Here is a 54,717-nt window from a genome sequence, read left to right on the forward strand (position 1 = left end):
TCTACCGCTCAAGCGACGAACGCACCGCGGCCCTTGACGGATGGCTCTGGCACTACAACCATCACCGCCGACACTCAGCCCTCGACCACCAAACCCCGATCACCCGCCTCAACCAGCGAAACAACCTCCACGGGACTTACATCTAGACGACCTGACTGCCGAGCGTGCCTTCCTCACAGACGTGCTCGTCGTCGAGGCCTGGTCCGGCATCCGCCTACCGGTGCCGGACGAGCCCGACGAGGCGTCCCTCAGCGCGCTGGCTGAGATCGCGGCGATCATCCGGGCGGAAGGCATGCGGGTCCGCTTCACCAGCGAGATCACCGGCGTCACGACTGGCCCCGCCGACAAGGCCAACCGACTCGTCCTACATGAGCAGATCGACCGCTCGCTGTGGGACGTATGGGTGCCGCTCGGTCAGGTCGACTACGACGTGCGAGTACGTGTGATCTCCTCGGTGGCTGCCGAGGCGGGGAGGTTCAACACGCGCTTCGAGCCACAGACAGATTGGCTCTGGGCACCGCTGACCCCGCCTACGACCGCGGCTTCCGAGCGCGTCCGGATGATCCAGGACGGGTTCGTGCCTGACTACGGCGACCCTGGCTCCAGGAGCCATCCGGACGCATCTCGTCGAGCGGAAAGCTGGTAGCCGACTGGGCGCTTGATAGCCCCGAGGATCAAGTCCTGCGCGAGGAGCTTCGCCGGCGATGGCCGACGTAGTCCTTGACGCGTGCATCCTCGTAGATCTCGAGCGGCAGGATCGGCGAACACGCGTCGCCGTCGACGAGCTCGTTGGGCGAGGCAGCGCGCTCCTCGTCGCCGGGGCGACCTACACCGAGGTCTGGCGCGGCCATCGTCACGGACACAGTTGGCACATGGAGCAGGCGCTTAGCGCGGTCGAAGCGGTCCCGACGACCGAGGAGATCGGTCGGCTAGCGGGTGAGGTTCTCGAAAAGGCGGGCGCCGAGCCGGCCCTACGCTTCGACGCGCTCGTGGTGGCGACCGCCGCGGTGGTGGGGGCCGACGTCCTCACCGACGATTTGCAGGACATCAACATCCTCGCGGCCTACGCGAACGTGCGAGTCCTCTCGGCGCTGTGACGATCTCGACATCCCGCTGCGGCCAGAGAAGATCCGAAGCATCAGGCAAGATCCGGGCACGATGAGCGGTACCAGCAGCTCAGGCCTCGTCGCCGTGCACGTCGCCCAGCCGGCTGCCGGGCGGGACCATTGGCACCAGACCCCGCCCATCGGGGACGTCGATTGGACGAAGCACGGCGTGGAACCGCGTTGGCTGGGGATGGAGACCAGCGACTGCGCCGCCGCGATCAACCCAAGCATCTTCCACAACCACGGCGCAGACGAGCTCCAGCGCTTTCTGGCCGGTTCGAAGGGTCGCGACGAAGTCGCCGTCCTCATCTCTACGATCCGCGACGACGGGCAGCGGTCGTCGTTCTTCGGGTCGGGCGGCAACATCGCTTTGCCGGGGATGACCGGCTTCATCGCGGGCAGGCGGTTGGGCGACGGCGCACACGTGTCGCTTGCTGCGAGCGCCTCAGGCGCTGATCGCGATCTAGGCATGCGGCTGCGTTCCTCCCGCCCACAGGAGGCGCCTTGGTGGAGCCTGTCGTTGCATGGCACGAGCACCGAGCCGGGGTGGCGAGAGACCACACATCGCGCGCCACTCGGACGACTCGAGCCGATCTTGGTCGACGGGCTCGGCGACCCGGTCGTCGCGGTCTGGGTTTCGGACGATGAAGACCAACGTTGGTACGTGGTCCCCGACGAGTCGAGTTGGGGCACCGTGCTCGACTGGCTGGTCGGGCACGCGCTTCCAGAGTTCGCACCGGATGCGTTGCGGCGTGTGCGCGCGCCGAGCTTCCGGGAGCCGTCGCTCGAAACGGCGCGCGAACGGATCGCGCGCGAGGCGCTGGAGGAGATGCAGGCTCGGCATCTCGCCGAACGGACGACCCTCGAGACCGAGCTCGCCACGGCGGAGGCGACAGCTGACCCGGTCCGCCATGGGCTGTTGTTCGGTAGCGGCGACGAGCTCGAGGTCGCCACCGAGACGGTCCTGCGGGATGCTGGGTTCGAGGTGCTCGTCCTCGACGAGAAGTACGGCACGGTGTCGGCCGACCTGCTGGCGACGTACAACGGCGACAGACGTCTCGTCGAGGTCAAGTCCTCCAGCGGCCGCGCCTCAGAGGCCCTCGTCGGAGCGCTGGTGCGGCACCTGCTGACGTGGCCGCAGATCGAACCAGATCTCCCGGTGACCGACGGCGTCCTGATCGTCAACGACCAGCACAAGCTCGCCCCAGCCGAACGCGCCGCCGACGTCTACTCGCGATCAGAGTTTGTGGACTCGCTGCCGGTCACGGTCCTCAGCACGCGCGCGCTGTACGAGCTCTGGCGCAACGAAGCATTCGACGCCATCCGCTCAGCCGTACTCACAACGCCGGCGAGCACCTAGACGGCGTATCGCCTCACCACTCCCGTCTCAGGCACCTCGCCGAGCGGCGACCAGTCCCCCGCGGATGAAGGACACCAACTCCGTCCGGGCATCGGCCAAGCGCGCGGGATCGTAGACGATCGCCCGCCAGTCCTTGATGTCGAACGGGTTCTCGTCCAGGTTCTGGTTGAGGACCACGATCGGCTTTCCTGCGGCGTCGGCGAAGCCGAGCTCGAACATTACGTTGGGGTTGTAGCCCGTGACGTCCGCGACGATCAGCGCAGCGTTCAGGATCGCGTTGACGATCTGGTCGGTGATCCGCCCTGGCTCGGAGATGCCGTCTGCGCGCTGCCATCTCAAGTCCGCAACCGTCGCCGCGACCTCGCCGCACGCCAGCTCGATCATGTCGTGGACGTTGTTCGACCACTCGTGCTCGAACGGCATGACGATGAGGATCGAGGGGGCAAGCTCCGCCGCGGCGGCCGGCTGATAGGTCGGCGGCGTCCAGCGGCGAGCGCAGTACTCGTCGATGCTTTGGACGCCGCGGAACGGTCGGACACGACGGTCAACCGCGAGCGACCATTCCGCTTCGATGCCACCGGAAAAGGACACGATGAACTCGGCGTCGATGAGCGCGTGCAGCTTCGTGACGGCGAGCCGGTCCCCAGCATCGATCCCGCCGGCGGCTAGGACATCGGCCCCGCTCACCGACAGCTCGCGCGGGGCGTCCACCGCCGGGGTGTACTCCAACTCGCGAGCTGCGAGCATCGCGACGACGGCCAAGAACCGCTGTAGGTCGTCCGCCAAGGCGGGAATGGCAGCCAAGGCCGGCACGCCCGCAATCACCTCGCTCTGCGGCCCGACTCCCGATGGCGACCACACAGTACGCGCCGGAAGATCGACGATGACGTCGTCGTAGTTCAAGCCATGCTTGTGATCCAGCACCGCCTCGACGTAGGCGTACTTGGGCCATCGGCCGCTCGCCGCAAACACCTCCGCGACAATCTCGATCAGCCGCAGGTGCCGCTCTTCAAATGAGACCACCTCAGCCATCCCGCAGCCGCCCCGGCGCGCGACGCTCGGAGCCCAGGCCGTCGAGTCGGTCAACCGTCGGTGCCAAAACCCGGCGCAGCTCGCCTGTGATCGCGACGGCCCTTTGGCTAATGGCCATGTTGAACAGGCGACCCGTTGCCGACGGTGCAAGCACGAGAGCACCGATGACCACCACCGCGGTCAAGCGCGGGACCAGGGCCTTGCTCAGCGCGATCACGTCGATGAGATCCACGGCTGTTGATCGTAAGCGGCGCGTCGGATCGCTCACCGCTACGAGCTGAAGACGGCAACGGCGGTGCAGGAGCGCTATACGCCGGGTCCAGCACGACCTTGCCCGGTGAACGGCCATCTTGCATCTCGCGCTCCTCCTTCAGGTCGGGGTCTCCTTCAGCCGGATCCGGATCACCGCCCGCACCTCCGAGGACCGACCCACCGAGGACGCAGGCGCATAGCCGCCGCGACGCGGGCTGGACGCGCTCGATATCGACGAATTCCGGAGACCCGCCGGTCTCTGATGGCCTCTCAATGGGCGGCATCCGTTCCAGAGGACGAGCGTGGCGCCCTCGCGAACGCCTCGTTGACCATCTCGACCTCTCGCTCCGACGGCGCGTAGTGCGCGTAGATCTGCGTGGTCTTCGCGTCAGCATGGCCGAGCAGCTCCTGGATGAACCGCAGCGGCTGTCCCGACGCCGCCAGCCGCGTCGCGAACGTGTGCCGCAGGTCGTGGAAGCGAATCACACGCACCTCAGCATCGCGGCACGCCTCCTTGAACCGCCGCGAGAGCTTCGAGCGATCGACCGGCCGACCGGTTTGCGGATGGGCGAAAACCAGGTCATCGGGCGCGCGATACGGCGTGCGCTCCGACCATGCCTCGAGAGCAGCAACGACGAGGTCGGCCATCGGCACTGATCGCCGCGTCGACAGGTCGGACTTCCCCTCCCCCGAGTGCTCACCGCGCACGAACGCGTTGCGAACGCGGATGCGCTGCGCCTCCCAGTCGACATCGCGCCAGCGCAACCCCAACAACTCGCTCTGGCGCAGCCCGGTCGCGGCCGCGACCAGCACGATCACCCGGATGACCGGACCGAGCACGTCCGGCGGAACCGGCGGCGAGGGACCGCGCCGGCCGCGGCGCGTCGGCGCCGGCTCGCGCGTTACGACCTCGTCCGGGATCGCGCCAAGCACCTTGTCGAGCTCCTCGAGCGTCAGGAACTGCAGGTCCGGGTCGACGTCACCGCTGCGCCGACGCTTGGGCCGCGCGGCGCGCCGCACCGGGTTCTCCACCGCCCACCCCTTGTCGATGGCGTGCTCGAAGACCGAGTGCAGAAAGGTGATGAGGTTGCGCACCGACTTGGGCGCAAGCCCGGCCTCCAACATCTGCTCAGCGACCGCCTCGACCTGGGCGGTCGTCACGCGGTCGACGGGCTTACTGCCGATGCGCGGCGAGATATGGACGCGTTGCATCGACTCGCAGTTCCCCAAGTAAGACTTACGCGACCCCTGGATCGTCAACTTGCTGCGCAACGAGTTGGCGGCATCGTCGACCGTGCGTCGTTCACCCGCCGCGGGCCGTGGCCGACGCTCCTCGGCCTCCTGCATCTTGCGAAAGCGCCTCTCGGCCTCCGCCCGCGTCAGACCGTCGGACTCTCCTCGAGCCCGCACCGCCCCGATCTTGCGGTTGAGCTTGCGCCCGTCAGCGGTACGCCACCGGCCGTAGTAGGCGTTCCGCTTCTGATCGATGTAGATGCTGCCGGTGCCGTAATCGCGCTTGGTCATCTTGACCTAGAGGCGCCAGCCGGCAAAACTCGCCCCCACCGTGTCAGCGCGCACGAGGCCCTCGCTGCGACTCGTCCAGCCAGCGCTCGATCGCTGAGCGTCGATAGCGCACGTAGCGACCGAGCCGCACGTGCGGCAGCGCATCGCGCCGCGTCTCAGCATAGACCCACGACCGCGTCACTCTCATGAACGATGCGACCTCATCGGCCGTCAGGAGCGGCTCGGAATCGTGAGGGCGGTCTGCGGTGTCCACATACCTCAGTCGACCACCCCCACGATCACCCCTCGCCCAATCGCATACCGGCCAGTAGCGTCCCTGCCGTGCCCGCCGACCACTCGCAGCTTGCCCGCCTTGCCGAGCGGCGGCGCCGCCGCCTCGACCATCGCGGACGCCCGTGGTCGACCTGACGCCTAAAGAGATCGAGCGATCCACCGGGACGGCGATGCGACTCGCGGGCGCCGCGGACTCGCAGGTCGAGGGCCGCACCGCCACGCGCGACAAGCCGTCGGCTTAGCTCCCAGAGGGCTCCGCCGACGACCACACCAACAACTCAGGGTTCCACTCGACCAGGCCGGTCTCGCCGGCCAACACCGGGTCCCAGAACGTGGCCGCCACCGAGAACCCGGACGCGAGATCAGCGTCTGCCGGCAGATGCTCGACCAACGTCGCCCACGGGCGCACCCAGTCACGCGGCGGCGACGCGAGCGCCTGCGGCGGCTCGTGCGTATCACGCCGCTCGAAGATCGCCGCGACCGCCCGTCGCAGCCGTTCCTCGTCGACGGTGGTGGTGTGGGCGATGACCACGATGTCGACCAGGTCCTTGACGCGCGAGCTCGGCTGGCCGCCGGCATAGGTCCGCGAGTAGGCATGCAACTTCTCAGCGAGGTGCTGCTCAACGGCCAGCGCGGGCACGACGATCGACGTGATCTCGGCGAACTCGAGCAGACGAGACGCGGTGAGCGTCACCGGCTCCACGACGGGCGGCTTGCCGAACCCAACATCGATGGCGACGCGCTCGAAGTCACGACCGGCGAGCTCGGCCCGGACCGTCCACCGCTGTCCTCCGCCAGCGAGGTCGTCGTCCATCGCGGCGCGTTGGACATCGAAGCTGAACATGTCGTCCATCTCCAGAGCCGCAGCATCGAGCAAGAGCTCGGTGGCCTGCTCCTCCCCCACGGCCCAGTCGATGTCAACGTCCTTGGTCGTTCGCGCGCGTACGCCAAGGCGCAGTTCCAGCGCGAACCCACCCTTGAGCAGCCAGGCGTCTGGGGCGACGACCTGCAGGCGGGCGAGCAGCCGCTCGAACACGATCCGCTTGCGCAATCGCGACAGGCCGACGCCATCGGACCGCTCGTCCTTGAGCCGCGCTTCCAATGCGGCCCGGAAGGCGCCGGCGGTTGCGTACCTCACGAGTCGGTTCCGGTGGCCGCGGCGTGGAGTCGTGCCTGCCAGGACTTGGGCAGTTCCTTGCTCAGTCTGGTCAAGGTCGTCATGCCGCGGCTCAGCGACTGACGGACCGCGAGATCGACTTGCTCGGTCCAGCCATCGCCGCGGACGACGTCGGCGATCGTGCGCTCCACACCGGTGACGGGAACCCCCAAGACCTGGCGCCGGTCGCGCCCGCTGATCGGCCGATCGGTGAAGTGCGCGCGAACCCCTTCCGGGATCGTCGTGCCGCGCTTTGCCCGAGGCATCGTCACGTGGACCTCGTCGGCGATCACGTCGGTCAGATCCAGCAGCTCCAACGCGCTGACGTTCGAGACGACAGCGTCCGCGCGCGACAACCCCAACCAGACCGGGACGACATGCTCGTGCGGTGCGCTGGGGAAGCGACGCAGGCGATAGACAGCCCGACCGGCGCGCTGCAGCATCCCGCCCTCGCGAGCGTGATAGGTCAGCGTCGATCGCGCGACGCCCGCGTCGATCGCCTGCTGCGCCGTGAAGTAGCCGCCTTGCGGCTCGGCCACCGCATACAAGCGATCCACAGCACCATTGTCACGGGTATCGCCAACTAAGCTGGCCATACACGTGACAGTAGCTTGTGCCCGGCCGGAAGTCCATATCAATCGGGGCGCCCGGCCGAAGCGGCGCCTGAACAGGCGGGCCGCTACTCCGACCACGCCGGGCGCGGACCCTCACTCCACGTCAGGGACCCCGGCCGGGATGCGCACGGTCGCGGTGCCGGAGACGGTGAGGACGTCGGGGTCGACGTCGCTGAGCACCTGCCCCCACGGCGTGCCGTACACATCGAGGAGCGGCTCGCCCAGCTCGTCGACGTCGGACACCTCGATCTCAGGCTTCACCGACAGCATCCTACGCCCGCCCGCCAGGCTCTCCTAGCTGCCGATCACCACGCTGTCCACCACTCCCGTCCCGTGAATGACACCGCCGGCCGACATGCCGGAGCCTGTACGTTCGAAGGCGTGGCTCGGCATCGATCCCGACGCCGAGATCGACGGGCAAGTCGTGACCCGCCCGGTGCATCCTCTCGACGTGCAGCCCGCCTGAGGGCGCCGGCCCCTCGGCCTCCGATGAAGCAGTCTGTCGTTGGTGCGAGGATCTCTGCATGGGACCGAGCACGATCTTCGACAAGTCGGCGTTGCAGGCGCTGAGCGTCGACGAGTCCGTGTGGTTCGAGGCGTTCTTCAGCGCGATCCTCGTACCCGTGTTCTATGTCGAGACGCTCGCCGACCTCGAGAAGAACACGCGCGGCCGTGATCCCGAGGACGTCGTCGGGCGCCTGGCCGAGAAGACGCCGGCCAACGCGGCGCCGATCGTCTTCCACCGAGATCTCCTGCTGTCCGAACTGGGCGGCAACGAACTCGACCTCGTCACGCGCCGCCCAGTCCTTCGCGGCGGCAAGGTCAAGCGGGCCCCTGACGGCGCGGTCGGCGTCCACTTCGACGACTTCCCCGAAGCGGTCGCGCTGCAGCGCTGGCAGGCCCGTGAGTTCGAGGAGGTGGAGCGGACGGTGGCCAAGAAATGGCGCTCCAGCCTCGCCGAGCACGACCCGCAGCGGGTCATCGGGATGGTGAAGAACATCCTCCCCACCGACACGAAGATCTCGGACTTGGCCCAGCTGAAGGAGCTGATCGACGGCTTCTGCGACAGCACGGACCCTCACGTCCTGCAGCTCGCCCTCGCTGTCCTCGACGTGCCGCCCGACCACCAGGCCCACGCCCTCGCGCGTTGGGGCGTAGCCGGACAACCGGCACTTCCGACCTTCGCGCCGTACACCACGCACTGCTTCAAGGTTGACCTTCTCTACCACCTTGGAATGCTGCGCAGTTTCATCTCCGGCGAGCGTGCGAGCAACCGCGCCGACATGGAGTACCTCTATTACCTGCCGTTCGCGAGCGTGTTCGTCTCGGGCGACAAGCTGCACCAGAGGACGGTCCCTCTGTTCGCACGCCCCGACCAGTCCTACATCCCGCACACCGGCCTGAAGGCCGCATTGCGCGACCTGGACGACCATTACAACGGGCTACCCGACGAGGTCAAGCAGCTCGGTGTGTTGAGCTTCGCCGCATACCCGCCGCTGGATCGCGACGGCAACCTCGTGCCGCGCCTGTGGGACCTGCACATGTCATCCGAGTGGCGCGCGATGGCGGAGCGCCACCAGGCGAAGCTCCACGGACCGCGCGACGAGGAAGCCGAGCGCGAGATGGTTGCCGAACTCAATCACCGGATGCGCGAGGCCCAGGCAATCGAGGACGGCGACTCCGGACCCGTGCTCGACGACGACGGGCCGGAGTACATGGTCATCACCCGCCACGTCTTCCCGACCAAGGGCAAGTGGCGGATCGTCCCCGAAGAGGCCGAAGACGTCGGCGGGAAGCCCGGCGACAAGGCTCCGCCGGCTTGAACCGGGCGTGTCCCCCGCGTTCCGGCGATGACACGGTGACGGCACCGTCCGCCGCTCCGGTAGGTTTGCGGTATGGCCGAGCTGTTCGCTGAGCGGTTCCTCGTCACCCCAGAGCCTGGGTCTCTGCCGGTGCCTGACCGTTACGACGAGGCGCGAGGCCTGAGCCTGAGTGCGGATGGCCGGCCGTTCATCGAGGCCGACGCCGAGCTTCTGGACACCCACACAGTCACGTTCACCGATGCGGAGAGCAGTGACGACGATCGTGATCGCGTGACGGCGGCCGTCCACACCGAGACCCGGGCAGCGGGCGAGCAGGCCGATGCTGCCTCATGGGCGCGCACCGAGACCGCCATCGGGCGCGAGGCGCCGGACATCGCGCCAACGGCTTGGGCGTACACCGAGACCAAAGCCATGGGCGAACCGCACGATCACTCGGCCGAGCCCTGGCTGACGACCATCACCAAGGCTGACGGCGAACCCAACGACTGACGGGCCGCTGCTCATCATCACGAACCGTTCCGACTTCACCTCGGACTTTCTCGTGCTTGAGCTTGAGCGCCGCGGCGCGCCGTTTGTGCGCTTCAATACCGAGGACTACCCAACCCAGACGCGGGTGTCCTGGACCGAGAGCTCCGGCACCGAGCTCACCATCTCCGGCCGTACGCTCGAGCTCTCTCGGGTCCCAGCCGTCTGGTATCGGCGCCCGGTACCTCCCGCGGTCCCTGCCGACTACGACCGCGGGCAAGCACAGTGGGCCGCCGACCAGGCCCGTGAAGCGCTGGACGGAGTCTGGAGGACACTAGACGCGCGGTGGGTCAACCACCCTGACAACAACCGCCTGGCCGGGAACAAGCCCGAGCAACTCCGGCGCGCCCGGTCATTCGGGCTCAACGTGCCAGCAAGCCTCGTCACCAACGACGCCGGCCGTGCCCGCCACTTCTATGACGAGCACCCGGGCGGAGTCATCGTCAAGCCAGTGCTCAGCGGCCGGCTGACGATCGGCGGTGCTGAGCAGATCTTCTTCACGTCGCGCCTTGGCGGTGACGAGCGACAACAACTCGACGGGCTCGGGCCCGAGCCATACCTCCTCCAAACGCTGGTCGATAAACGCTACGACGTCCGCGTCACCGTCATCAACTCGGAGGCCTTCGCGACGCGGATCGACAGCCAGTCGGACGCTGACGCGCTCGTGGACTGGCGACGCGGCCACACACCGACCTTGGACCACACCTGCATAGAGCTGCCGGACGAGATTGCCGAGCGTTGCCTGCAGCTCGTCCGGTCCTACGGGCTGCTGTTCGCGGCCGTCGACTTCGCCGTTGACCAGGACGGCCGGTACCTGTTCTTCGAGATCAACCCGAACGGCCAATGGGCCTGGATCGAGCACCGCACCGGTCAACCCCTACGCGCACGGCTCGCCGACCTTCTCCTAGGGACCAGCACGTGAACGCCGACGACGACTCCAGCCACGAACCGCCCGCTGCGACAACGCCTTACCAACCCGCCGCGTTGGGATGGCTGAGGAGCACCGGGCAATGGCTCGAGCAGACGATCGCCCCGACCGACGCGGAGAAACGTCGCTGGTGGTGGGAGCGGCTGTTCGTGCCAGTCCCAGGGCCGACCCACTACCTCATGTCCGAGGAGGAGATCGCCGCCAACCTCAAGCCCGCAGAGGCGCGCAGCGACCAGGTGCTCGCCGAAGCCCAAGCGCAATTCGACGAGCCGTTCTCGCGCAGCGACGGCATCGAGCGCCGCGCAACGACGCTGCAGGGCGCCGTCACCATTGCCGCCAGCTTCGCACTCGCCGGCGGTGCGCTGCTACTCGACACAGGAAAGGTCTCCTCGTACGGCTGGAGAGTGGCACTGGTGCTCCCTTACGCGATTACGATCGTGAGCTTGCTCGCTTGCGGCCTGCGAGCCCTTCGGGCAACGTCTCGCGTTTTGGTCTGGCACTACCCAGATCCGGAGGGGGTGCTCAAGCGCGTCACGCAGTCGGATGACAAAGCTCGCATCGCACGCGCCGCCGAGCTCCTGTACTCAGCGGGACGCAATCAGGCGACCGTCCGCTACAAGGTCGCCCAGATGCGGGCCGCCGCTCACTGGTTCGCTCTCGCACTTGCCGCCCTGCTCGTCACGACTGCCCTGTTCTGCGCCTACGTGATCACGCGCAGCGACCCGCCCGTCAAGCCGTCGCCCACCAGCGCGCGAACGTCCTGACGTAGAACAGCGACGATGTGTCGAGCGACCTGACCATCGTCGCCTGACCGGCCGAACTCGGAGCCGTGGAACTCTCGCCAGCTCGGCGGCTGCGGGTGCGGGAATAGACGATAGGTTCAGGGCTATCTTGGCGCCTGCCAGCCCCGCGTCAGATGGCTTTCAGTGCCGCAGTTCGGACGGAAGTTCAGCGCCAGCGTCTGCCATCAGGTCGCTATGCATCCGCCGCGCCGCAACCTCGAACGCCTCGAAGTACCGCTCCACCGCGAAGTACCAGCGGCCCTCAGGCGCAACCGCAACGCCCGCCGGCTCGACACCTTTCAGCATGCTGATGGTCGCGACACCCTTGATGAGGTACTCGTGCGCCATGCCACAGCGAAGCAACTTGTACACGTTGTGACCTTCGTCGAGGAGCGACGCATACGGGGCCCCGAGCTCGCGGAAGAAGGAGTCGAAGTTGGCTCGAGACTCCCCTTGCGCGAGAGTTCCGCGCCTGACGCCGCCGAGGACCTCGGTGTAGCACAGGAGACCCAACGCGCACAGGAAGTTGCCGGCGCTCTCGCCCGCGGCCGCGCGATCGATCTCGCGCCGCACATCGGCGATCATGAACCCGAAGACGTACTCCCTGAAGAAGCTGTCGATGTCGTTGTGACTCATGGCGGCATATTCGCTCACTCCGAGCGTCCGCCCGCCGCGCCACCATTTCCTTCGATGGATGCCGACCAGATGAGCCTCCGCGATGCGTTCCTCTCCTCGCCTATGTACAAGGAGATGGAAAGCGTGCTCGCGGGCGGACGACCGCTGGCCTCCTCAAGCGCGAAGCGCCATCACTTCGTTCCCGCCATGGTTCTCCCCAACTTCGCGTCCGACGACGCAGGGTCACTCGTCTATCAGCTCGATCGGCACGCTGGCGCGCCACGTCAGGTGCCGATCTCGCGCGCAGCCTCGCGCCGGAACCTCTACACCCTCGCCGACGCGGACGGCACCCAGCACCGTCGTATCGAGACATGGCTGGCAGAGGTAGAGGGCCACGCCGCGACGGCGATCCGCGCGCTGTTCTCCGACCCGCGCCGTGTCACTCGAAACGACGCTGCGACAATCGCGATGTTCATCGCCATGTTGATGGTCCGCACACCAGCCGCGGCCGAAGCCGAGCGGAAGCGGGTCGACCAAGCGATGCGCATCAAGCTCGCGTGTCGTCTGGCTGATCCCGAGGCGTTCGCCGAGAGGGGCATCGGCGACGAAGCTCTTCGGCAGCGGACCCTAGAGGGACTCCGAGACGGGTCGGTCGCCTATCCAGAGGAGGATCAAGTCGGGCTCCGCACCGGGTTCGACCGACTTGGTGCCGACTCGCAATTGATCTACCAATTGCAATGGACGTTGCTCCTAACTGACGAGGGCAGCTTCATCACCTCCGACCGTGGCATCGCCATGTACGACCCTGAGCTTCCCTGGCCGTGGACCGGCAACGGTCTGAACTCGTCACCGACTGCCGAGACCACGGTTCCGCTCAGCTCGCAGGCGTGCCTACTCCTCACCCCTGGCGGATCCTGGAGTGGCCGCGCGGTTCGCCACATCGGTCGAAGCCAGGTCGACACCGTCAACCTCCGCACCTACGGGTGGTCTGATCGTCACCTGTTCGGCGAGAACCAAGCTCTCCTTGACCATGTGCGGCGCCAAGCGCGAGCGACACCGAAGCGCGTCCCTCGCCCACGGCCCGTACGCAATGTCATTACCTTGCCAGCCAGGCCCGGAGATGACCAATTCGCCGCCACCAACCGACGCCGCGGCTGGCCGGAGCAAGTGCCGATCAAGGACGTTCAGCATGACTATCGCGTCCTGGAGATCGACGAGAACCCCGTCGACGTCTGTCTCGACGTCTGGGCTACCGCGGCCCGACGCGGCAAGGGCCGACGCCCCGTACTTGGAATGATCCCGCGCGAGACCCCTCACAGCGCGCCCGACGGTCTCTGAAACAGCACACCGCGCTCGCTGCTCGCGCGCATCGCGTCGTAGTCGCCTTCAGCCAGCTTGGCAAAGGCGAAGGAGAACGCACTGGCGACCGCCCCCAAGCGGCGTTCAACCGGGGCCACCGCCAGAAGATGGATGAGCTGATGCGGCTGTTCTGACTCTCCTAAGAGAGCAGAATGTCGGCTTGCGAATCGACGCAGACGCGCGGGTGCGGCCTAGGCAGCAACGATGGGCCGCGAGGCCTTGTGCACCCGCCCGAGCGCACTGTCTCTTCTCCGGCGTCGCGCTCCACGAAGATCGCCAGCGGTGATGGCAGGGCAAGACGCTCAAGCGCCCACGCCAGCCACGTTGGCTCTGCGGCGTAGACGCCCCGCCAGAACTCAGCGGTTTTGGGCGGGGTTGCAACGGTCGGGATCACCAGCGTCTCGCGCACGCGTAGAGGCGAGACACGGCGACGCAGAATCGCGCCGCCGTCCCGGGCGCTGAAGTCGTCGTCAGGAAGGTCGCCTTGGTTGAGCAGCAGGCCGGAACTGATGACGAGACCGTCCAGAGCACCGAGCGCCGGCCGGGCGATGGCGGTCAATGCCTCAAGCTTGGCCGGCAGCGTGGCTGCCGCCCAGTGGGTGAACTGCCATAGACCGTTGAGAGCGTCCAGCCGCAACCAGTTCGGGCCTGACTCAAGGGCGATCTCGGCCTTCTGCCGGATCCTGCTGCCTACGCGCGCCCACGAATCACCGGTCATCTGCGGTCCGGTGAGTCCGTTGGCGGGTTCGTCTCCTCTTGGCACCACCTGCAAGTGGGCGCCAAAGAGCCGGATCGGAAACGCTACCGCGCCGATCGTCACCAGCGCTGCGTGCTGCGCAATCGTCCGCTCGAGTTGTTCGAGTTCGGTCGCGTCCAAGAGCCGGGATACGTCCCCTTCGACGCGTATGCCGAGCGATCGCTCTAGCCCACTGATCAGCTCGAATGCCTTGTCGGTCTGACGGCCTGCGTGGCGCCATGGATCGCTCGTGAGTACGACGCGAGTCTCGACTACGAATCGGTTGCCCTCCAGCTCGAACGAGACGTCCGCTGGTCGACGATTTCGTCGGTTCCGGCGGCTGACCGCCGAGACGCTCACGGAGCTCGATCAGCTCCCGGGCCAGATCCAGCTGGATCAGGTACTGCTCGACGCCCTCCAGGGTGTGGGGCATCTTGACCGGCTCCTCCCACTCGATCGCGCCGGGGATCAGTGCGAGCGCGACGCCGCGCGTCAGGCTCTCGCGCTCGAACGCGTCGATGAGATGCACCGCCGCGATCGCCGCCTCGCGCGCGTCCGGAGCGAAGGCCATGTCGCACGCTTCTTCGAGCATGCGATCCGCCGTCGCGCGCAGGAGTTCGCGCAGGTGGTCAGGGATGACGACCGCGTCATCGTCGGACGGGATAGCGTCCGGGGTGTCCATTGGAGTTACAGCTCCTTGGGCCATGCCCCCGGGCCGCGTGTCGGTCGCGGGGCGCTCTTTAGTTGTACGGAGAGATCGCTCTCCTAGGCCCGTAGAACTCAGAGCGCGAAACTCGCCCCTTGGGTGTCCCCTGCCAGACACGGTGAGCCAGTCGGCTAAGGCGCGTCTATAGCACCTAGCGCCGTCGGGCGTCCGTCCCGGCGAGCCCACACCAACTTCCGTCAGCTCGGACCAAGTCAGGGTGTGGTCGTATGCAAGGAGCGAAAGTGTTAGTCCCTCACTGGCGACGGCAGCGATGTCCACCGCAAGTGAGTGGACATCGTCGCTCTTCGTACCGGCGATCGCCTCATCGATCCGCCCAAGCGCTCCCTTCATGTCTCCGCGCCGGTCGTGACGCAGAGCGACCGGCGGTTGCCTTCACCCGTGGGACCTGGGTAGCCGGTCAGAACGGGATGTCGTCGTCGGCAAACGGAGGGGCGCCGAAGCCGCCGATATCGGGGACGTCAGTCCCGTGCTCTACGGGCGTTTCGCTCTCGCGCTGAGCATCCCCGCGTTCCACCGCAAGATCGAGGAGGAAGAGATTGACCGCCGCTGCGAGATGAACCGCGAGCTTCCCGTACGCGCGCGGCAATACGAGCTCCTCTCGGCCCTGACCATGGCCGCCGAGCTTGTTCCGCATCCCAGGAACCGCGTGCATCACTTGCTTGGTGAACGCGGACCTCGCCTCGAGCGGGAGCGCGTCGAAGTAGCCGGCTGCTGACAGGAGCTGCACGAGATCTCCGCCTGCCTTGTCCGTGACGTCGAGCAGGCCCTTCGCAACGCTTTCGAAGGATTTCCCCGCCTCATGGATCGCGCCTTGAATATCGCCATCCATGAGATCGTCCTCGGCGTTACGCAACTCCCCGCGCGCGCCGTCGAAGCGTGTCGCCGCGAGCAGCTCGTGCGCTTCCTCCATGAGCGTGCTGATGATCCCCGCGTCGAGTTTCACGATCGCCCGATCGAGGAGTCGCAGCGCAGATTCGTGGTCGACGACGTCGGGGGTGACGACCGGGCCGGGTTCGACGCGCTGGTGAGCGAGCTGCGTTTGCATGAGGGTGCCGTGGTGCTCGCCGCCTGCCGAGAGGAGGACCTGGTCCTGGTCCGCACCGCCACGGAGGCGGCGCAGGTGCGGCCCCGGCTCGACGAGGCGCTCGCCGAGCGGCTCTGGCGCGAGCTGCGCGACACAGGCGAGACCGAGTGGAACGCGTGGCGCGAGCCCTACGAGCGCGCCGAGGGCCTGCTACTCGAGTACGGCCATCTTCTAACGCAGGGGCGGCGCCTCGAGGACACCGTCGGCGCACAGGTCGACCGGCGCGTTCTGGAGGGTCGTGTCGCCGAGCTCGCCGTACTCGCGCCGGTGGCGCTGGGCAGCGCGTTCGGCGCCGGTGTTGATGTGGTGCAGTTGACCAAGGGGCTCGACATGTCGGCAGCTGACATCAAGTCAGCGCTCATGCGGCTCGTCGAGGAGCACCTGGTCACCGAGCGCGACGGTGTGTTGCGCGGCCTGCACGAGGTGCGCTCGCGGGCGATCACCGTCGCCGTGCACCGGGTCCCACCGCCGGTGCTCGCGGCTACGGTCGAGCAGGTCGTCGGGCTCCTTGACGCGCGCGCGTTGTACCCGTTCTTGACGCGTCTGCTCCGGAGCCGCCTCGTTTCCGAGGACGTGGTCGTCGAGGCGGTCGTCACGCGATTGTCCGTTGGCCTTGAACCTGCCGTGCTAGGAGCCGCGCTGCAGGCGCTGCGGGTCGCCGCGTTCGAGGACATCGCCCAGGCATGGGCGCACATCGCAGAGGAGGAGGGCGTCGGGCCGACCAGTGCGGGCACCATCGCCTGGCTGGTCCTGGCTGGCACCGACACGGATATGTTGCCCGAGGCGCGGGCGCGCGCGGCGGAGCGGATGCGAGCGACGCCGGTGCCGGATGCGCGGGGGGCATTGCTCGAGCGGGTCGGCGATGACGTGGCGGCGATCGTCACGGGCGTTGACGAGATCGACACTGCGGTTACCGTGCTCTCGGCGCTCGCGGAGACCGGCGTGGAACTCGTCATGGCGGCCGAGCCACTGGCGGCGGTTGCACGGGATGCCGAGCTGACGGCGGTGCGCCTGCTGCTCGATGCGGCTTATGGCGTGTCGCCGTCGCTGGCCGCCGCGGTCGTGGACGAGCTCGGCGGCGAGGAGGGCCTGCTAGCCGGGGTCGAGGCCGAGCTGCCGTGGGTGCGTGACGCTCGCTTGGACGTCGACGAGGATGGGCGTCCGGCGGTGCGCGCCGACTACGTGTACGTGTCGTCGTCGCAGAGCGAGCCACATGACGCGGTCATCGATCTGGCCCTGGCGCCGTCCACGGAGGTCGCGCTCTGCCGGGCCGTCGACGCGACGGGCCGGCCCGCAGGCTTTCGTGACTTCGTCCATGCCGACAAGCGGCTGGCGCGAGACGCGCTGCCCAGTCATTTCGCGGTCGCATGGAACCGCGCGCGCAGCCGCGCGGTCATGTCCGCGGTGGCGGCCGAAAGCGTGACGGCGTATGAAGCCGCCGCGCGCGAGCTCGTCGAGGCCACCGCAAAGGCGGCCCGACGTCTGGGCGAGCGTTGGGTGCGCGGCCAGGCGCCGGGGAGCGTGCTCGCCCAAGAGCTCGACCGGCTCAATGCCGCGTCGAACGCCCTGCGACCCGAGCCGGTCGCCGTCGAGCCCGACGACCCGTTCGACCTCGGTGAGTTTCCGGAGCCGGAGCCCGCCTCCGGGCTGGCGGACATGGTTGCCGGGACACTGGCAATCTCCCTTTTCCGGGGCAGCAACGTCGCCCCGCTCGTCGCGCATTTGCTGCCGGTGATCGACGGGCTGGCCGAGCCCGAGCGGTGGCGGCTGATCGACCGTGCGCCCGACTCTGCGCTCCGGGCGCTTCGAGGGGTGCTGGCTGATCTGCAGGCGGTCGCCGCGGAGTTGTCCGCCGGTGGCGCGGCGACGGCTGTTGCGCTGCGACGGGAGGGGCGGCGGGGTTTGCCGAGTGCCGCGGCGCACGCGCGCCGTGCGGCCGGTCGACGGCTTGCGCGGGTGCTGACCGACGCGCAGCGCGTGCTGCGGAGTGAGGGCTACGAGGTGGACGTCGTCGCGGTCGACCGCGAGCCCGACGGCGTCCGGTGGCCGAGCAAGGACACGGTCGTGCTGCTGTCGTCGGCGTCTATGTTCGACTGGCCGTCGGCGCTCGATTCGCTGGTGGCGCCGTGCGTTGCGGTGCTCGAGCCGCCATTCCTGATCGCCCCGGTGCGAGACGGGTCGGTCGTGACGTCGCGCGCGGTGCAGGTGTTCGGCGCCGACAATGTGTCGCCGACCACCGACTTCGTGTCGGTGGCCGGGGAGCTTCCGCTGCCGGCCCTCGAGGAAACGGCGGGCGAGGCGTTCGTGGCGGCGGTCGACGCCCTGGTCGAGGTGTCGTCGATCTTTGCGACGTTGCGGCCAGAGGGGATCCATCCGATCGAGGAGGCGGCGATCTCGAAGGCCTCGGTGCGGGCGGACGAGCGCTTGACGGCGTTCGGTGAGTTGCTAGCCGACGGGTCGGTGTTGGTGGACGTCGCCGATGTCTTGGACGGGCTGGCGGCCGCGGCGAACAGAGAGATCGAGTCGTACAACGCGGGTGAGGGTGGCGGAAGGTCGATCGCGGTGTCAATGGTCGAGGGCGGCGCCGGCTCAATCGACGAGGTGTTCGCCAACGTATGGCTCGGGGCGGCCGCTTGCCTGGAGCACGACGTCGATCCTGAGGGAGCAGTGTCGCTGTTGCGTGCGGCGCTAGAGCCGGCGGGCGACGAGTGATACGCGGCCGCCAGTGAAAGGCGCGCGCGATGGCGTCGGTCACGGCTTCGCGGTCGGTGTCGCTGAGCTGCTTGTCCTCGGCTCCGATCCGGAAGGGCGGACCCGTCGAACTGGGGCGCCCTGAGCGTGCCGCGCCGGATGCGGTCCGCGCACCGACTTCAAGATGATGCGCATGGCCTCGATCGGGCCGAGAAGTGGGCGCCTGATCGCTTGATAATGGCCTCGCTCCTCGCGTAGTGACGGGACTGCCCGCTCGTCGCGGAATGCCGATCGGCAGTCTCGGACGCGAGCGCGTTAGGCGGCGCTGTCGCGCCTGCCTACCGGTGTCGATCCCCGTACAAGGCGTCTCAGCTTTCATCCGACGTCCGGGTCGACGCCGACGGAGAAGCGGTTGCGCGGCGTCGTCGCGTCTACTCCCGCACTTTCGCGCTTTGGACGTCGCGCAGCGGGGTGTCGTAGACCGCACGCCACCCCTCGGTGTCACCCAACCCGAACGTGTCCCGGATGAGGCTGATGAGTTGCCCGAAACACCAGTACGCGGCGATGAGGGCCTTCTCAACGTGCGCGCTGCTTGGGCCGAGTGCCAACGCCAACTCGGTGTCGGTCTGTCCCCGCACCTGCTCGCCCATGGAGAAGGAGCTGAGGTGGAGGAGTTGGTTGTTCTCACGGTGGACCAGGCGTCGATAGAAGTGCAGGAGCTCGCGTCCGCCTTCCACGGGCTCCCAGAGATGTTCGACCGCCATAACGCGGGCGTAGATGCCCAGGCCGGTCCACGAACGCTCGCCATAGTCCCCAAAGATCTTGTCGAGCGCGGCGCGCTCGTCAGCGTCGAACCGCGGGACCTCGGCCCTGGAAACGACGCCTTGGGCAACAACCGCATCGGCCAGCAGCATCCGTCCGTGCTGGTGGTGTTGATGGATCCGCTCGACCGCGAGCTCGGGCTCGACGGAGATCCAGTGAGCGTCGACCATGTCTTCGAACAACGACCGGTTAAGCATCGCGGCCTGAGGCCCGAACCCAGTCCGAGCGAGCTCCACCGCCGACCAGTACGTACTAAGCGACCGCGAGAAGATGACCGCCAACATGAGTTCGTGTCGTGCCTCGTCGTTGAGTGGACGCCCACTCCAGGGCGACTTCACAGAGATGGCGTAGTCGCGCAGGCCGTCACAGGCGGTAAGAAGGACCGCGAAGCGCTGGGCGATCGCCTCCCGGGCAGGCTGGATCATCTCGGTCATGGTCGAGAACGGTCGTGTGGGCACCGGACAGCCTCGCTCATTCCCCTAGCGGAAGGTCGCCGCTACTGCGCGCGATCAACGTAACGTCTGCGCGGCAGCTCGATGGCGAAGGGAGGCACCGGCTGGCGAGCCTTTCAATGAATGCCGGACCCTAGGAGTCACGGCACGGGGTGCGCGCTTCTCCTTCCGCGTGAAGGCGACTTGCGCCCGCTTGCCACACAGCCATCTGCAGAAATTGGACCGCAAATTGGACCGCAAGCCACTCGCCACAACCGTCTCAGCCAACGAAAAAGGCCCGCATTTGCGGGCCTTTCGTGCTTATCGGGGAGACAGGATTTGAACCTGCGACCGCCCGGCCCCCAGCCGGGTGCGCTACCAGACTGCGCCACTCCCCGTGGCTATGAACTGCGGGCCTAGCGCGTCAAGCGGGCGACGGGACTCGAACCCGCTCCTAGAGCTTGGAAGGCTCCCGTGCAGCCGTTGACACCTCGCCCGCAGGCCTGGCGGAAGTGTACCGGCCCGGCCCAACCCAGCGAGCCGGGGCCAAAGGGCTCACCCACCGCCCACCGACTTGCGCGCCTCCGTCGGCACAACCCCCGCATCATCGGCGATCGCCGTCGGCGGCCAAGCGCCCCACCAGTTGTCCGCGGCCCCATCCAGCGTCACGATCGTCCCGCTCAGCGCCCGCCCCAGCGGCGACGCCAGCATGCCCACCAGCCACGCGAACTCCTGCATCGTCCCCAGCCGCTGCAGCGGCACGCTCAATGCCGCCCCCCGCCAGACGACCTCCGGGTACTTCCGCAGCGACTCGGTATCAAACCGACCGATCGCCGCCGCGACCACCGACACACCCGCATCGCGCCACGCCGAGGCCAACTCCACCGTCAACGCCTCCACCGCCGCCCGCGCCGCACCCGTATGCGCCATCGCCGGCATCCCGTGGTGCGGCGAGACCGTCACGTTCACAACAACACCCCCTCCACCCGCACGCAACGCAGCACCAGCAGCGCGCGTCATCGTCATCGTCCCCTCGACGTTCAGCCGCATCACCGCACGCCACCCCTTCGCGCCAATCGCCTCGGCCGGCACGAAGTACTGCCCGCCCGCGTTGTTGACCAACACGTCCAACCCGCCATGACGCTCGACCGCGCACGCGACGATCCGCGCCGCATCCTCAGGCTCGCGGATATCCCCACTCACCCACGAACACCCATCACCCAACTCCGCAGCAGCGGCAGCCAGCACCTCCTCCCGCCGCCCCGCGATCACCACCCGCGCACCGCACGCCAACAGCTCCGCCGCCGCCTGGCGCCCGAGGTTCGTCCCACCCCCCGTGACCACCGCCGACTGGCCGGCCAGCAAGCCGGTGCGAAAGATCTCCGAAGGGCTGCCCATGCGTCCGCGGAGTCTATGGACGGCTGCCCGAAAGTGGACAGGCATGGCACGCTTAAGGCGAGACTGTCCGTGTCCAGCACCCTTGCCGAACGCCTCGCCGCCCGGGACGCGCAGCGCTTCGTGGGCCGCGAGCGTGAACTCGCGTTTTTCGATTCGCTCTTCGTCGACGACCCGCCCGCACAGGTCGTGCTGGTCCATGGCCCGGGCGGGATCGGCAAGAGCACGCTTCTGCGGGAGATCGCCCGCCGCGGATCAAACCGCGGCTGGACCGCCCAGCTCATCGAGGGCCGCGACCTCGCGCCCGTCCCCGGCGAAATCGAGAGCGCCCTCAACGGCATCACGCAAGCTACGCGTCCGCTGATCCTCTTCGACACCTACGAGCGGATGGCCGCCGCCGACGGCTGGCTGCGCGGCCGCCTGCTGCCGTCGCTCCCGGCCCGCGCGCTCGTCGTCCTCGCCGGCCGCACGACCCCCGACCCGGGCTGGTTCGAGAACGGTTGGGAGCGCCTCGCGGTCGAGCTGAAAGTCGAGCCGTTGCCCACCGACGCGGCGCTCAGCCTCATCAAGGCGCACGGCCTCGACGACCCCGAGCTCGCCCAGCAACTCATCGCCTGGGCCAACGGCTCGCCGCTCGCGCTCGCCCTCGCCACCGACGCCGTCCAGCGCGACGGCACCCCGTGGACGCCCGAGCGCATCCACGAGCACCCCAACCTCGTCCAGGCGATCCTGCACCGCATCGCGCGGACCGAGCTCGACGGCGGCAACCTCGACGTCGCCGCGGTGGCCGCGATCGCGCGCGTCTGCTACGAGCCGATGCTGCGCGACGTCCTGCCCGAGGTCGACCACGCCGCCGCCTACGCCTGGCTGCGCGAGCGCACGTTCTCCGAGCCGGTCGCCGGCGGCATCGCGCTGCACGAGATCGTCCGCCAGGCGATGCGCGCCGACCTCCGCGCGCGGGACCCTGAGCGTGACCGCGAGCTGCGCCGCCGCATCGCCGACCACCTCTTCCTGCGCGGTCTGCGCGCAGGACCGCGGACGGTCGTCGACCTCGCCGAGCTGGTCGAGAACCCCGCCGTCCGCTGGGGCTTCGGCGCCGACGGCTCGACCACGCACCGCCCGGATCTGTGGCGCTCGGAGGACCTCGCGACTGCCCGCGAGCGGATCCTGGCCAAGCCCGACGGCGCGGTGTGGTGGGACTCGACCCAGCTGATCCTCGAGCAGGCGCCCGACCGCGTCGTCACCGTCCGCGACGCGCACGACACGCTTTGCGGCATCGCCATCGCGGTCACGCCCGACAACGCACCCGCTGCCGCTGAGGACGACATCTGCCTCGGTCCCTGGCTCGCTCACGCCCGCGCGGCCCACGCCGGCGAGGAGGTCCTGATCTGGCGCGACTCGATCGACTTCGTCGCCCACGGCGACCTCGGCTCGCCGGTCCTCTCGATCCTCAACACCGCCGCGATCCTGCGCTCGGGCCTCAACAACCCGCGATGGTCGTATATCCCGATTGATCCGAGCAACGAAGCGGCCGTCACGTTTGCACGCGCGGTCAACACCACGCACTTGGACCACCTCGACATCGACCTCGGCGCGAAGTTCGTCCAATGCCATCAGATCGATCACGCGGCCGACGGCCTGCTCGGCGGCGTGCGCGCGGCGGTCTACGGTGAGCTCGGGCTCGGCGCGCCCGGCCCGATCAAGCTGGGCGGGGACGCAGCGCCGCTGAAATCGATCGCGCGCGAGCCCGTCACGCTCGACGCCGTCCGCGACGCCCTGCGCAGCCTCCACCGGCCGCTCGAGCTGGCGAGCAGCCCGCTGGCGACGGGCACGACCACGGAAGAACGCGCCGCGTCGGTGCGCGCCGAGCTGCAAGACGCGGTGGCCAACGCCTTCGGCGACTCGCCCGCCGAGCAGTTGCTGCGCCAGATCCTCCAACGTGGCTACCTCGACCCCCACGGCAGCCACGAGCTCGCCGCCGACGAGCTCCACGTCAGCCGCGCGACCTACTTCCGCCGCCTGCGCGCGGCGTCCCAGCGCGTCGCGGACTACCTGCTCGCCAAGCACGCCTGACGACCAGGTCCAAACCCTGGGCGACGACCGTTCGGGCCCGTACACTGCCGCCTCGGGGTGGCCCGGATGGCCGCCGGCATGCCATGACGTTGGACGTCACACAGACCGAGTACGCGGGCGGTGGACCGGGCTACGCGCTCGTCCGCCTGAGCGGTGCTGCCCGCACGACGGGCGCGTGCCGCCTCGCGCCGCCGACGCTGCTGATCGCCGACGGCCCTTCGTGGCGGCGGCTCGCCACGGTTCCGGGAACGACGCTGCTGCGGGGGATCCCAGACGGCGCGCCCTTCGCGGTCGCGTTCGAGGTTCCCCTGCACCTGGCGCTGGGCGACGGCGCGTGGTGGCTGGAGCCGGGGCCGGAGGTCGTCGACGCGGCCCGCGACCGGACGCGCCTCGACGAGCTCGCCGGCCGCGCAGCGGCGCTCGGCGCCGAGCTGGCCGCACTGCGCACGCGCGTTGACGAAGCCGGGGCAGAGCCTGCACCCGCACCCGCGGTCGACACCGTCCGCGTTCCGGACGACCCCGACGCCGCCGCCAACGCCGGACCCACCGCGTCCGCCGTCCCGGTCCCCCGCCGTAGTCGCCTCCGCGCCCTACGCCCCAGCCTCCCCGCGCTCCTGGTCGCCGCGGGCGCCCTGGCCGTCGGCGACGCCGTCGCCACCGTCGTCTGGCAGGAGCCGGTCTCCGCACTCTGGGCCGCGCACGAGCAGCACGCGCTGCAGGACGACCTCGCCCGCCTCGACGCGGCCTACGACACGCCCGCGGCGACCGCTGCGGCCGCCGCGAAGACCGCTGGCACACCGACGGCGGACCCCATCCGCACCGCCCAGGCCCGGATCCGCGCGCTCGCCCACACGCTCGAGTCCCGCACCACGAGCGGGAAGCCACTCGGCGAGTTGCGCATCCCGCGCCTCGACGCCCACTTCGTCGTGGTCCAAGGCACGAACACGAGCAACCTGCGCCGCGGCCCCGGCCATTACTACGGGACCGCGCTGCCCGGCCAGGACGGGACCGTCGGCATCGCTGGTCACCGGACGACCTACGGTGCGCCGTTTCGCCATCTCGACGCGCTGCGCCGGGGCGACCCCATCACCATGACGATGCCCTACGGCCGGTTCGTCTACCGCGTCGAGGGCACGCGGATCGTCAAGCCCCAGGACGTCTCGACGCTGCGCGCGATCGGCCGCGAGCGCCTCGTGCTGACCGCGTGTCACCCGCTCTACAGCGCTGCGCAGCGGCTGGTCGTGATCGCCCGCCTGACACAAGCCACGCCACGCGGCGCGGCAGCCGCGTCTACCGGTCCGTCGCGGCCCGGCGGCGTCGATGCAGCATGAGCCCGCCGGCCATCAGCGCAGCCCCGAAGAACCCCACGTAGATCGGCTCCCCACCGGTGAACGCCAGGTGCGAAGGGCCCTTGCGCGTGGCCTGTGACGGAGGCGGGCCGCTGTTGGCCACCGGCACCTTCGCCTTGCCGTGCTCGCGCTCCGGGTTGGTCCCGTTGGTCGTCGTAGCCTCGGTGGTCGACGTCTTGGTCGCCGGGGTGGTCGCTACCGGGGCGGTGGTCGGCGTCGTCGCATAGGGCGACAACTGCGTCGAGCTGTCGCCCTGCCCGAAGGCGACGACGGCCAGCGTCAACCCGCCCACGCTGGACAGCAAGGCGACGAAGAGGACCACAACCGTGTGGCGAGACAGGCGCTTCATGGCAACACTCTCGAATCCGTTCAGGCGCCTCTCTGGCGCTCGCGGCACCTTAGAGGCGTTACGTAGCCTTGACAACAGATGAGTCGGGTTGCACCGCTCGACCTCGCCGAAGGTTCAGGTCCGCGTGTCGACGAGCGGACACGCGCTCTCGGTTTCCAGCGGCGTCAGATCAGCCTGAGGCGGCCTGCCCCGCCACTGCGCTCCGCCCTACAATGACGAGCCGCTGGGGGACTGGTGTAGTGGTAACACGACGGTCTCCAAAACCGTAACTCGGGGTTCGATTCCCCGGTCCCCCGCTCCTTCGGGCAGCTGCTCTGCGCTACAGCGCGAGCTCGCCGCGCCGCAGCGCCACGACGATCGCGTGGGCCCGCGTGCGGGTGCCGAGCTTGCCCATCGCGTTGCGCACGTGCGTCCGAATCGTCTCAGTCGAGAGCACGAGATCGGCAGCGATCGCCTCGACCGACAACCCCTCGGCCAGCCGCCCGAGCACCTCGCGCTCGCGGACGGTGAGCACGCGGTCGATCGGCGCCTCCTGACGCGCGAGGCGGTTGCGGACGTTGGGATCGACGAACGTGCCGCCCGCGGCGACCGCTCGGACGGCATTGAGCATCGTCCCGGGGTCGGAGGTCTTCAGCGTGAAGCCGCGGGCGCCGCTGGCCAGCGCGTCCTCCAGGACGGCGGGGTCATCCATGCCGGTATATAGGAGAACGCCGAGGCGCCCATCACGCCGTAAAAGTCGCCGCGTGAGCTCCACGCCGCTACCGTCGGGCAGATCGACATCGACCAACGCGACGTCGGGCTCAGCCTTGACGATCGCCGCATGGCCTTCCTCCGCGGTGCCCGCGCGGGCGGCGACGAAGAAGCCCTCGCGTTCGAGCACGAGGCAGAGACCCTCGCGCACGGTGGGGTGATCCTCAACCACCACGATCGATCGAAGGGTTTCCGTCACGCAGCCCCACGGTAGTTGACCTAGTGCTCTGATGGCAGAAGAACCGACCGACCTTCCCCTCCACAGGCGCGACGACGAAGCGGCCCGAGAGCTCGATGCGATCGCCACGGCGCTCGCGCATGACCTGCGCGCGCCCCTGCGGGCGATCGACGGCTTCTCGCGGATCCTGCTCGCCAATCACGCGTCGACCATGCCCGACGAGACCCAGCACTACCTCGCGCTGGTGCGGGATGCGGGAACCGAGCTGGCCGACCTGCTCGACGACCTCGTCGACATCGTCGGGATGGCGCGCGTGCCGCTCGAAGCCCGCGAGGTCGACCCGGCGCTGCTGGCACGCGAGCTGATCGACGCGGTCTTCGAGCCGCGCGCCGAAGGCCGCGACGTGACGTGGACCGTCGGCGAGCTGCCGCGCTGTCGCGCCGACCAGACGCTCCTGCGGCGGCTGATCGAGGAGTTGCTCGACAACGCCCTGAAGTTCACGGCGCCCCACGGCCGGGCCCGGATCGAGCTGACGTGGGATGAGGTGGCCGGCGCCTATGCGGTGCGCGACGACGGGATCGGCGTGGACGGCGAGCTACCCGACCAGGCGTACGCGATCTTCGGCCGGCTACACGGGCGCGAGGCGTTTGCGGGCACCGGCGCGGGACTGGCGATCGCGGCCCGCATCGCCGAGCGCCACGGCGGCCGTGTCTGGGGTCGCGGTACGCCGGACGGCGGCGCGACGGTGTGGTTCACGATCAGCTGAGCGACCGCTCGCGCTGATAAAAGCCGCCGCGTGCTTCTCGAGCTGCGGCTCCTGGTCGCGATCTTTGCGGGTGGCTGCGCGGGCGCGCTTGCGCGTGCTGGGCTGATCGAGCTGGCGCCGACGCACGCCGGCCGCTGGCCATGGGTCACCTTCGGCGTCAACGTCGCCGGCAGCCTGCTGCTGGGATGGATCGCGACCCATCGCTCGCCGGCGAGCCGCATGCGGGCGCTGATCGGGACCGGGTTCTGCGGGGCGCTGACGACGTTCTCGACGATGCAGTTGGAGGTGTTGGGGATGTTGGACGCCGATCGGCTCGGCGTGGCGGCGCTGTACGCGGGCGGGAGCGTGGTGGCGGGACTTGTCGGCGTCACGCTCGGGGTGCGCGCGGCGCCAACGCGCGCGCCCGGACCCGCGTCGACGGAGATCGCATGAGCGCGGCGGTGTGGGTCGCGGTCGGGCTGGCCGGCGGCTGCGGCGCGATCGCCCGCGCGCTGCTCACGCACCTCGTGAACATCCGCGCGGGACGGGCGTTCCCCTACGGAACACTCGCCGTCAACTTGTCCGGCGCGCTCGTCCTCGGCGTCGTCGCGGGCTCCGGCCGCTCCGGCGACGCCCTGCGCATCGCCGGCACGGGCTTGATCGGCGCCTACACGACCTTCAGCACCTGGATGTTCGAGACCCACCACGCCAACGCGCTCGGCCACCGCGGCCGCGCGGCCGCCAACATCGTGGTCAGCCTCGCCGCCGGCCTGCTCGCCGTCTGGCTCGGGCGCACGATCGGGCGCGCCGCGTTCTGAGCAGCAGCACTCCCTAATCGTTCAGGTCTCGATCGATTTCTTGCTCTGAGCGCTCCGATCGCCACATAATGCGCACCTCCAGACTGAGGCTGGACTCGCCGTTGTTCCCAAAGGCGCGGCGTCCGAGCGTTGACGAAAGGCTGACTGATGCACGGGACGTGGCACGAGCGCCCAAGACTGGGCACCCGTCACCTGATGGCAACGTTGGCGCTGGTCGGTGCGCTCGCGCTTCCGGCGGTGAGCAGCGCTCAGGTACCGGCTGACGTTCAGGCCGTCGGCGCCACCCCTGCGCCGGTGTCGCCCGCCGCGCTGTCGCCGCGTAAGGACTTCAAGCTCTCCGTCAGACGTGCAGGGCACGAGTCGTCCGCGGCTCGCGTCCGTCTCTTCGCGGTCAGGCTGCAGAACGCGGCCGGCTGGACGGCGACCTCCGTTCGCGCCTGCGTCAGCGTCTCCGGCCAGTCCGCAAAACTGACCGGCGTCAAGTCTCCTGGCTCGCGCAAGCGCGCCAACAGCGCGTGTTGGCAGTTCGCCTCGCTGGGCGCGGCGCGCGCCCACAACCTCATCTTCCGGATCAAAACGGCGCGAGCCATCACGGCGCGTCGCAAGGTTCGAGCCCGGTTCACGATCTCGGCGGGCAACTCCAACCTGGTCACCAAGACCTTGCAGCTTCCCGCCGCCCGGAAGAAGGCAAGCCGCAGAACGGCGGCCAAGCGCCGCAAGGCCATCAAGCGTGCCGTGGTGACGGCCCCAGCCCACGCGGCCACCACCGCCACGCCACGCCAGGCCACAAACTGCGACGCCAGCCAGCCGCTCGGAATCGCGTTCGTCGCCGACGACTCCTCGTCGATGGCCGACAGCGACCCGAGCAAGCTCCGCGGACAGGCGATCAGCGTCGGCCTCGATCAGATGCCCGATGGCTCGATCGCCAGCGCCACCAGCTTTGACGACGCAACGCGTGAGCTCTTCCCGCCCACCGGCGTCAACGCCACCACGCGGCCGCAGTTGAAGTCCTCAATCAGCCGGCTGACGCCGAGCGGCAGCACCGACTACGAACTGGCCTTTCAGGGCGCACAGGGCCAACTGGCAGCCATGGCCACGCAACGCAAGGCGGTCATCTTCCTGTCGGACGGCGCACCCAATGACGATGACTTCACCAGCGATCGCCCCATCGCAGCCGGGGGAACCCCGATCTTCACGATCGGCTTCGGCACCGCCGACAAGGCGATCCTTGCGGACATCGCCGCGCGCTCCGGCGGCCAGACCTTCTCGGCGTCCACCGCAGGGGATCTCGAGTCGATCTTCGCCCACGTCGTCGCGATCCTGACCTGCGCCGCACCGACCGTGACGACGGCGCTAGACGTCGCGCCGGGCACCACCCAGATGGTGCCGTTCGCGGTTGGGCTCAACGACGGCGAGTTCCGGGCGCTGGCCTCGTGGTCGCAGGGCAAGCTCACGGTCACCGCCGTCCGCCCCAAGGGCACAGTGCTGACACCGACAGCGCTCAACACCGGAGAGGCGTTCTCAGACAACCCGACCTACGCGCTGATCTCGACGACCAATCCGGCTGTGGGTGGCTGGCAGCTAAAGATTGAGGCCCCGCCGGGCAACACCAGCACGGTGCACGTCGCCATCGACGTCTTCGACAAGGGCCTCCCCCCACTACCGCCACAGCCGGCGATCAACGTCGCCGCCGAGGGCCGGCGCCGGGATCCCTGTCTCACCTACTACGGCGGCGTGCACTCGGTGACCAAGAAGGTCTTCGGCGGCTCCCAGACCGACTATGACCGGCGATCGAGCATGTACGAGGTCTGCGCCGGCTTCGGCCTGCCGGAGGACCTTCAGCTCTCGCTCGGCATGAAGTGCGCGTTCCTGACGGCGGGCACGATCGTCGCCGGCGGCGAGCTGGGGCCGGCCGGGCTGACGACCCTCGACTCGATCTGCGGCGGGACCGACACGCTCACCGAACTCGAGAGTGGAAACTGGGGCGGCGCAGCAGCGGGTGAGGCATGCCAGTGGCTCGGCTCGGTGTTCGCGGAGGGCGTTGGTATCTTCGCGGCCGGAGCGACGGCAGAGACCGGGGCGGGCGTCTTGATCGGCACCGTCACCTACCGAGCGCTGGGCGCCGGATCGGCCATCGCGTGCGGCGGGCTGTTCGACGGCGGAGCGATGGCCCTCGGCAACAAGCTCGAGGCTGACCACGACACCGATATCGCGCGAGACATCATGGCCCACGGTCGATGCCTGCGGAGCTCCACCCGCTTCGACTACATGCAATGGAGTGCGCCGGTCTGCTCGGTGTAAGCGCGCTGGCAGGTTGCGAGGGGCCGCGCTGCTCCTGCGGCCCCTCCCTGTCATGCGGGCGGAGGGACTCGAACCCCCACAGCCATAAGGCCACGAGGACCTAAACCTCGCGCGTCTGCCAGTTCCGCCACGCCCGCACGGGCCTGCGGTGATGCGCGTCTCGGAACGTTGTCCGTGGCGCGCGACCGCAAGGGATTGTAAGGTCGGCGCGGGATGGAGGACAACGAGATCATCATCGAGCACCCGAACCGCGACAAAGCGGCGAGCAAGGCGACCAAGGCGACGGTCCTGCTGCTGCTGCTCGTCTCGGTCGCGTTGATGCTCATCGTCACCATCGGCGGCTGGGACGTCCTGCAAGGCGCCAAGGCTGTGCAGATCGCCTACATCTTGATCTACCTGATCATGGCGTTCTACGTCAGCCGCTGGAACCGGGGCGTCCTCCCGGTCGCGGCCGCGCTCGCGATCTTGCTGGTGATCTTCGCCGCCGTGGCCGTCCCCGGCTGGCTGGACCGCGACCAGACCGGCTTCGCCCAGCCTTCGATCGACGCCGGCGTCCTCGCCATGGTCACCGCCCTCATCATCCCCGTCCAGATCCTGCTCATCGGCTTCGCGATGCGCGGTTTCAACCAGGCCTGGAACGTCGAGATCGAGCGCGCCGTCGACCACGGCCCCAGCCATTCGGCACCCCAGCCAGCCTGACGCGCGGCGCGCGCCGCTTTAGACTGCATCCCATCACCTGCCCGGGTGGCGGAACGGTAGACGCCGAGGACTCAAAATCCTCTGCCCGCAAGGGCGTGTGGGTTCGACTCCCACCCCGGGTATTCGACGGCAGAGCGTGCGAGCGTCCGGAGAGCGCGACAGAATTGACGCGTGCGACCTCCACATCAGCGTGCGGAGGTCGCGAAGCTGCTGGCGAGCGGGATGAGCGACGGCGCAGCGGCCCATGCCTCGGGCATCCCCCGTGCGACCGTTCGTGATTGGCGGCGCGGCGGGGTCGAACGCGAGGCACCCACGCCCACGTGTCCCCGCTGCGGCGGCGCGCAGCACGATCCGCTCGCGCTGGACCGCCGAGCGTATGCCTATCTGCTCGGCCTCTATCTCGGCGATGGGCATGTCGTCGCAACCCGTCGCGGTGTCTACCGGCTGCGGATCTATGTCGACGGCCGGCATCCGCGACTCGCACAGCGGGTCGTCGAGACCATGCAACTCGTACTGCCAAGCTCTCGAGCCGGCCTCATCCGCCACCACACCGATCACATGCTCGTCGCCTCGCAGTACGCCAAGTGCTGGCCGTGTCTTCTCCCCCAGCACGGCGAGGGCGTGAAGCACGAGCGGCCGATCATCCTTGACGGCTGGCAAGACGGAATCGTCGACGAACATCCCGACCAGCTCGTCCGCGGCCTGCTGCACTCCGATGGCTGGCGCGGAACCAACCGTGTTGTCGTCAACGGCAAGACCTACAACTATGGGCGCTATCAGTTCAGCAACCGCTCAGACGACATCCGCGGTCTTTTCTGCGCAGCCCTCGACCGCCTCGACATCCCGTGGCGTCGCATGAACCGCTGGAACATCTCCGTCGCCCGGGGTAGCGCCGTGGCGACCCTCGACGCGTTCGTCGAACCGAAGGACTGACGCCGCTCAGCCGCGCGCTGTCGTCGCCGCGCCCAGCCGCGCCGGCGTGTCGTCGCTCGCCTCGCGGAAGAAGCCGCCGACCGCGTCTTCGAGGTGGTCCATCGAGTCAGCCGCATAGAGCACCGGCTGGTACTTGGTGATGTCGTAGTCGATGGTCACCATCTCGGCGAAGTTCAGCGACCGGATCTCCATGTGGCGGAACTCTTCGATCTCGCCGTAGCTGGAGAGGATGCCGGCGCCGTAGGCGCGCAGTTCGCCGTCTTCGTGCAGGACGCCGAACTCCATGGTGAACCAGAAGACGTCGGCGATCACTTGCAGCGCCTCGTCGGTCTCGACGCGCTGGGCGGCGAGCCCCGCCTCGCGCTTGATGGCGGCAAAGCGCGGTGACGCCAGGAGGTTGCCGTGGCCGATGACCTCGTGGATGACGTCGGGCTCGGGCGTGTAGAGCGGCTCGGAGGGATGGCGTACATATTGCGTCGAGTGAAAGACGCGGTCGCCGAGCGAGCCGTAAAACTCGCGCAGCGCCACGAGCCCCGGCGCCGGGTGGTACTCAAAACCGGTCAAGGGCCGCAACCCGTCGGTCACCTCATTGAGCTGCGGAACCCGGTCCTCCGGCAATCCCAATGCCGCCTTGGCCTCCAAGAACTCCCGACACGCATACCGCTCATGCTTGACGTGCAACTCGCGAGAGACGATGCGCCAGATGTCGTTCTCCACCTCGGTGTAGGCGATCTGCGGAACGCCATCGCCAGGCGTCCACGCCATCGCCGCCGCGGCGATCTCGTTGCGCCGCTCGCGGTAGGCCGGGTCGTGGAAGCCCGGATGGTCCTCGCCGAGGTGGACCTCCACGCGCCCATCGTCACCTTGGGTGACCGGCGAGTAGAGCTGACCCTCTTCGAACATCGCGCTCGTCTCCCTCTCACGCGTCGTTGGCCGTCCACCAAGGAGACCACCCGGGCCGCCCGGAGACAAGGGCGACCAACGGACCAGCGGCGACGTCCAGCTCAGGACACCAGCGCGTGGAGGTCGTCGACGATCTCGACCGGCGCGGCCAGCGTGCCCCACGGCAGCTCGCCGACCGGCGCCAGCCGGACGACCTCCAGCCCCGCCCGCGCGCAGATCAGCTCGCCGGCGGCGACGTCCCACAGGTTGACGCCGCGCTCGTAGTAGGCGTCCAGGCGACCCGCAGCGGTCCAGGCGAGGTCCAACGCCGCCGACCCGCCGCGGCGGATGTCGCGGGCGCGCGGCACCACACGCGCCGCGACCTCCACCTGCAGCTCGCGCCGCCGCGTGTCGTAGCCGAAGCCCGTCGCCACCAGCGCGTGCGCGAGATCCTTGGGCGGCGTCGGGTTCAAGGCAATGCCATTGCACTCAGCAGGCCCGTCTGCCGTCGCCGTGAAGAGCTCGTCCAACACGGGGTCGAAGATCGCCGCGGCCTGCCCCTCGCATGCGACGCTCACACACCATTGGGGCAACCCGTACAAGAAGTTCACCGTGCCGTCGAGCGGGTCGACGACCCAGCGGCGCCCGGACGTCCCGCCGGTGTCCTCGCCCTCCTCCCCCATGATCGCGTCGTCGGGCGCGCGGCGCGCGAGGATCTCCCGGATCGCGGCCTCGGCGGCCAGGTCGGCGGCGCTGACGAGATCGGTCGACGTCGACTTGGTCGCCAGCACGCGCTCGCTGCCGAAGCGCTCCAGCAGGAGCGCGCCGGCAGTGCGCGCCGCCTCGACCGCGATGTCGAGAAGCGCGCCCTCGGCGTCGCTCACGCGATCGCTCCCGGCCGGCGATCGATCCACGGCCGCGCCGCCTCGACCTGGGCCGCCAGCGACAACAGCAGTCCATCCTCTCCGCGGCGCCCGACAAGCTGGACGCCGATCGGCAGCCCGTCGTCGTCAAGACCCGCCGGCACCGCGGCCGCCGGCTGGCCCGTGATGTTCCAAGCCGGCATCCACGTCAGCCGCTCGGCGCCGCGCACGAGATAGACGGGCGTCGACCAGCGGCCGACGACCCCGACGCGGTACGGCCCGTCAGCGGTCGCCGGGGTCAGCAGGACGTCGACGTCCTCCCACAGCTTGCTCAGCCGCGCCGTCTGCTCAACCTCGGCTTCGCGCGCCCAGCGCACCAGCGACGCCGGCGTGCGGCGACCCAGCGCCGCCAACGCCCGCGTCCGCGGCTCCAGCCGCTCGGGATGGGGCATGAACGCCGCCACGTCATCGCCGACGCCGCGCATGACCCGGACCAGGCCCGCCGGCCACAGCGACCCTGGGTAATCCGGGTCGCGCTCGACGACGTCGTGGCCGAGCCCGCGCAGCAGCGCCGCCATGTCCTGCACCGCGCGCCGCTCCTCGCGCCCCAGCCACGGCATCGCGCCCGGCGGCGCCTTCGTGCTGACCGCGATCCGCAGCCGCCCCGGCTCGCGCGCCGCGGCGCCCACGAAGCCGCCCTCCGGCACGTCACCGTCATCGACCGTCGCATCCAAGAACAGCGCCGCGTCGACCACCCGACGCGCCAGCGGCCCGCTGACCGACAGCCCCTGCCACGCGTCGTCGTGCGGGGCCAGCGGCACGCGGTCGCGCGTCGGCTTGAGCCCGAAGAGGCCGTTCCACGCCGACGGGGTCCGGATCGAGCCCGCCCCGTCGGAGCCGAGCGCCACGCCCGCCAGGCCCGACGCCATCGCCGCCCCGCTGCCGCCACTGGAGCCGCCTGGCGTGCGGTTGAGATCCCACGGATTGCGCGACGAGCCGAAGGTGGTGGTGTCGGTCGACGGCAACATCGTCATCTCCGGCACCAGCGTCTTGCCGATGATGATCGCGCCGGCCGCACGCAGCCGGCGAATGACCTCGGCGTCGCGCGCCACCGGGCCCGCGTGGGCGGCCCCGCCCCACGCGGTCGGCTCGCCGGCGACGTCGACGTCGTCCTTGATCGCGACCGGCACGCCGAGCAGGGGCCGGGAGTCGCCGGCGCCGCGCCGCCCATCGGCCTGGTCGGCCTCGGCCAGCGCCCGTTCGGCCAGCACCACGCGATAGGCGTTGATCAGCGGATCGATCTTCGCGATGCGCGCAAGCGTCGCCTCGACGACCGCGCGCGAGGTGGCCTCGCCGTCGCGGATGAGGCGAGCCTGCTCGGCGGCTCCGGCGAAGGCGAGCGTGGTGGCGTCCATTGGGGTCCACGCTACCGGCCGCGGCCTTGAGATCCCTGGCGGCCCGGCCGATGCAGGCTGGACGATGTCCATGTCCGTGCGCAGACTGCTCGTGCTGGCGCTGGTCGCCGCGCTCGGCGGTGGCGCCGCCGCGCAGGCGGTCGCCAAGTCGCCCAAGCGCCATGCCGCGCGCAAGGCGAGCGTGAAGAAGCCACGCCAACGGGCACATGCGGTCAAGCTCGACGCCGGCGTGGCGTGGGTGCCGCTGCAAGCGCTGACGGGCGCCCCGCCGCTGACGGGCACGACAGGTGTGCCCGCGGCCACCGGAAGCACAGGCGCACTCCCAGCGGCCAGCGACCCCGCATCCGGCAACGGCACCACCCCACCCGGAACATCCGGCGGCGCCCCACCGCCACCGTCGCTGCAGGCCGTCGGCGTCACCCTCGACGACCGCACCGGCTACTCCGCGCGCCTCTCCCGCGCGAGCGTCGCCGCCGGCTCCGTGGTCGTCCAGCTCCACAACCAGGGCGAGGACGACCACAACCTCCGCGTCGTCCCCACCGACCACGCCGGCGCAACCGTCGACTTCCCGCTCACCGGCTCAGGGCAGAACAGCACCAAGACGCTCAAGCTGACCGCCGGCAGCTACCGCCTCTTCTGCACGTTGACGACGCCCGTCAACCACGAGACGGCGGGCATGAACGCGACGCTGACGGTCTCCTGATCAAAGACGTTGGCGTGTGAAAGAGTTCGGGCACAGATGCCCGATGCCGAGCCGAAGGTCCTGTGGTCCCCCACCGCCGAGCGCGTGGAGACCGCGACCCTCACCCGGTTCGCACGCTGGGTGTCGCTGACCCGCGACGTCGAGGTCACGAGCTCCTACGCCGATCTCTGGCAGTGGTCGGTCGATGAGCTCGAGGACTTCTGGGCGGCGATCTGGCGGTTCTTCGACGTCCAGGCCTCCACGCCATACGAGCGCGTGCTGGCCTCGCGCGAGATGCCCGGCGCGCAGTGGTTCCCGGGCGCCCGGCTGAGCTACGCCGAGCACATCTTCCGCGGCAAGCAGGACTCAGCGATCGCGTTGCAGCACGCCTCCGAGCTGCGCGAGCTGGACTTCATGACCTGGGGCGAGCTGCGCGACCTCACCGCGCGCATTGCCACCGGCCTGCGCTTCCTGGGCATCGGCCCCGGCGACCGCGTCGTCGGCTACATCCCCAACATCCCCGAAGCGATCGCGGCGTTCTTGGCCTGCGCGTCGATCGGGGCGACGTGGTCGTCGTGCTCGCCGGACTTCGGCGCGCGCTCGGTCGTCGATCGCTTCGCGCAGATCGAGCCCAAGCTCCTGATCGCCGTCGACGGCTACCGCTACGGCGGCAAGGACTTCGACCGCCGCGACGTCGTCGCCGGATTGCGCGACGAGATCCCGTCGCTGGAGCACGTGGTGCTGCTGGACTACCTCGGCGCCGCAGGCGACGCGCCCGCGGGGGTCATGCCCTGGCGCGAGCTGATCAAGCAGCAGGAGCCGCTGGAGTTTGCCCAGCTGCCCTTCGACCACCCGTTGTGGGTGTTGTACTCGTCGGGCACGACCGGGCTGCCCAAGGCGATCGTCCACGGCCAGGGCGGCGTGCTGCTCGAGCACCTCAAGAAGATGCACTTGCATCTGAACGCCCAGGAGGGCGACCGCGTCTTCTGGTTCACCACCACCGGGTGGATGATGTGGAACTTCCTGGTGGGCGTGCTGCTGACGCCGGCGTCGATCGTGTTGTACGACGGCAACCCGGGCACGCCGTCGCTGGACCGCCTGTGGGATCTCGCAGCGCAGTCGCAAACCACGACGTTCGGGACGAGCGCGAGCTTCCTCGCCTCCTGCATGAAGGCGGGCGTCGAGCCCGGCGAGGGCCGCGACCTCAGCGCGCTGACCGCGGTCGGCTCGACCGGCTCACCGCTGGCGCCCGAGGGCTTTCAGTGGGTCTATGACCACGTCGGCGCCGACACGTGGCTGTTCTCGACCAGCGGCGGGACCGACGTCGTCAGCGCCTTCGTCGGCGGCGTGCCGACGCTGCCCGTGTATCGGGGTGAGCTCCAGGGCCGCGCGCTGGGCGCCAAGGTCGAGTCCTGGGATTCGGATGGCAAGCCGTTGATCGGCGAGGTCGGCGAGCTCGTGATCACCGAGCCGATGCCGTCGATGCCGATCTTCCTCTGGGGCGACGAGGACGGATCGCGGTTGCGCGAGTCCTACTTCGAGCACTACCCCGGCGTCTGGCGCCACGGCGACTGGATCGAGATCACCGACCGCGGCACGGCCATCATCTACGGCCGCAGCGACTCCACCATCAACCGCGGCGGGATCCGGATGGGCACCAGCGAGATCTACCGCGCGGTGCTGGCCGACGATGTCGTCGTCGACGCGCTGGTGGTCGACATCCCGCGCGAAGGCACCGAGGGCTGGATGCCGTTGTTCGTGGTGTTGCGCGAGGGCGAGGAGCTGACCGACGCGCTCGTCGCCCAGATCAAGCAGCGGATCCGCTCGGACTGCTCGCCGCGCCACGTGCCCAACGAGGTCCGCCAGATCGCCGAGATCCCCCGCACCCTGAGCGGCAAGGTGTTGGAGGTCCCGGTCAAGCGGATCCTGATGGGGCAACCCGTCGATCAGGCGGCGTCGCGCGATTCGCTGGCCAACCCGTCCTCACTGGACGTCTTCGTGGAGATGGCGTCACAGGGCGGTTAGCCACCTGGCAACCGACCGGCGGGCGGTTTAGGCTCGGCCACGATGACCGATCAGCCGATTTTCGAAGCGCAGTACGTCGAGAAGCGCAGCCGCCTTACGACGTTCTTTCGCTACTTCCTCGCGATTCCGCACTACATCGTCGTGGCGGTGTGGACCGTTGCGGCGTTCTTCGCCGTCGTTGCAGCCTGGTTCGCCCTCCTCTTCACGGGGCGCTACCCGCGGGGGCTCTACGACTTCGTCTGCGGCCAGCAGCGTTACAGCACGGCCGTCTACGGTTACATCGCGCTGCTGACCGACGAGTACCCGCCGTTCAGCGGCGACACCGACAGCTACCCCGTCCACGTCAAGATCCCGCCACCCAAGGCGGAGTACAACCGCCTGAAGGTCCTGTTCCGGATCATCCTGGCGATTCCGGTCATGATCATCGTCTACGCGATGCAGATCGTCTGGGAGATCGGCGCGTTCATCGCGTGGTTCGTGATCGTGATCATGGGCAAGCAGCCCAAGGGACTGCAGGACATGATCGTCCTGGGCGTCTCCTACCAGCAACGGGCCAACGCCTATTTCGGGCTGTTGACCGAGGACTGGCCGCCGTTCACCGATCCGCAGGGTGAGGCGCTCGGGTCTGCGGGCACCAGCTCCGGCCTTCCGCCCGCCCCACCGACGGCGGCCCCACCGGCAGCACCCGAGGCACCCGGCGGCCAGACCGGCCTCCCGCCCAGCAGCAATCCGTTCGGCGAGTAGGAGCGCGCTAAGAGATCGCGGCCGCCGGCCGGTCCCCGACCCAGTAGCGCGGGCCGGGGCCGAGCCGGCCGGCGCGATCGTCGGGATTGGCCAGGCGGCAGCGATCCAGCGACAGGCAGCCGCACCCGATGCACTCGGTCAGCCCGGCCTTCAGCCGCTCGAGCTCTGTGATCCGGTCGTCGATTCGCGCCGACCACCCGCTCGACAGCCGCGCCCAGTCCTTGCGCGTCGGCGCCCGGTCAGGCGGCAGCTTGGCCAGCTCGACGCCGATCTCCTCCAGCGTCAGCCCGATCCGCTGGGCGAAGACGATGAACGCGATGCGCCGCAGGACGGGCCGCGGATACCGGCGATGGCCAGAGCCCGCACGCTCCGACGCGATCAACCCCCGCTCCTCGTAGAACCGCAGCGCCGACGCAGCCACCCCACAGCGCCTCGCGACCTCACCGATGGGCAACAGCGTGGACATGGGTTCAAGCTTAGGTGAGGTTGAGGAGTGCTCGAAGCTCGCGGGCGACGGCGGCGGTTGTGGACGCGATCTCCTTCGCCGTGAAGCGCGCGGTGCGATGGCCGCGACGGAGGGCGTCGCGGTCGCGAGCTCGATCGTCGGCAAAGGCCGGCGGCCACGATGGAAGGTGTAGCTGTCGACCTCGACGATGAGGTTGTGGTCCGGGAAGCGAAAATCCCGCTCGGCGCCGTTGTTGATGCGGTTGACGTGCGGCCGTGGGAGGCCGTGATCGAGGCAGAGTTGCAGGAACGCGGCCTCGACGTCGCTGCGTGTGCGCGGGATTCCGTGGTCCTGGAGATCGGAGATCAGGTCGATGAGCTGACGCCGCCCGGGCTGCCGCGGGTGGGCCGCGAGCGTCCGGGTCACGGCGTCAAGATTGAAGAGCTCGAGCTGCTCAGCGCGCTCGACGGCGCGCCGTAGGTGGTGGGTCGGGACGATGGCCGCGAGGTCCAGAAGCGTCCGGACGACCGTCGTCGTCGCAACCCCGTCGAGCTCGGTGACCTCATCGTCACTAGGCGACGAGCGTCGGAAACTCGCCCCCTCAGCGCAGTGGGAGCGGTGGTGGCTCGGGCGTGTCGATGTCGGGTGGGGGTGGTGCGGGCGTCGTGGGACGGAGGCCGATGGCCAACAAGAAGGTCGCTGCCAGCGCCAGGACGAGGGGCCAGCCCAGGAGGGTCGCGCCGTGGTCGTCGATCTCCAGTGAGGTGATGGCCGTGAAGGCGATGAGGTTCAGGACCCCGAGGTAGGCCGGGCCGGGTTGGCGGTCGACCGAGCTGTAGGCGATGAGGCCGAAGCCGACGGCGAGGATCAGGAGCTCCCAGCCCCAGGCCACGCCCGGCGGCGGCTGTACCTCGTCGCCGACGATGGTGACGCGAAAGCCCTGCGCGACGATGAAGCTCGCCGCGATGGCCAGCGCCGCGAGGCCGACCGCGTCGATGAGCGCCACGCCGTGACGCAGACGCCGGTCACGCTGGCCGACCGCGGCGAAGCCGAAGACGACCATCAACCCGAGCAGCACCCAGCGGTCGGTCGCAAAGCCGTTCGGCGACCAGATCCACTCCACCGCCGCGAGCACCGCGAGGCCACCGGCCAGCGCACCGAGCAGTGTGCAGACGGCGCTGTTGCGACCCCGAGCGAACGCCAGCGCGAACGCTGCGACGGCGGCCAGCACCCAGGTCAGGGTGCCCGACGAGTCTGCGCTGTCGGAGCCCAGCACACGGCTGAATTGCGCGACGACGTCGATGAACAGCGCGACGGACGCCACATAGAGCACCGACTGATACGCCCGCGGCTCATCCCCCTCCATCGGCGACAGCACGCCCATCGCTGTCACGAACGCCCACGCGACCGCCGCGTAGGCCAGGTGCACACCCGACCCCCACGTGTCCGAAAACCGCGCCGTCACGACCCACACCAGCGTCGCGAGCACGACGACGCCCGCCGCGACCACGTCCCCGCGGAAGGGTTTCGGGCGCAGCGGACTCAGCAGTGAGACGAGCACCACGCGGCCTTCGCCGCGCGGCACACCGCTCCTGCCCTACGGCCGCCCTACGGCCGGACGAACGTATCCGGATCTGGCCCGGTCCGGTCGCCTGCGTCGAGCGTGGTGATCACATCCATCTCGGCGGCGCTCAGCGTGAACCCGAAGACGTCGAAGTTCTCCTCGATCCGCTCTTGGGTCACCGACTTCGGGATCACGACGTTGCCCAACTGCAGATGCCAGCGGATCGTCACCTGGCCGGTCGTCACCCCATGCGCGTCAGCGATCTCCACGAGCATCGGGTCTTCGAGCACCTTGCCTTGGGCCAGCGGGCTCCACGACTCGGTCACGATCCCGAGGTCGGCATGCTCGCGGCGCAGGCCGGTCTGCTGGAAGTACGGGTGCAACTCAACCTGGTTGACGACCGGCGCGACGCCCGTCTCGGCGATGATCCGCTCCAGGTGCGCGGGCTGGAAGTTCGACACGCCGATCGAGCGCGCCAGGCCATCCTGCTGCAGCTCGATCAACGCCTGCCACGTCTCGACGTACTGGTCGACCGACGGCACGGGCCAGTGGATCAGGTACAGATCGACGTGCTCCATCTCCAGCCGCTTGAGGCTGGCGTGCAGTGCGCGCTTGGCCTGCTCGAAGCCGTGGTCGTCGTTGAAGCACTTGGTCGTGATGTAGACGTCATCACGCTGCAGGCCCGCGGCGTGCACGGCCTGCCCGACACCTGCCTCGTTGCGATAGGCCGCGGCGGTGTCAATGTGGCGATAGCCCGCCAGCAGCGCGCGCGTGGCGACGTCGGCGGTGTCCTGCGGTGGGACCTGGAAGACCCCGAAGCCGAGCTGGGGGATCTGCTCCCCATCGCTGAGGGTGACGGTCGGGACGGTGGAAGAGGTCAAGCTCATACCCCTTGCGGTGCCCGACCGCCAGCCTCGCAAACGCGGTCTTTAACGCGCGAGCCCCGGGTTCTCGACCGGCTCGTCGCCCGAGTAGTCATAGAAGCCGATGCCGGCCTTGCGGCCGTACCAGCCGGCCGAGAGCATCTTGCGCAGGATCGGCGGCTGGGCGAAGCGCCGCTCGCGGAACTCGTCGAAGAGCACGTCGCAGATCGCGCCCGTCGTGTCGTTGCCGACCAGATCGGCGAGCGTCAGCGGGCCCATCGGGTGGCCGGCGCCGGCCTTCATCGCCGCGTCGATCTCCGCGATCGAGCCGACGCCCTCCTCATAGGCGCGCATCGCGTCCAACATGTAGGGAACGAGCAGGCGGTTGACGATGAACCCGGCCTTGTCCCTGGTCGGAATCGCGATCTTGCCCTGCAGCGACTCGGCGAAGGCGAGGACCGCGTCGAAGGTCTCATCGGTCGTGGTCACGCCGCGCACGACCTCGACGAGCTTCATGACCTGCGCGGGGTTGAAGAAGTGCAGTCCCGCGAAGAGCGTCGGGCGCGAGGTCGAGGCGGCCTGGTCGATGACGGCCAGCGACGACGTGTTGGTGGCGAAGATGGCGTCGGGCTTGACGATCGCGTCGAGCTCCTTCCACATCTCCAGCTTCAGGCCGAGGTTCTCGGTGATCGCCTCGATGATGAGGTCGGCATCCGCGAAGTCGGCGTAGTCGGTGGTGCCGTTCAGGCGCGCGCGAATCGCGTCGGCGTCTTCCTGGGTCGACTTGCCCTTCTCGACGGCGCGGGCCAGCTGCTTTTCGATCTTGCCCAGCCCCTTCTGCAGCGTCGCGTCATCGACCTCGCGGACGACGACGTCGTAGCCGGCGGTCGCGACGACCTGTGCGATCCCATGACCCATGAGCCCGCACCCGACGATTCCAACCTTCTTGATCTCGGCCATGGCGCAGGACCCTAACTGGACGCGCGCTGAGATGAACCGCCGCGTACAGTCTCGACCATGCCAATCGTCGAGACCGAGGACCGCGGCGCGGTCCGCCACGTCATCCTGAACCGCCCGGAGAAGCGCAACGCCTTCAACGACGAGCTGGTGCTCGGGCTGCGCGACGCGCTGAGCGCGGCGGCCGACGACGGTGGCGTCCACTGCGTCGTCCTGCGCGGCGCGGGCCCGATGTTCTCCAGCGGGATGGACGTCAACTTCCTCGGCGGCCTGGCTGCCGACCCGGGCCAGCTGCGCGCCTCGCGTCGCCCGATCATCGAGACGTGGAACCTGCTGGAGGAGATGCCCAAGCCGACGATCGCCCAGATCCACGGCGCGTGCATCGGCGGGGCGATGGAGCTGGCGCTGGCCGCCGACCTGCGCGTGATGGCCGCCGAGAGCGTCATCGGCCTGGTCGAGACGCGCGTCGGCCTGATCCCCGACGTCGGCGGTTCGTCGCGCCTGCCGGCCGTCGTCGGCCTCGGCCGCGCGAAGGAGATGATCATGGCCTCGAAGGTGATCGACGGCGTCGAGGCCGAGCGCATCGGCCTGGTCAACCGCGTCGCGCCGGCCGAGGAGCTGGACGCGGCGACCGAGCAGCTCGTCAACGAGCTGCTGGCCTGCGCGCCACGCGCCGTGGCCCTGGCCAAGCGCCTCCTGGATAGCGTGGCGAAGCCGACCCTCTCGGCGACGCTCGAGCTCGAGGTCGTCGCCCAGGAGCTCTGCGCGCGCTCGGAAGACTTCGGCGAGGGCACGCGCGCCTTCGCCGAGAAGCGTCAGCCGGAGTTCAGCGGCCGCTGAGCCACCACCCACCCCGGGGCTCGAGGGACGATTGATGGTCGATAACCGACCATCAGTCGTCCCTCGACGCTCTCGGGGCTCGAATTGACGCCCCGCGGGTATCGTCCGCGCCGCATGGACTTCGACTCCCGCTCCCCGGTGGTCGTCCTGGCCGGCGGTACCGGAGGCGCGAAGCTCGCCCGCGGGATGGCCGACGTCGCCGGAGACGACCTTGTCGTGATCGCCAACACCGGCGATGATGTCGAGCTCTACGGCGCCTACGTGGCGCCCGACCCCGACCTCGTGACGTTCTGGCTGGCCGATCGCATCGACGAGCGCGGCTGGGGCCTGGCCGGCGACACGTTCGCCGTGATGGACGGCCTGCGCGAGCTCGGCGTCGAGGTCTGGTTCAACCTCGGCGATCGCGATCTGGCCTACGGCGTGCGCCGCGCGCAGCTGCTGGCCGGCGGCGCGCGGCTGACCGAGACGATCGCGGAGCTGACGAACGCCCTCGGCCTGCGAGCCACGGTCCTCCCCATGGCCGACGCACCGGTGCGCACGAGCGTCCGCAGCGGCGATCGCTGGGTGCCGTTCCAGGAGTTCATGGTGCGCGAGCGCGCGGCCCTGCCGATCGACGACGTGCGCTACGACGGCATCGACGCCGCAACCGTTTCACCCGAGGTCCTGGCAGCCGTCGCCGCAGCAAAGGCCATCATCGTGGGACCCTCCAACCCGGTGATCTCGATTCGCCCCATCCTCGCCGTGCCGGGCATGGCCGATGCGTTGCGCGCCAGCGCGGCGCCGGTCGTGGCGCTCTCGCCCGTCGTCGGCGGCCAGGTCCTCAAGGGCCCGACCAAGCCGTTCTTGGAGTGGGCGGGCGTCTCGGTCGACGCGGCCGGCGTCGCCGGCTACTACGGCGACCTGCTCGACGGGCTCGTCGCCGACGAGGATCTCGACAGCCTCGCGCTTCCCACGCTGCGCACCGACACGCTGCTCGCCGACCCCGCGGGGCGCGCGCGGGTGGCCGAGGCGACGCTGCGCTTCGCCGAGGGCCTGCGCTGATGGCCGCCCGCCGCGGCCGGACGATCGCCGTCCTGCCGATCAAGCGCTTCAGCGTGGCCAAGCAGCGCCTCGACAACGGGCTCTCGGACGGCACGCGCCGCGCGCTGGCCGAGGCGATGGTCACCGACGTGCTGATCGCGCTGCGCCGCGCCAAGGGCATTGACGAGGTGCTTGTCGTCTCCGGCGAGACGATGGCCGTCGCGCTCGCCGCCGGCTATGACGCCGCCGCGGTCATCGACGATCCCGACGACGTCGGCCACAGCGCCGCCGCGCGACGCGGCGTGCAGGCGGCGATGGAGCGCGGTGCCACGCGCGTGCTGCTCGTGCCCGGGGACTGCCCGGCGCTCGACCCGACCGAGCTCGACGAGCTGCTCGAGGACGCTGAAGGGGTGGAGCTCCCCGACGTGGTCGTCGTCCCCGATCGCCACGGCGACGGCACCAACGGGCTGCTGCTGACGCCACCCGACGCGATCCAGCCCGCCTTTGGTCCCGGATCGCGCGAGCGCCACGAGCGCCTGGCCCAGGAGGCGGGCGCAACCTGCACGTTGATCGCCATGCCGACGCTCGGCCTGGACGTCGACACCGTCGACGACCTCGCCGCGCTGCGCACCGCGCTGGAAGATGTCCGCGGCGGCGCGTCGCACACGCGCGGCCTGCTGGCGCGCTTTGGCCGCGTGGGCGGCCGATGATCGCGGCCCGGGCATTGCCGGGCCTGCCCGAAGTGCGCGCGGGGGATGACCTGGCAGCGCTGCTCGCAACCGCGCGCAGCGCGCTCGCCCCCGGCGCCTCTGGCTTCGGCCCCGGAGAAGTGCTGGTGGTTGCCCACAAGGTGGTGTCCAAGGCCGAGGGTCGCGTGGTCGCCCTCGCCGACGTGGAGCCGTCGGCGCGCGCGCTCGAGCTGACAGCGCGGCTGGGCGGCGAGAAGGACCCGCGCCACGTCGAGGTCGTCCTGCGCGAGAGCGCCGAGATCGTGCGCGCCGAGCACGGCGTCCTGATCTCACGGACCCACCACGGCTTCGTCTGCGCCAACGCCGGCGTCGATGCCTCCAACACCGCGGGCGACGACGAGCTCGTCCTGCTCCCCGCCGACCCGGACGGTTCGGCGCGTGCCCTGCGGGCAGCGCTGCCCGGCCATCCCGCCGTCGTCATCGCCGACTCCTTCGGCCGCGCCTGGCGCCACGGTCAGTGCGACGTCGCGGTCGGCATCGCCGGCCTCGCGCCGCTGGAGGACTGGCGGGGCCGCACCGACGCCCACAGCCGCGAGCTGCGCGCCACGTGGATCGCCACCGCCGACCAGGCGGCCGCGGCTGCCGATCTCGCCCGCGGCGGCAAGGACGCCGGCGAGCCCGCCGTGCTCGTCACCGGGCTGGAGCGCCACGTGACCGCCGAGGACGGCCCGGGCGCCCAGGCCCTCGTGCGCAGCCGCGCCGAGGACCTCTTCCAGTAGCCCGCGAGTTCGCCCTCTGCGAATCTCGCAAAGGGGAATCGCCCCCTGGGCGATTACCCCAGGCTCTCGACCTTCAGCTCACGCTTGCCGCTCGGCGTCGAGACGGCGACCGTGTCGCCCGGCGCCGTGCCGATCAGCGCCTTGGCGACCGGCGACTCCGCCGACAGCTTGCCCATCTTGAGGTCGGCCTCGGTGGCGCCGACGATCGTGTACTTCACCGTCTTGCCCGACTTGACGTCGGTCACGTTGACCGTGGCGCCGAAGGTGACAACCGTGGCGTCGGCGTCGGACTCGACGACCGTCGCGTTGCGCAGCCGCTCGGTGAGGCGCAGGATCTTCGTCTCGTGATGCGCCTGGTCCTCCTTGGCGGCGTGGTACTCCGCGTTCTCGGACAGGTCGCCCAGCTCACGGGCGATGAGGATCCGCTGCGCGATCGCGCGCCGGCCCTCCCCCTCGAGCTCCTCGAGCTCGCTCTTGAGCTGTGCCAGTCCCTCGCGGGTGATCGCTTCGGCCATGCCCCAAACCTATAGCGGGACGCTGTGCGCGGCGTCCCGCCTCGCCGCCAAGGCCTCCAGTTCAGCCAGCGCGCGGTCGGCCTCGCCCTCGGCCGCCATCGCCGTGGCGAGACGGCCCGCAGCGGCCGTGTAGGACGGCGTCGCCAGGACGTCGGCCACCGCAGCGCGGATCGCTTCGACCTTCGCCGACGGCTTCAGCGTGACGCCGGCGCCCGCGGCAACCACACGCGCCGCGTTGTCGGGCTGGTCGCGGCCCATCGGCAGGGCGACGACCGGCACGCCTGCGGCCAGGGACTTGATGATGGTGCCGTGGCCGGCGTGGGTGACGACGAGTGCTGCGTGCTTGAGCACCTCGGCGTGTGGCGCCGAAGCCACGACGGTGACGTTGGGTGGCGTCGCGCCGAGGACGTCGGGCTCCAGCGACGGCCCGAGCGTGACCAGCGCGCGAACGGGCAGCGCGCCGAGCGCCGTGACGATCCGCGCCAGCAGGTCTCCCTGGGCCATGTACGTCGAGCTGAGCCCGACGAGCACGAGCGGCGCGTCGCCCGCCGGGGGCGTCCACGTGCCCGCCCACGCCGGGTCATCGAGCCGCGGCCCGACATAGCGGACGTTGGCCGGCAGCCGCGGCACTGGGATGTCGAAGGCCGGGCTGGTCAGGACCAGGAAGCGCTCGGCGGCGTGGATCTGCTCCAACGGATGGGCGAGCGGCGCGAGCTGCTGCTCCTCGCGCGCAGCGTTGAGCGGGTCGCGGCCCACGCCCCACAGACGCAGCGCGATCTTGTCCATCACCTTGAGTCGCAGGCGCTCCGCCGCATTGCGCGGCGGCGCCCAGCCGCTGCCATACGGCGAGGCGCCCGTGCCTGGGACGACATAGCTGCAGGTCAGCAGCAGCGCCTGCGGGATGCCGGCGGCCTCGGTCGCGGCCTGCGCGCCAAACATCAACGTGGGGTTGACGACGACGTCTGGGCGGCGGCGAGCGATCTCGGCGGCCGTGTCGCGGGCGTAGCGTGCTGCGGGGCCGAACGCAATGCCGTCGCGGAAGCGCTTGAAGGCGCCGAGCGGCGTCTTGGCCTCCCAGTCGCGAGCGAGATCCTCGTCGGGCGAGTACGAGCCCTTGTTGGGCGCGGTGGCCCACGGGACCCACTCCGCACCCGTCGCCTCCACATCGGGCCCGAGCACGTCGTCGGCGAGCACGGTGACCTCGTGGCCGGCGTCGACAGCCGCGCGGACGATCGACAGGATCGGCGGCGTCTCACCGCCGCCCTCCCACAGCGTGAACAGGAACTTGTTGGACATGATCTTCCTCGGCTCGGGCATGGACTAGGAGTTGGCGGCGGCGAGCGCTGCGATCAGCGCACGCATGTGGTCGATGGTCTGCTCCAGCGACAGCCCCATGTCGCGGCGCAGGAGCTTCCACGTGTAGATGTCGGTGGCGAGGACGTGCAGGTTCAAGGCCTGGTCGTAGGCCGCGTCAGCGGGGTCGGGCAGTTGGCCGGCAAACGCGCCGGCCACCCAGGCGCGGTGGCCGGTGCGACCGCGGGCCAGGAACGGCGCCAGCGCCGGAACGCGCTCCTCGAGGGCCAGCATGCGGATCACCGCATCGCCGAAGGGCTCGTAGTCCTCGACGACGTTGGTGACGGGATCGGCGAGATCGGCGTGCCGGGCATGCTCGGGGTCCAGCCGGCCGGCGACGACCTCGAGCAGCCCCTCCTTGGAGGCGAAGTGGTTGATCACGGTCTGCTGCGACACGCCCGCCTCCTTGGCGATCGCGACCAGCGTCACGTCGTCGTAGAAGCGCTCCAGGAAGTGCGCGGTGGCGACGTCCAGGATCCGCTCGCGCGTCGCGGCCGCCGCGGCGGCGCGGGCGGTCTGGCGGTATGGGCGGCGCTCCGTTTTCATTTGAGCGATACTAAAGCGAATCCGCCGACCGGCACAAGTGCGGCCAGCACTACTGTTGCGAGCCATGGGTCGCTCCCGCCGCCGCGCGCGTACCGCCGCCACCGCCACCACGCCCGCCCCGCGTGCTGCCGACCGCAAGCGTGCCGCGGCCAGCGTCGCGCCCGCCGAGCTGCGCCGCACGCTCGGCGCCTATCTGGCCGGCGCGATCGTCCTCGCCGTGCTCGTCCTGCTCGGCACGCTGACGCTGGCCGGCACGCTTGCCCCGTGGCTGGTGCTCGCGGTCGACGCGGCCGCCGCTTACGCGCTGTACCGCTGGGCGCAGGGCCGGCTCGCGCAACTTCCCCTCAGCGACGAGGACCGCGTGATGCAGACGCTCGCCGGCGGCCTGCTGGCCGTGGCGCTCGGCTTCGCGCTGATCGCCGCGGTCGTGCTGACCGTCGCTTAAGCGACAGCCTCGCGCGGCGCGCCCAGCGGGTGCTCGCGCAAGATGGTGTACAACGTGCTGCGCTCCGCCGCAGGGCGGCCGGCCGCGTGCGCGGCGGCGACCAGCTCCGGCGGGTCGAGGCGCACGCCGTGATACGAGCCGGCCAGCCGCGAGATCGACTCCTCCATCAACGTCCCGCCGAGGTCGTTGACGCCCCAGCGCAGCGCCTCGGTCGCGGTCTCGATCCCCATCTTGACCCAGGAGGCCTGCACGTTGGTGATGGTCTTCCCCAGCGCGAGGCGGAAGACCGCGGTGTGCTTGAGGTTCTCCTCGCGGGAGATCTCCTCGACGCCGTGGGTGCGGCCCAGCAGCGTCATGAACGGGATGAACGACAGCGGCACGAACTCCGTGATCCCGCCGGTGCGCTCCTGCAGCTCGCGGATGACCGTCATGTGCTGGGCCAACTCCCACGGCTCCTCGATGTGGCCGAACATCACCGTCGAGGTGGAGCGCAGGCCGGCTCGGTGCGAGGCCTCGATGATCTCGACCCAGCGCGAGACCGGGAGCTTGTTGGGGCTGATGCGCTCGCGCACACCATCATGGAGGACTTCCGCGGCGGTGCCCGGCGTGGAGCCCAGGCCCGCGTCGCGGAGCTGCGCGAAGACCTCGCTGGGCGGCAAGCCCGAGATGTCGCACATGTGCGCGATCTCCATCGGGGAGTAGGCGTGCAGGTGCAGCTGCGACGCCTCGTCCTTGGCCACGCGCAGCCAGTGCAGGTAGTCATCCAACTTCCAATCGGGATGGATTCCCGACTGCATGCACAGCTCGGTCGCCCCGTACTCGACGGCCTCACGGACGCGGCCGCGGAACTCGTCCTCGGAGTGCTCATAGGCGTCCGGCGAGCGCTTGCCCTGTCCGAAGCCGCAGAAGGCGCAGCCCACGACGCAGACGTTGGAGACGTTGATATTGCGGTTGACGACGAACGTCACGGTCTCGCCCGCGAGCTCGGCACGCAGCTCGTCGGCGGCCGCGCGCATCCCCTCGATCGCGCCCGCGTCGGTCGACGCGAACATCGCCGTCAGCTCCTCGATCGACAGCGCCTCGCCGGCGCGCGCCCGCTCGGTCGCCGGGCCCACACGGTCGGACCGGATCGCAAACGGCGCGTCGGTGCGCCCCGACCCACGCCGCGGGATGAAGGACCAGTACTTGACCTTGACGACGTCAAGGACATGTTGCTCGACCCACTCCGGGTCGAGATAGGCGCCATAGACGCAGAGCCGCTCGGTCAGCGCCACGCCGTCCTCGGCCAGGCGCTTGCGCACCTGATGGGGCGACGGGAACGGATGCTCGGGCGAGATGTGATCGCCGTTGGCCGAAAGCCCGCCGAGGTCGGTCGCGCCCGCGGCGACCAGCTCCGGCCAGTGCTCGCTCAGGTTCGGCGGCACCTGGATGCCCACACCGGGCAGCAGCTCGCGCGCGACGCCGATCAGCTCGACGAGGTCCTCCAGCGACACGGCGCTCGCCCACTCCGGGACACCGGCGATCGGAACATCCCGCAACCCTGTCCGCCAGAACCGCTCCGCCGCGTCCGTCGCGATCTCCGCCGGCTCCTCGCCGTAGTACTTCCGGTGCGGGACGAAGTTCTGGAGGATGACCTCCTGGAGATGCCCGTGCTCGGCATGGACATCGGCCAGCGCGCGCAGCGCGTCGACGCGATCCTCGCGCGTCTCGCCGATCCCCACCAGGATCCCCGACGTGAACGGGATCTTCAGCTCCCCCGCCCAGCGAATCGTCTGCAGCCGCAGCACCGGGTCCTTGGTCGGCGAGCCCTGGTGGGCCACGAGGTCGTCGCGCATCGACTCCAGCATCAACCCCTGGGATGCCGTCACCTCACGCAGCCGTGCCAGCTCCTCGCGCGTCACCGCCCCGAGATTGGTGTGCGGCAGCAAGCCGCGCTCCAGCGCCTGCTCGCAGCACCACACGACGTAGGCGACGAAGTCCGCGAAGCCCAGCTCGGCCAGCCGCGCCCGCACGCCCGGGTGGTGCGCCGGGTCGTCGCCGGTCAGGATCAGCAGCTCCTTGACGGAGCGCTTGGCGGCGCGATCCAGCAGCGCGAGCACCTCATCGGGCGTGTGCAGGTGCGGCTGGTGCGTCTGGAAGGCGCAGTACTTGCAATGAGAAACGCACGTCCGCGAAAGCGACAGCGTCAAGTTGCGCGAGAAGGTCACACGGCGGCGCACCTCTCTGATCCTACGACGCGCCCGACCGTATCCTCCCGCGCCGATGGTCCGCCGCCCCTCCACCGCCCTCCTGCTCGCCCTCCTCGTCGCGCTCGCCGCCGGCTGCGGGACCGCCTCCTCGGGCAGCGACAGCCGCCCCGACCAGGACGCCAGGCTGCTGCTGGACTTCGCGCCCAACGCCGTCCACGCCGGGATCTACCTCGCCCTGCAGCGCGGCTACGACGAGGCCGAGGGCGTCCGTCTCGACGTCGAGACGCCCGGCACGTCAACCGACGGGATCGAGTCCGTGGTCAGCGGCCACGACGACCTCGCGATCGTCGACATCCACGACCTCGCGATCGCGCGCGCCAAGGGCAAGGACGTCGTGGGCGTGATGGCGATCGTTCAGACGCCGCTGGCCGCGGTCCTCGCCCAGCCCGGCATCACGCGGCCCCGCGACCTGGAAGGCAGGAAGGCTGGCGTCACCGGGCTGCCCTCCGACGACGCCGTCCTGGACTCGATCGTCGCCGGAGACGGCGGTGACCCGACCAAGGTCCGCAAGGTCACGGTCGGCTTCGACGCCGTGCCGGCGCTGCTCTCGCGCAAGGTCGCCGGCGCCACGGCCTTCTGGAACGCCGAAGGCGTCGCGCTGGCGGCCAAGCGCCCCGGCGTCCACGAGTTCCGCGTCGACGACTTCGGCGCGCCGTCCTATCCGGAGCTCGTCCTGGTCACCTCGCGCGAGACGCTGGAGACCAGCGCGCCCGTGGTGCGCGCGACGATCCGCGCGCTGCGCCGCGGCTACGAGGGCGCGATCAACGACCCGGAGTCCGCGGTCTCGGCGCTCACCGACGCCGAGCCGTCGCTCAAGCGCGTGCTGACCCTCAAGGAGCTCGACGCCGTCAGCCCGTCGTTCACGGCCGGCGCCGACTTCTACGGCGAGCTCAACCCGGCGACGCTCGCCAAGTGGGCGACCTGGGAGCAGCGCTTCGGGATCGTCAAGCGCAAGCCCGACGTCGCGACGATGTTCGACCCGGCGACGGCGCGCACGGGACTCAAGGACGACCCGGACGCCTGACCCGCCCCCGCGCCCGCGTTATTGAGCGCGAATGCGCTTGAACTCCTGGCGCACCGACTCGGGCCGCCCCCACATCTGCACGACCTCGACGCGCCCGCTGCGCGCCTCGCGCACCACGAGCTCGCCCTCCAGTCCCGCGTCGTCGAGCAGCTTCAGCGCGCCGTGGACGGCCGGCGCCGCCGAGGCGTGGCCGAAGCGGTGGGCGACGAGGATCCGCCAGTGCCAGTCGTGCCGGGAGTACGGCTGCGCGTTGACCGTGCTGAGGCAGACGCAGCCTTCGACGTAGCGCGTCTCGTCGAAGATCCGGACGTCGAGCTCGAGGTCGGTCCAATCGTCGGGCAGCGAGTCGACGATCTCCTGGAAGGTGTCGGCGAGGGCCATCGCGCTCATCGTATCGGCGGCCGCGCTAGATCAACCCGAAGGTGTCGATCAGCAGGAAGAGGTTCAGCGCCGAGATGATCGCCGCGACGAAGCCCGCGACGACCGTCGTCAGCCTGCGGTTGACCAGCGCGCCCATGATGTCCTTGCGCCGCGTGAGCAGCACCAGCGGCACCAGCGCGAACGGAATGCCGAACGACAGCACGACCTGGCTGATGACCAGCGCTTTGGACGGGTCGACGCCGATGGCGAGGACGATGAGCGCGGGCGTCATCGTTACGGCCCGCCGGACCGCCAGCGGCACGGCCCGGGCGATGAAGCCCTGCATGACGACCTGGCCGGCGTAGGTGCCGACGCTGGAGGACGCAAAGCCCGACGCCAGCAGCGCGAGCGCGAAGGCGACCGCCGCCGACGGCCCGACGAGCTCCTTGAAGCCCGCATGGGCCTTCTCGATCGTGTCGACGTCCGGACCGTTGCCGAAGAAGAGCGACGCCGCGATGATCAACATGGACATGTTGATGATGCCGGCCAGCGTCATCGCGATCGAGACGTCGATGCGGTTGAAGCGCAGCAGCAGACGGCGCTCGACGTCGTCAGTGGCCTGCACGCGGTTCTGCGTCAGCGCCGAGTGCAGGTAGATGACGTGCGGCATCACCGTCGCGCCGAGGATGCCGGTGGCCAGCAGGATCGAGTCGCTGCCGTCGAAGTGCGGGACGAAGCCCTTGGCCGCCTCACCGGCGTCGAAGCCGATGCGCAGCGTGTCGTAGAGGAACCCCAGCAGGATCACGGCCAAAAAGCCGATGATCGCCAGCTCGAAGCGCCGGTAGCCGCGGCTCTGCAGCCCGAGGATGCCGAAGGCCGCGACGGCCGTGATCAGCCCCGACGGCAGCAGCGGGATGTTGAACAACAGGTTGAGCGCGATCGCCGCGCCGACGAACTCGGCCAGGTCGGTGGCCATCGCGATCAGCTCGGCTTGGACCCACAGGCCCCAGGTCACCGGCCGCGGAAAGTGCGCGCGGCAGAGCTCCGGAAGGTTCTTGCCGGTGGCGATGCCGATCTTCGCCGAGAGGTTCTGGATCAGCATCGCCATCAGGTTGGCGCCCAAGAGCACCCACAAGAGCATGTACCCGTACTTGGAGCCGCCGGCGATGTTGGTGGCGAAGTTGCCCGGGTCGACGTAGGCGATGCAGGCGACGAAGGCGGGGCCGATGAGCGCCAGGCGCGCGCCGCGACCGTGAATGCCGGGGCGGCGTGCGCGCTGGAGGGTCGAGGCGCCCGGGAGCGGGAGCGCCTCGACACCGGCCGGGGCGTCCACCGGCGGCGGCGTCACGCCGAAACCTCGACGCGCATGGCCGCCGCAAGGCGGCCGCCGAGCGGATGGACGTCCTCGACCGCGCCGAAACGCGCGAAGATCGGCCCACCGAAAGGCTGCTTGTCGACCACCTCGAAACGCTCGCCGGGCGCGATCCCGCGTGCACCGAGGTAGCGCAGCATCTCGGGGTCACTGTCGGAGACGCGGACGAAGCGCCCGCTGGCGCCGACCTCGAGCTCATCCATGGCGACGGTCGTTGGCTCGACGATCTTGAGATCCGCGGTCGGAATCGGATCGCCGTGCGGGTCGATCGTCGGATGGCCGAGCTTGGCGGCGATCAGCTCCTCCAACTCCTCGGAGAGATGGTGCTCGAGCACCTCGGCCTCGTCGTGCACGCGATCCCACGGGACACCGAGCTCCTCGACCAGGAAGCGCTCCAGCAATCGGTGGTGGCGCAGCACCTCCAGCGCGACGTTCATGCCGCGCTCGGTCAATCCGACGCCGCGGTACGGGACGTGCTCGACGATCCCGAGGCCGTCGAGCTTCTTGACCATGCTCGACGCTGAGGCGGCCGAGACGCCGAGGCGCTCGGCCAGCGCGTTGGTGCTGACGGCACCACCCTCCCCGCGCTGCTCGAGCGAGTAGATGGCCTTGGCGTAGTCCTGGACTGCGGAAGAGACTTCGAGCGTCATCGGAATAGATTTTAGCCTAGCCTAAATCTGACTTCAACCGAATGTCCAGATCGTCCTCGTATCCTCGACCGCATGGCCACCGTCGACACGCTCTCCACCGGCTATGACGCCTGCACGAGCGGCGCGGGCCTGATCGACCGCTCCGAGGCCGGCAAGCTGCTCCTCACCGGCGAGCAGGCCCAGGCGTTCCTCGACGGCCAGGTCAGCAACGACATCGCCGCGCTCGAGATCGGCCACGGCCGCTACGCCGCGCTGCTGACCAACAAGGGCCGGATGCTCGGCGACCTGCGGGCGCTCGCAACCACCGACGGCCTGCTGCTCATCTGCGAGCGCGTCGCGCTCCAGCCGCTCTTCGACCAGGTCCGCCGCGGGCTGATCGGCTGGCAGGCCGAGCTGCACAAGCGCACGCTGGAGCTCGGGCTGCTCTCGCTGGTCGGGCCACGCTCGGAGGAGGTCGCGCGCGCCGCCGGACTGCCGATCCCGGGTGAGGAGGAGCACGACGTCGCCGGCTCAGCGAGCACGTACGTCGTCCGCATCGACGGCGGGCTCGACGTCTTGCCGGAGACCGCCCGCGTTGCCGAGGTGCGCGCCGCGCTGCTGGCCGCCGGCGCGATCGAGGCGCCGGAGGCGGTCGCCGAGATCGTCCGCGTCGAGCACGGTCGTCCGCGCTACGGGATCGACCTCGACGAGAGCGTGATGCCCGCCGAGGCCGGCATCGTCGAGCGCGCGGTGAGCTTCACGAAGGGCTGCTACGTCGGCCAGGAGACGGTCGCGCGGCTGCATTGGAAGGGCAAGCCGAACCGCCACCTTCGCGGGCTCAAGCTGACGGCGCCCGTGGCGCCGGGCGCCGTCGTGACCGTCGCCGGCGCCGAGGGCGCCGACGCGCGCGAGGTCGGCCGCATCGGTTCGGCCGTCGTCTCGCCGACCGCAGGCCCGATCGCGCTGGCGATCCTGCGCCGCGAGGTCGCCCCCGGCGATCACGTGCTCGTCGGCGAGCCGGCCGTC

General features: G+C 69.7%; 59 protein-coding genes and 5 tRNA genes (1 of these 64 only partly in view). 32 read left to right on the forward strand and 32 right to left on the reverse strand.

Going from position 1 to position 54,717, the window contains the following annotated elements; genetic code table 11:
* From VGO10_RS21765 to VGO10_RS18180, 4 genes are all read left to right on the forward strand, one after another.
* Positions 1-146, forward strand: a 146-nt coding sequence (locus VGO10_RS21765; protein WP_349258965.1) for an integrase core domain-containing protein, incomplete at its 5' end; no start/stop codon positions are given.
* Between the two features lie 35 nt (positions 147-181).
* Positions 182-646, forward strand: coding sequence for a hypothetical protein (locus VGO10_RS18170; RefSeq protein ID WP_327471021.1), 465 nt, complete (start codon positions 182-184; stop codon positions 644-646).
* A 58-nt stretch (positions 647-704) separates the two neighbouring features.
* The gene (locus VGO10_RS18175; protein WP_327471023.1) at positions 705-1,097 is read left to right on the forward strand and encodes a PIN domain-containing protein; all 393 of its coding nucleotides are present in this window, start codon (positions 705-707) and stop codon (positions 1,095-1,097) included.
* Between the two features lie 178 nt (positions 1,098-1,275).
* Positions 1,276-2,466 carry a hypothetical protein gene (locus VGO10_RS18180; RefSeq protein ID WP_327471025.1) on the forward strand — a complete coding sequence of 397 codons (1,191 nt, stop codon included), beginning with the start codon at positions 1,276-1,278 and terminating at the stop codon, positions 2,464-2,466.
* Positions 2,467-2,493: 27 nt separating this feature from the next.
* On the opposite strand, the gene VGO10_RS18185 is transcribed toward VGO10_RS18180, so the two are convergent.
* From VGO10_RS18185 to VGO10_RS18210, 7 genes are all read right to left on the reverse strand, one after another.
* Positions 2,494-3,489, reverse strand: a complete 996-nt coding sequence (locus VGO10_RS18185; protein ID WP_327471027.1) for a hypothetical protein — start codon at positions 3,487-3,489, stop codon at positions 2,494-2,496.
* Position 3,490: 1 nt separating this feature from the next.
* On the reverse strand, positions 3,491-3,730 hold the full coding sequence (locus VGO10_RS18190; protein ID WP_327471029.1) for a hypothetical protein: 240 nt from the start codon (positions 3,728-3,730) through the stop codon (positions 3,491-3,493).
* A gap of 290 nt (positions 3,731-4,020) precedes the next feature.
* Positions 4,021-5,274, reverse strand: coding sequence for a site-specific integrase (locus VGO10_RS18195; protein ID WP_327471031.1), 1,254 nt, complete (start codon positions 5,272-5,274; stop codon positions 4,021-4,023).
* Between the two features lie 43 nt (positions 5,275-5,317).
* Positions 5,318-5,767, reverse strand: a complete 450-nt coding sequence (locus VGO10_RS21865; protein WP_414642261.1) for a helix-turn-helix domain-containing protein — start codon at positions 5,765-5,767, stop codon at positions 5,318-5,320.
* Positions 5,768-5,785: 18 nt separating this feature from the next.
* Positions 5,786-6,685, reverse strand: coding sequence for a nucleotidyl transferase AbiEii/AbiGii toxin family protein (locus VGO10_RS18200; RefSeq protein WP_327471034.1), 900 nt, complete (start codon positions 6,683-6,685; stop codon positions 5,786-5,788).
* Entirely contained in the window at positions 6,682-7,260 is a 579-nt protein-coding gene (locus VGO10_RS18205; protein WP_327471036.1) for a hypothetical protein, read from the reverse strand. Before VGO10_RS18205 ends, VGO10_RS18200 begins: the two co-directional genes overlap by 4 nt.
* A gap of 150 nt (positions 7,261-7,410) precedes the next feature.
* Positions 7,411-7,578 carry a hypothetical protein gene (locus VGO10_RS18210; protein ID WP_327471038.1) on the reverse strand — a complete coding sequence of 56 codons (168 nt, stop codon included), beginning with the start codon at positions 7,576-7,578 and terminating at the stop codon, positions 7,411-7,413.
* Positions 7,579-7,841: 263 nt separating this feature from the next.
* Between VGO10_RS18210 and VGO10_RS18215 the strand changes: the two genes are divergently transcribed.
* From VGO10_RS18215 to VGO10_RS18230, 4 genes are all read left to right on the forward strand, one after another.
* Positions 7,842-9,140, forward strand: a complete 1,299-nt coding sequence (locus tag VGO10_RS18215; protein WP_327471040.1) for a hypothetical protein — start codon at positions 7,842-7,844, stop codon at positions 9,138-9,140.
* 72 nt (positions 9,141-9,212) lie between these two features.
* Positions 9,213-9,629, forward strand: coding sequence for a hypothetical protein (locus VGO10_RS18220; protein WP_327471042.1), 417 nt, complete (start codon positions 9,213-9,215; stop codon positions 9,627-9,629).
* Between the two features lie 16 nt (positions 9,630-9,645).
* Positions 9,646-10,587: an MvdC/MvdD family ATP grasp protein gene (locus VGO10_RS18225; RefSeq protein ID WP_327471150.1), complete on the forward strand. Its 942-nt coding sequence runs from the start codon at positions 9,646-9,648 to the stop codon at positions 10,585-10,587.
* Positions 10,584-11,357: a hypothetical protein gene (locus VGO10_RS18230; RefSeq protein WP_327471044.1), complete on the forward strand. Its 774-nt coding sequence runs from the start codon at positions 10,584-10,586 to the stop codon at positions 11,355-11,357. Before VGO10_RS18225 ends, VGO10_RS18230 begins: the two co-directional genes overlap by 4 nt.
* 159 nt (positions 11,358-11,516) lie before the next feature.
* Here VGO10_RS18230 and VGO10_RS18235 read toward each other — a convergent pair whose 3' ends face one another.
* Positions 11,517-12,011, reverse strand: coding sequence for a hypothetical protein (locus VGO10_RS18235; protein ID WP_327471046.1), 495 nt, complete (start codon positions 12,009-12,011; stop codon positions 11,517-11,519).
* Positions 12,012-12,065: 54 nt separating this feature from the next.
* On the opposite strand from VGO10_RS18235, the gene VGO10_RS18240 reads away from it, so the two are divergent.
* The gene (locus VGO10_RS18240) at positions 12,066-13,328 is read left to right on the forward strand and encodes a DUF4238 domain-containing protein (protein ID WP_327471048.1); all 1,263 of its coding nucleotides are present in this window, start codon (positions 12,066-12,068) and stop codon (positions 13,326-13,328) included.
* Here the strand turns inward: VGO10_RS18240 and VGO10_RS18245 are convergent.
* Together VGO10_RS18245 and VGO10_RS18250 are read right to left on the reverse strand one after the other, a co-directional pair.
* Positions 13,304-13,447, reverse strand: coding sequence for a hypothetical protein (locus VGO10_RS18245; RefSeq protein WP_327471050.1), 144 nt, complete (start codon positions 13,445-13,447; stop codon positions 13,304-13,306). The two genes, VGO10_RS18240 and VGO10_RS18245, sit on opposite strands and share 25 nt — an antisense overlap.
* Before the next feature lie 41 nt (positions 13,448-13,488).
* Positions 13,489-14,226: a hypothetical protein gene (locus tag VGO10_RS18250; RefSeq protein ID WP_327471052.1), complete on the reverse strand. Its 738-nt coding sequence runs from the start codon at positions 14,224-14,226 to the stop codon at positions 13,489-13,491.
* Positions 14,227-14,368: 142 nt separating this feature from the next.
* On the opposite strand from VGO10_RS18250, the gene VGO10_RS18255 reads away from it, so the two are divergent.
* Positions 14,369-14,854 carry a hypothetical protein gene (locus tag VGO10_RS18255; RefSeq protein WP_327471054.1) on the forward strand — a complete coding sequence of 162 codons (486 nt, stop codon included), beginning with the start codon at positions 14,369-14,371 and terminating at the stop codon, positions 14,852-14,854.
* 355 nt (positions 14,855-15,209) lie between these two features.
* Here the strand turns inward: VGO10_RS18255 and VGO10_RS18260 are convergent, their stop codons facing one another.
* Positions 15,210-15,857, reverse strand: coding sequence for a hypothetical protein (locus VGO10_RS18260; RefSeq protein WP_327471056.1), 648 nt, complete (start codon positions 15,855-15,857; stop codon positions 15,210-15,212).
* Here VGO10_RS18260 and VGO10_RS18265 point away from each other — a divergent pair.
* A complete protein-coding gene (locus VGO10_RS18265; RefSeq protein WP_327471058.1) occupies positions 15,837-18,608 on the forward strand; it encodes a hypothetical protein in 2,772 nt (923 codons plus the stop codon). The two genes, VGO10_RS18260 and VGO10_RS18265, sit on opposite strands and share 21 nt — an antisense overlap.
* 410 nt (positions 18,609-19,018) lie before the next feature.
* Here VGO10_RS18265 and VGO10_RS18270 read toward each other — a convergent pair whose 3' ends face one another.
* From VGO10_RS18270 to VGO10_RS18285, 4 genes are all read right to left on the reverse strand, one after another.
* Positions 19,019-19,843, reverse strand: coding sequence for a DUF5677 domain-containing protein (locus VGO10_RS18270; RefSeq protein WP_327471060.1), 825 nt, complete (start codon positions 19,841-19,843; stop codon positions 19,019-19,021).
* 321 nt (positions 19,844-20,164) lie between these two features.
* Positions 20,165-20,238 (reverse strand) — tRNA-Pro (locus tag VGO10_RS18275).
* 29 nt (positions 20,239-20,267) lie between these two features.
* Positions 20,268-20,339: transfer RNA gene (locus VGO10_RS18280), tRNA-Gly, on the reverse strand.
* A 56-nt stretch (positions 20,340-20,395) separates the two neighbouring features.
* Positions 20,396-21,238, reverse strand: a complete 843-nt coding sequence (locus VGO10_RS18285) for an SDR family NAD(P)-dependent oxidoreductase (RefSeq protein WP_327471062.1) — start codon at positions 21,236-21,238, stop codon at positions 20,396-20,398.
* Between the two features lie 69 nt (positions 21,239-21,307).
* On the opposite strand from VGO10_RS18285, the gene VGO10_RS18290 reads away from it, so the two are divergent.
* Together VGO10_RS18290 and VGO10_RS18295 are read left to right on the forward strand one after the other, a co-directional pair.
* On the forward strand, positions 21,308-23,308 hold the full coding sequence (locus VGO10_RS18290; RefSeq protein WP_327471064.1) for an AAA family ATPase: 2,001 nt from the start codon (positions 21,308-21,310) through the stop codon (positions 23,306-23,308).
* 83 nt (positions 23,309-23,391) lie between these two features.
* A complete protein-coding gene (locus tag VGO10_RS18295; protein WP_327471066.1) occupies positions 23,392-24,639 on the forward strand; it encodes a class E sortase in 1,248 nt (415 codons plus the stop codon).
* Here the strand turns inward: VGO10_RS18295 and VGO10_RS18300 are convergent.
* Positions 24,599-25,006 (reverse strand): hypothetical protein, encoded by a 408-nt coding sequence (locus tag VGO10_RS18300; protein WP_327471068.1) that lies wholly within the window; start codon positions 25,004-25,006, stop codon positions 24,599-24,601. The two genes, VGO10_RS18295 and VGO10_RS18300, sit on opposite strands and share 41 nt — an antisense overlap.
* A gap of 225 nt (positions 25,007-25,231) precedes the next feature.
* On the opposite strand from VGO10_RS18300, the gene VGO10_RS18305 reads away from it, so the two are divergent.
* Positions 25,232-25,302 (forward strand) — tRNA-Trp (locus VGO10_RS18305).
* 23 nt (positions 25,303-25,325) lie between these two features.
* On the opposite strand, the gene VGO10_RS18310 is transcribed toward VGO10_RS18305, so the two are convergent.
* The gene (locus tag VGO10_RS18310) at positions 25,326-25,955 is read right to left on the reverse strand and encodes a response regulator transcription factor (protein WP_327471070.1); all 630 of its coding nucleotides are present in this window, start codon (positions 25,953-25,955) and stop codon (positions 25,326-25,328) included.
* Between the two features lie 31 nt (positions 25,956-25,986).
* Here VGO10_RS18310 and VGO10_RS18315 point away from each other — a divergent pair, with 31 nt between their 5' ends.
* The 4 genes from VGO10_RS18315 (at position 25,987) to VGO10_RS18330 (ending at position 29,798) form a co-directional block, all read left to right on the forward strand.
* The gene (locus tag VGO10_RS18315; RefSeq protein WP_327471072.1) at positions 25,987-26,700 is read left to right on the forward strand and encodes a sensor histidine kinase; all 714 of its coding nucleotides are present in this window, start codon (positions 25,987-25,989) and stop codon (positions 26,698-26,700) included.
* A gap of 30 nt (positions 26,701-26,730) precedes the next feature.
* Positions 26,731-27,132: a CrcB family protein gene (locus VGO10_RS18320; RefSeq protein ID WP_327471074.1), complete on the forward strand. Its 402-nt coding sequence runs from the start codon at positions 26,731-26,733 to the stop codon at positions 27,130-27,132.
* On the forward strand, positions 27,129-27,497 hold the full coding sequence (gene crcB, locus VGO10_RS18325) for a fluoride efflux transporter CrcB (RefSeq protein WP_327471076.1): 369 nt from the start codon (positions 27,129-27,131) through the stop codon (positions 27,495-27,497). Before VGO10_RS18320 ends, crcB begins: the two co-directional genes overlap by 4 nt.
* Positions 27,498-27,692: 195 nt before the next feature.
* A complete protein-coding gene (locus VGO10_RS18330; protein ID WP_327471078.1) occupies positions 27,693-29,798 on the forward strand; it encodes a vWA domain-containing protein in 2,106 nt (701 codons plus the stop codon).
* A 53-nt stretch (positions 29,799-29,851) separates the two neighbouring features.
* Here the strand turns inward: VGO10_RS18330 and VGO10_RS18335 are convergent.
* Positions 29,852-29,935 (reverse strand) — tRNA-Leu (locus VGO10_RS18335).
* 76 nt (positions 29,936-30,011) lie between these two features.
* Between VGO10_RS18335 and VGO10_RS18340 the strand changes: the two genes are divergently transcribed.
* The 3 genes from VGO10_RS18340 (at position 30,012) to VGO10_RS18350 (ending at position 31,430) form a co-directional block, all read left to right on the forward strand.
* Entirely contained in the window at positions 30,012-30,497 is a 486-nt protein-coding gene (locus VGO10_RS18340) for a hypothetical protein (protein ID WP_327471081.1), read from the forward strand.
* A gap of 39 nt (positions 30,498-30,536) precedes the next feature.
* A tRNA-Leu gene (locus tag VGO10_RS18345) sits at positions 30,537-30,619 on the forward strand.
* A 49-nt stretch (positions 30,620-30,668) separates the two neighbouring features.
* The gene (locus VGO10_RS18350; protein WP_327471083.1) at positions 30,669-31,430 is read left to right on the forward strand and encodes a helix-turn-helix domain-containing protein; all 762 of its coding nucleotides are present in this window, start codon (positions 30,669-30,671) and stop codon (positions 31,428-31,430) included.
* Positions 31,431-31,436: 6 nt separating this feature from the next.
* Here the strand turns inward: VGO10_RS18350 and VGO10_RS18355 are convergent, their stop codons facing one another.
* The 3 genes from VGO10_RS18355 to VGO10_RS18365 all read right to left on the reverse strand — a co-directional run bounded on the left by VGO10_RS18355 (position 31,437) and on the right by VGO10_RS18365 (position 34,590).
* Positions 31,437-32,333, reverse strand: coding sequence for a phenylalanine 4-monooxygenase (locus tag VGO10_RS18355; RefSeq protein ID WP_327471085.1), 897 nt, complete (start codon positions 32,331-32,333; stop codon positions 31,437-31,439).
* A 101-nt stretch (positions 32,334-32,434) separates the two neighbouring features.
* Positions 32,435-33,196, reverse strand: coding sequence for an inositol monophosphatase family protein (locus VGO10_RS18360; protein WP_327471087.1), 762 nt, complete (start codon positions 33,194-33,196; stop codon positions 32,435-32,437).
* Positions 33,193-34,590, reverse strand: a complete 1,398-nt coding sequence (locus tag VGO10_RS18365) for an amidase (protein ID WP_327471090.1) — start codon at positions 34,588-34,590, stop codon at positions 33,193-33,195. Before VGO10_RS18365 ends, VGO10_RS18360 begins: the two co-directional genes overlap by 4 nt.
* A gap of 70 nt (positions 34,591-34,660) precedes the next feature.
* Here VGO10_RS18365 and VGO10_RS18370 point away from each other — a divergent pair, with 70 nt between their 5' ends.
* From VGO10_RS18370 to VGO10_RS18380, 3 genes are read left to right on the forward strand one after another with little or no spacing between them, the layout of a single operon-like run.
* Entirely contained in the window at positions 34,661-35,293 is a 633-nt protein-coding gene (locus tag VGO10_RS18370) for a hypothetical protein (RefSeq protein ID WP_327471092.1), read from the forward strand.
* Positions 35,294-35,329: 36 nt separating this feature from the next.
* Positions 35,330-37,297, forward strand: coding sequence for an acetoacetate--CoA ligase (locus VGO10_RS18375; RefSeq protein WP_327471094.1), 1,968 nt, complete (start codon positions 35,330-35,332; stop codon positions 37,295-37,297).
* 42 nt (positions 37,298-37,339) lie between these two features.
* Positions 37,340-38,041, forward strand: a complete 702-nt coding sequence (locus VGO10_RS18380; RefSeq protein WP_327471096.1) for a DUF4389 domain-containing protein — start codon at positions 37,340-37,342, stop codon at positions 38,039-38,041.
* Positions 38,042-38,048: 7 nt separating this feature from the next.
* Here VGO10_RS18380 and soxR read toward each other — a convergent pair whose 3' ends face one another.
* Entirely contained in the window at positions 38,049-38,507 is a 459-nt protein-coding gene (gene soxR / locus VGO10_RS18385) for a redox-sensitive transcriptional activator SoxR (protein ID WP_327471098.1), read from the reverse strand.
* A gap of 159 nt (positions 38,508-38,666) precedes the next feature.
* On the opposite strand from soxR, the gene VGO10_RS18390 reads away from it, so the two are divergent.
* Positions 38,667-38,966 (forward strand): hypothetical protein, encoded by a 300-nt coding sequence (locus tag VGO10_RS18390; RefSeq protein ID WP_327471100.1) that lies wholly within the window; start codon positions 38,667-38,669, stop codon positions 38,964-38,966.
* A gap of 121 nt (positions 38,967-39,087) precedes the next feature.
* Here VGO10_RS18390 and VGO10_RS18395 read toward each other — a convergent pair whose 3' ends face one another.
* Genes VGO10_RS18395 through VGO10_RS18405 form a run of 3 tightly spaced genes read right to left on the reverse strand, consistent with a single transcriptional unit; the run spans position 39,088 to position 41,873 of the window.
* Complete coding sequence (locus tag VGO10_RS18395) at positions 39,088-40,071, reverse strand: hypothetical protein (RefSeq protein ID WP_327471102.1); 984 nt, start codon at positions 40,069-40,071, stop codon at positions 39,088-39,090.
* 23 nt (positions 40,072-40,094) lie between these two features.
* A complete protein-coding gene (locus VGO10_RS18400; RefSeq protein ID WP_349258964.1) occupies positions 40,095-40,937 on the reverse strand; it encodes an aldo/keto reductase in 843 nt (280 codons plus the stop codon).
* 42 nt (positions 40,938-40,979) lie between these two features.
* The gene (locus VGO10_RS18405) at positions 40,980-41,873 is read right to left on the reverse strand and encodes a 3-hydroxybutyryl-CoA dehydrogenase (protein ID WP_327471106.1); all 894 of its coding nucleotides are present in this window, start codon (positions 41,871-41,873) and stop codon (positions 40,980-40,982) included.
* 57 nt (positions 41,874-41,930) lie between these two features.
* Between VGO10_RS18405 and VGO10_RS18410 the strand changes: the two genes are divergently transcribed.
* From VGO10_RS18410 to cofE, 4 genes are all read left to right on the forward strand, one after another.
* Positions 41,931-42,710: an enoyl-CoA hydratase/isomerase family protein gene (locus tag VGO10_RS18410; protein ID WP_327471109.1), complete on the forward strand. Its 780-nt coding sequence runs from the start codon at positions 41,931-41,933 to the stop codon at positions 42,708-42,710.
* Between the two features lie 114 nt (positions 42,711-42,824).
* Positions 42,825-43,751 (forward strand): 2-phospho-L-lactate transferase, encoded by a 927-nt coding sequence (cofD, locus tag VGO10_RS18415; protein WP_327471111.1) that lies wholly within the window; start codon positions 42,825-42,827, stop codon positions 43,749-43,751.
* Complete coding sequence (cofC, locus tag VGO10_RS18420; RefSeq protein WP_327471113.1) at positions 43,751-44,440, forward strand: 2-phospho-L-lactate guanylyltransferase; 690 nt, start codon at positions 43,751-43,753, stop codon at positions 44,438-44,440. The genes cofD and cofC overlap by 1 nt, the downstream gene beginning before the upstream one ends.
* Positions 44,437-45,198, forward strand: a complete 762-nt coding sequence (gene cofE, locus VGO10_RS18425) for a coenzyme F420-0:L-glutamate ligase (protein ID WP_327471115.1) — start codon at positions 44,437-44,439, stop codon at positions 45,196-45,198. The genes cofC and cofE overlap by 4 nt, the downstream gene beginning before the upstream one ends.
* A 53-nt stretch (positions 45,199-45,251) precedes the next feature.
* On the opposite strand, the gene greA is transcribed toward cofE, so the two are convergent.
* From greA to VGO10_RS18440, 3 genes are read right to left on the reverse strand one after another with little or no spacing between them, the layout of a single operon-like run.
* Entirely contained in the window at positions 45,252-45,713 is a 462-nt protein-coding gene (greA, locus tag VGO10_RS18430; protein WP_327471117.1) for a transcription elongation factor GreA, read from the reverse strand.
* Between the two features lie 9 nt (positions 45,714-45,722).
* A complete protein-coding gene (locus tag VGO10_RS18435) occupies positions 45,723-47,030 on the reverse strand; it encodes a glycosyltransferase (RefSeq protein WP_327471118.1) in 1,308 nt (435 codons plus the stop codon).
* A 3-nt stretch (positions 47,031-47,033) separates the two neighbouring features.
* Positions 47,034-47,612, reverse strand: a complete 579-nt coding sequence (locus tag VGO10_RS18440; RefSeq protein ID WP_327471121.1) for a helix-turn-helix domain-containing protein — start codon at positions 47,610-47,612, stop codon at positions 47,034-47,036.
* Positions 47,613-47,676: 64 nt separating this feature from the next.
* On the opposite strand from VGO10_RS18440, the gene VGO10_RS18445 reads away from it, so the two are divergent.
* Positions 47,677-48,057 (forward strand): hypothetical protein, encoded by a 381-nt coding sequence (locus tag VGO10_RS18445; protein WP_327471123.1) that lies wholly within the window; start codon positions 47,677-47,679, stop codon positions 48,055-48,057.
* Here VGO10_RS18445 and cofH read toward each other — a convergent pair.
* Positions 48,054-50,276, reverse strand: a complete 2,223-nt coding sequence (gene cofH / locus VGO10_RS18450) for a 5-amino-6-(D-ribitylamino)uracil--L-tyrosine 4-hydroxyphenyl transferase CofH (protein ID WP_327471125.1) — start codon at positions 50,274-50,276, stop codon at positions 48,054-48,056. The two genes, VGO10_RS18445 and cofH, sit on opposite strands and share 4 nt — an antisense overlap.
* A gap of 43 nt (positions 50,277-50,319) precedes the next feature.
* On the opposite strand from cofH, the gene VGO10_RS18455 reads away from it, so the two are divergent.
* A complete protein-coding gene (locus tag VGO10_RS18455) occupies positions 50,320-51,330 on the forward strand; it encodes an ABC transporter substrate-binding protein (protein ID WP_327471127.1) in 1,011 nt (336 codons plus the stop codon).
* Between the two features lie 18 nt (positions 51,331-51,348).
* On the opposite strand, the gene VGO10_RS18460 is transcribed toward VGO10_RS18455, so the two are convergent.
* From VGO10_RS18460 to VGO10_RS18470, 3 genes are read right to left on the reverse strand one after another with little or no spacing between them, the layout of a single operon-like run.
* Positions 51,349-51,711 carry a hypothetical protein gene (locus VGO10_RS18460; RefSeq protein WP_327471129.1) on the reverse strand — a complete coding sequence of 121 codons (363 nt, stop codon included), beginning with the start codon at positions 51,709-51,711 and terminating at the stop codon, positions 51,349-51,351.
* A 25-nt stretch (positions 51,712-51,736) separates the two neighbouring features.
* Complete coding sequence (locus VGO10_RS18465; protein WP_327471131.1) at positions 51,737-53,038, reverse strand: Nramp family divalent metal transporter; 1,302 nt, start codon at positions 53,036-53,038, stop codon at positions 51,737-51,739.
* The gene (locus VGO10_RS18470) at positions 53,035-53,712 is read right to left on the reverse strand and encodes a metal-dependent transcriptional regulator (protein ID WP_327471133.1); all 678 of its coding nucleotides are present in this window, start codon (positions 53,710-53,712) and stop codon (positions 53,035-53,037) included. Before VGO10_RS18470 ends, VGO10_RS18465 begins: the two co-directional genes overlap by 4 nt.
* A 72-nt stretch (positions 53,713-53,784) precedes the next feature.
* Here VGO10_RS18470 and VGO10_RS18475 point away from each other — a divergent pair, with 72 nt between their 5' ends.
* Positions 53,785-54,717, forward strand: partial view of a folate-binding protein gene (locus tag VGO10_RS18475; RefSeq protein ID WP_327471135.1) — the 5' portion only. Its footprint extends 33 nt past the window's final position; only the first 933 of its 966 coding nucleotides appear in the window; the start codon lies at positions 53,785-53,787; its stop codon lies off the right edge, out of view.

Source organism: Baekduia sp. (assembly GCF_035996765.1).
Classification (GTDB): Bacteria; Actinomycetota; Thermoleophilia; order Solirubrobacterales; family Solirubrobacteraceae; genus Baekduia.

What these genes read in the sequence shown, in the direction of transcription:
- VGO10_RS18175 (WP_327471023.1), top strand. Translation starts at nt 705, where the DNA reads ATGGCCGACGTAGTCCTTGACGCGTGCATCCTCGTAGATCTCGAGCGG.
- VGO10_RS18195 (WP_327471031.1), bottom strand. Translation starts at nt 5,274, where the DNA reads ATGACCAAGCGCGATTACGGCACCGGCAGCATCTACATCGATCAGAAG.
- VGO10_RS18215 (WP_327471040.1), top strand. Translation starts at nt 7,842, where the DNA reads ATGGGACCGAGCACGATCTTCGACAAGTCGGCGTTGCAGGCGCTGAGC.
- VGO10_RS18220 (WP_327471042.1), top strand. Translation starts at nt 9,213, where the DNA reads ATGGCCGAGCTGTTCGCTGAGCGGTTCCTCGTCACCCCAGAGCCTGGG.
- VGO10_RS18235 (WP_327471046.1), bottom strand. Translation starts at nt 12,011, where the DNA reads ATGAGTCACAACGACATCGACAGCTTCTTCAGGGAGTACGTCTTCGGG.
- VGO10_RS18240 (WP_327471048.1), top strand. Translation starts at nt 12,066, where the DNA reads ATGGATGCCGACCAGATGAGCCTCCGCGATGCGTTCCTCTCCTCGCCT.
- VGO10_RS18260 (WP_327471056.1), bottom strand. Translation starts at nt 15,857, where the DNA reads ATGCAAACGCAGCTCGCTCACCAGCGCGTCGAACCCGGCCCGGTCGTC.
- VGO10_RS18270 (WP_327471060.1), bottom strand. Translation starts at nt 19,843, where the DNA reads ATGACCGAGATGATCCAGCCTGCCCGGGAGGCGATCGCCCAGCGCTTC.
- VGO10_RS18285 (WP_327471062.1), bottom strand. Translation starts at nt 21,238, where the DNA reads ATGGGCAGCCCTTCGGAGATCTTTCGCACCGGCTTGCTGGCCGGCCAG.
- VGO10_RS18295 (WP_327471066.1), top strand. Translation starts at nt 23,392, where the DNA reads ATGACGTTGGACGTCACACAGACCGAGTACGCGGGCGGTGGACCGGGC.
- VGO10_RS18300 (WP_327471068.1), bottom strand. Translation starts at nt 25,006, where the DNA reads ATGAAGCGCCTGTCTCGCCACACGGTTGTGGTCCTCTTCGTCGCCTTG.
- VGO10_RS18315 (WP_327471072.1), top strand. Translation starts at nt 25,987, where the DNA reads ATGGCAGAAGAACCGACCGACCTTCCCCTCCACAGGCGCGACGACGAA.
- crcB (WP_327471076.1), top strand. Translation starts at nt 27,129, where the DNA reads ATGAGCGCGGCGGTGTGGGTCGCGGTCGGGCTGGCCGGCGGCTGCGGC.
- VGO10_RS18330 (WP_327471078.1), top strand. Translation starts at nt 27,693, where the DNA reads ATGGCAACGTTGGCGCTGGTCGGTGCGCTCGCGCTTCCGGCGGTGAGC.
- VGO10_RS18340 (WP_327471081.1), top strand. Translation starts at nt 30,012, where the DNA reads ATGGAGGACAACGAGATCATCATCGAGCACCCGAACCGCGACAAAGCG.
- VGO10_RS18355 (WP_327471085.1), bottom strand. Translation starts at nt 32,333, where the DNA reads ATGTTCGAAGAGGGTCAGCTCTACTCGCCGGTCACCCAAGGTGACGAT.
- VGO10_RS18365 (WP_327471090.1), bottom strand. Translation starts at nt 34,590, where the DNA reads ATGGACGCCACCACGCTCGCCTTCGCCGGAGCCGCCGAGCAGGCTCGC.
- VGO10_RS18370 (WP_327471092.1), top strand. Translation starts at nt 34,661, where the DNA reads ATGTCCGTGCGCAGACTGCTCGTGCTGGCGCTGGTCGCCGCGCTCGGC.
- VGO10_RS18375 (WP_327471094.1), top strand. Translation starts at nt 35,330, where the DNA reads ATGCCCGATGCCGAGCCGAAGGTCCTGTGGTCCCCCACCGCCGAGCGC.
- VGO10_RS18380 (WP_327471096.1), top strand. Translation starts at nt 37,340, where the DNA reads ATGACCGATCAGCCGATTTTCGAAGCGCAGTACGTCGAGAAGCGCAGC.
- soxR (WP_327471098.1), bottom strand. Translation starts at nt 38,507, where the DNA reads ATGTCCACGCTGTTGCCCATCGGTGAGGTCGCGAGGCGCTGTGGGGTG.
- VGO10_RS18390 (WP_327471100.1), top strand. Translation starts at nt 38,667, where the DNA reads ATGGAAGGTGTAGCTGTCGACCTCGACGATGAGGTTGTGGTCCGGGAA.
- VGO10_RS18400 (WP_349258964.1), bottom strand. Translation starts at nt 40,937, where the DNA reads ATGAGCTTGACCTCTTCCACCGTCCCGACCGTCACCCTCAGCGATGGG.
- VGO10_RS18405 (WP_327471106.1), bottom strand. Translation starts at nt 41,873, where the DNA reads ATGGCCGAGATCAAGAAGGTTGGAATCGTCGGGTGCGGGCTCATGGGT.
- VGO10_RS18410 (WP_327471109.1), top strand. Translation starts at nt 41,931, where the DNA reads ATGCCAATCGTCGAGACCGAGGACCGCGGCGCGGTCCGCCACGTCATC.
- cofD (WP_327471111.1), top strand. Translation starts at nt 42,825, where the DNA reads ATGGACTTCGACTCCCGCTCCCCGGTGGTCGTCCTGGCCGGCGGTACC.
- cofC (WP_327471113.1), top strand. Translation starts at nt 43,751, where the DNA reads ATGGCCGCCCGCCGCGGCCGGACGATCGCCGTCCTGCCGATCAAGCGC.
- cofE (WP_327471115.1), top strand. Translation starts at nt 44,437, where the DNA reads ATGATCGCGGCCCGGGCATTGCCGGGCCTGCCCGAAGTGCGCGCGGGG.
- greA (WP_327471117.1), bottom strand. Translation starts at nt 45,713, where the DNA reads ATGGCCGAAGCGATCACCCGCGAGGGACTGGCACAGCTCAAGAGCGAG.
- VGO10_RS18435 (WP_327471118.1), bottom strand. Translation starts at nt 47,030, where the DNA reads ATGCCCGAGCCGAGGAAGATCATGTCCAACAAGTTCCTGTTCACGCTG.
- VGO10_RS18440 (WP_327471121.1), bottom strand. Translation starts at nt 47,612, where the DNA reads ATGAAAACGGAGCGCCGCCCATACCGCCAGACCGCCCGCGCCGCCGCG.
- VGO10_RS18445 (WP_327471123.1), top strand. Translation starts at nt 47,677, where the DNA reads ATGGGTCGCTCCCGCCGCCGCGCGCGTACCGCCGCCACCGCCACCACG.
- VGO10_RS18455 (WP_327471127.1), top strand. Translation starts at nt 50,320, where the DNA reads ATGGTCCGCCGCCCCTCCACCGCCCTCCTGCTCGCCCTCCTCGTCGCG.
- VGO10_RS18460 (WP_327471129.1), bottom strand. Translation starts at nt 51,711, where the DNA reads ATGGCCCTCGCCGACACCTTCCAGGAGATCGTCGACTCGCTGCCCGAC.
- VGO10_RS18470 (WP_327471133.1), bottom strand. Translation starts at nt 53,712, where the DNA reads ATGACGCTCGAAGTCTCTTCCGCAGTCCAGGACTACGCCAAGGCCATC.